Origin of the sequence: Cyanobium sp. T1G-Tous (assembly GCF_024345455.1) — a bacterium.
Lineage (GTDB): Bacteria > Cyanobacteriota > Cyanobacteriia > PCC-6307 > Cyanobiaceae > Cyanobium_A.
Map to the genome: position 1 here is coordinate 1 of NZ_JAGQBD010000019.1, position 55,160 is coordinate 55,160.

The following is a 55,160-nucleotide window of genomic DNA, read 5'->3' on the forward strand; positions in this document are numbered from 1 at the left end:
ACAACGGTGGTCCTTTCCAGCTGGTGGTCTTCCACTTCCTGATCGGCATCTACGCCTACATGGGCCGCGAGTGGGAGCTTTCCTACCGCTTGGGCATGCGCCCCTGGATCTGCGTCGCCTACAGCGCTCCTGTGGCCGCAGCATCTGCCGTGTTCCTCGTGTATCCCTTCGGTCAAGGCTCCTTCTCGGACGCCATGCCCCTGGGCATCTCCGGCACCTTCAACTACATGTTGGTGTTCCAGGCTGAGCACAACATCTTGATGCACCCCTTCCACATGCTTGGAGTGGCTGGTGTCTTCGGTGGCAGCCTGTTCTCCGCCATGCACGGTTCACTCGTTACCTCCTCACTGGTTCGTGAAACCACCGAGAGCGAGAGCCAGAACTACGGCTACAAGTTTGGCCAAGAAGAAGAGACCTACAACATCGTGGCTGCTCACGGCTACTTCGGTCGCCTGATCTTCCAATACGCCTCCTTCAACAACAGCCGCAGCCTCCACTTCTTCCTGGCTGCCTGGCCTGTGGTTGGCATCTGGTTCACTGCCCTTGGCGTGAGCACGATGGCCTTCAACCTGAACGGTTTCAACTTCAACCAGTCGATCCTCGACGGCCAAGGCCGTGTGGTGAACACCTGGGCAGACGTTCTCAACCGCGCTGGTCTGGGTATGGAAGTGATGCACGAGCGCAATGCTCACAACTTCCCGCTTGACCTGGCTGCTGCTACTGCCACCCCCGTGGCACTGACCGCACCTGCAATCGGTTGATAGTCAACAGCCCAGCTACGGCTGGGAAATCACGGAATCCCAAAAGCTCCCTCTCACCAGGGGGCTTTTTTATTGGCTGGGTTGTTGGGCTTCGTCAGTTCTGGCTAGATGGCTGTGGCCCTGCCAGGGCGTCAAGCAGCTTGGCGGTGTTGCCGCTCAGCAGCCGATCGCCGCTGCGCACCCCTTGCAGGATCTCTGCCCGGTTGGCTGACTTTTGGCCCACCACCACCGGCACGGCCTGCACTGCGCCCCGTTGATACCGGAAAACCACCGCTGAGCCATTGACCAGCGCAATGGCATCTGCCGGCAGGGAGTAACGCTGCTCCGAGGACGGCACCTGGATGAAGGCCGTCACCGCTGTGCCCGTGGGTGGCAGCGGCTCATCCACCGTCTGGGCGCGCACCAAGGTGACTCGATTTGCGGAGCCACTGTCGGGAGCCACTGCTAAAACTCGGGCGCGCAGATGCCGGGCTCCAGCTTTCACACGCAACAGCTGACCGCTCGTCAGGTTGGCGCCCAGCACCGGGGATACCAGGAAGCGCAGTTCGCTGCCCCGCGAATCACTGATCTGCGCCACCTCTTGCCCTGGTTGGAGCACCTCTCCAGGTGATGTCTTCAAAGCAACGACCTGGCCGCTGATGGGGCTGCGGATCAGCAGGCGTCCGATCCGATCGGGGTGTCCCATCGCCGAGACCTTGGCAGTCGCGGCCCGGGCATCAGCTGCTGCCGTGACGCTGGCGATGCGCCGGCTCTCAAGCTCCTGGGCCGAGAGCGCACCTTGGCGTGCCATCGGCAGGGCTAGCCGGTATTGGTAAGCCAGCGATTGCTCCGTAGCCTGGGCCGCTTCCGCATCGGCTCGCACCACAGCAGCATCGGCGCTCTGCACTTCGGCGATCGGCTCGCCTGCCTGAACGGCGGCGCCCGGTGCCACCAACAGGCGCACAACGCGGCCCGCCACGGGCATACCCACGCTGGAGCGTGAACCAACAGCCGCTTCCACAAAGCCGGAGATCGGGCGTTCCGTGCCCGTGCTCAGCTCCGGACGAACAATGCTGAGGCCAGAACGCCAGAGTTGTTCCTCGTTGATGGCGATGGTGCCGTTTGCTTTGACCCGCTCTGATGCTGCTTCTGAGGGAGAGGGGGCCGGCCGGCCGCTGTAGCGACCCAAGCCGATCCCCAGCAGCAGCGAGGCGGCGATCGCCAGGGGCACAAGCACTTTCATGGCTGGAACGGAGCGAGAGCAGGAGTCGGAGCACTGACAGGGGGCAATAGCCAGTGGCCAAAGCGGGCATAGAGCGCCGGAATCACCAGCAGCGTCAGGGCGGTGGAGGTGATCAGGCCGCCGAGCACCACCACCGCCAGGGGCTGCAGGATTTCGTTGCCGGCCCCGAAGGCCAAAGCCAGCGGTAGGGCGCCCAGGGCGGATGAAAGCGCGGTCATCAAGATCGCGTTCAGGCGCTCGAGGCTGCCCTCGCGGATCACCTCAGTAAGGGGCTGACCTGCGCCGTGGCGGCGGTTGTAGTTGTCCACCAGCAGCAGGCCGTTGCGCACGGCGATGCCGAACAGGGTGATGAAGCCGATCAGCGAGGCGATCGAGAGCACGCCGCCGGTGAGCAACACCGCCACCACCCCGCCGATCAGGGCCAGGGGCAGGTTGAGCATGATCGCTGCGGTGGCCGGCAGCGATTTCACCGAGACCACCATCAGCACAGTTATGACCACGGCGGCCACCAGGCTGTAGAAGACAAGGCTCGCGGTGGCCCGTTCCTCCGACTCGAACTGACCGCCGTAGCGAATCGTGTACCCCTGGGGCAGACGCACGTCCCGTGAAATCGTGCGCTGGATGTCATTGACGACCGTGCCAAGAGGGCGGCCGCTGACGTTGGCGGACACCACGATCAAGCGGGATACGTCTTCCCGGTTGACGACATTGGAGCCCAGGCCTTCCTCGATCCAGGCGACGCTTCCCAGCGGCACGGTCATGCCGTTGCTGAAGGCCACCGGCACCGATCGGATCGCCTCGAGGTTCTGTCGGGCGTTCTCCTGCAGCTGCACCAGCACATCGCTGCGCACCCCGCCTTCCACCACGTGGCCAACCACCTTGCCGTTGAGAGCAACCTCCACCGCCTGGGACAGCTCCTCCACCGTCAGGCCCAGGGCTGCCGCCAGCGGACGGTCGTAGTGGATCTGCACCTGGGGGATGGGCAGCTGGGGCTCCAGCTGCAAATCCACCACTCCTGCGACCGGCTTGATCGCATTTTCCACGGCTTCGCCGATGCGGCGCAGTTCGGCCAGGTCGGTGCCGTATATCTTGATGGCGATGGCACTGCGCACCCCGGAGAGCACCTCATCCATGCGGTGCGAGATGAAGCCGCCGATGTTGGGGGCCACGCCGGGCAGCCGCAAAAAGGCCTGACGCAGTGCAGCAATGGCAGCGGGCCGATTGGCCATCGCCTGGTCGCTCAGTTCCACATCCACGTGGGCCAAGTTCACGCCAGCCCCATCGGCATCGCCGGGAGCCCGGCCCGTGCGCACCTGCACCCACTCAAAAAGGGGATTGTTCTGCAGCGAACGGGTGAGGGCCAGGCCAGCCCGGTTGGTCATCTCCAATGAGACCCCCGGATAGAGAACCATGGAATTCACCAGTGATTTCTCGCGGAATTCCGGCAGGAACACCCGCCCTAGAGCCGGGAGCACTAAGGCGCTGGCCACCACCAGGGCCAGGGCGATGGCCAGCACCCGCCGGGGTGAGTTCAACGCCTGATCGAGGATCGGGCGGTAGAGCCGCTCGGCCTGAGTGGCCAGCCAGGTGTTTTCTGCCGGCAGCTGCACGGGCGCCAGCAGGATGGCGCAGAGGGCCGGCGAGAGGGTCACCGCCACCAGCGTCGAGGCGCCGATCGACAACAAATAGGCCAACCCCATCGGCGCAAAGATGCGCCCTTCCACGCCGGTGAGCGAGAAGATCGGCGCAAACACCACCGCGATGATCACGGTGGAAAACAGCACCGGTTGGCGCACCTCCACCGAGGTGTCAAACACCACCTGCAGCGGCGCTTTGGGAGAGCCGCTGGCCTGGTTGCTGCGCAAGCCCCGGTAGCAATTCTCCATATCCACGATCGAGTCATCGACCAACGAGCCGATAGCCACCACAAGCCCGCCCAGGGTCATGGTGTTGATGCCGAGGCCTAGGGACTTCATCAGCATCAGGCCGATCAGCAGAGACAGGGGAATGGCGCTGAGGCTGATCACAGCCGCGCGCCAGTTCATCAAGAACAGCACGATCACCACCGACACGATCACCACCCCCTGCAGCAACGACTCGCTCACATTGCGAATGGCGCTGTCGATGAAGTTGCTCTGGCGGAATGTGGTCTGAATCAGCACATCCGCCGGCAGGGTGCGGTTGAGTTCGCCCAAGCGCCGATCCACCGCTCGCGTCACCGTGGGGGTGTCGACATCGGGCTGTTTAGTCACCATCAGCACCACCGCCGGCTTGCCGTTGAAGCTGGCGTCACCGCGCTTGAGCGCCGCGCCGCGCTTCACCTCGGCCAGGGTTGATAGCAGCACCGGTTGCCCCTGCTCATTGCGCACCGCGGTATCGGCCAGTTCGCTCACCTGCGTGATCTGGGCCATGGGGCGAATCAGACGCTCCTGGCCACCACCGATCAGAAAGCCACCGGGGCTGGTGGCCATGGCGGCGCCCACACCCTCCATCACCGCTTGCAGCGAGACGTTCTGCACCTGCAGCTCCTGCGGATCCAGCAGCACCTGAAACTGCTGTTCATCGCCGCCGTAGATCGTGACCTGGGCCACGCCCGGCACCGCCAGGATCGATTGGCGGTATGAGCGCAACACCAGCTGCTGCAGATCCAGCAGCGAGGTGGCTCCATCGCCTTTCAGCGTGAAAGCCACCTGCAGGATTGTGCCGAGTGGTGAGACCAGCGGTGAGAGTTCGGGAGCACCGGCATTGACCGGCAGCTGGGGGCTCACCTGCTGCACCCGCTCCGCCACCGATTGGCGGGCGCGATAGATATCGGCGCTTTGGTTAAACACCACCTGCACCATCGACAAACCCGCCTTGGAGGAAGAGCGCACGGTCTCCACCCCGGGTATACCGTTCACGGCCGATTCGATCGGCAACGTTATCCGCATCTCCACCTCCTCCGGTGAGAGACCGTCGACGCTGGTCTGCACATCCACCTGGGGCGGGGCAAACGGCGGGAAAACATCCAGCGGCATCTGACCCACGGCCAACACACCCCAGAGGCTGATGACGACCGCAGCGGCAACGAACAACCAGCGGCGGGCGATCGAAAAGCGCAGGGTGGCGTTAAGCAGCCGCTCAAACATCCGTCTTCTTGCGCCGGCTCAGCCAAATGGCGCCAGCGGCCAGCACTACAACACCACCGGCGGCAAGGATTGGCACTGGTGGGGCGGTGTTGGTTGGTGCTTTGTTGGCTGCTTGTGCGAGTGGCTTGTTGTTCGCCATTGCCGGCTCGGCCTGCTGGGTCTTCATCGACTCGGCATAGAGAGAGAGCGCCCCGGAGATCACCACGTCGTCGGTGGGATCTATTCCCTCCTTCACCACAACACGGTCTCCCTGGCTGTCGCCCGTCTCGACGATCACCGGGTCGTAGGTCTTCTCGGTCTGCACGAACAGCAACGGTTGGCCCTTCACATCCACCAGCGCTGTGCTGGGCACCGTCAGACCATCGGGGCCCGACTCCGGCTTGGCCGTGGCCACGCCCAGCAGCCCATCGCTCTCGGCGTTGCGCTTCACCTGGCGCGCATCTCCTTGCTTCTGGAACTCATCGCCGTGGCCCACATGGGCCAAGGCCCCAGGAGCTGATGTTGGGATGGCGAGCAGGGCGGCGGCGCAAATGCAGCCGTTGGCAGCTAGCTGCAGGATCCGGTTGACCAAGAGCCCAGGGGGGAAGTGAGTGGTTTGAGGGTGACGCAACCGGGATGAAAAACAGGTGAAAGCAACCGTGCTGCCTAGCATCTGCCTACAGGAGTGCACCTTCGATGCCGCTGCGGATCCTGCTGGTGGAAGACGAGGCGGATCTGGCCTCCTCCATCCAGACCGTGCTGCAGCGCCAGGGCCATGTGGTTGATCACTGCCCGGGTGGCCTGGAGGGCTGGAACCTGCTCAGCGGTGAACTGGACGACGGCGGTGGCCCCCGCTATGAGCTGGCGATCTTCGATTGGATGCTGCCGGATCTGAGCGGCCTCGAACTCTGCCGCCGTGCCAGGGCCTCAGGCCTGGGCCTGCCGTTGCTGTTGCTCACCGCCCGCAGCGACACGGCGGATCGAGTGGAGGGACTCGATGCCGGCGCAGACGATTACCTGAGCAAGCCCTTCGCGATGGAGGAGCTGCTGGCGCGGATCCGGGCGTTGCAGCGCCGCCACCCCGCTTACCGGGAGCCGCTGTTGGAGGCTGGCTGCTACTGCCTGGATTACTCCACAGGACACCTACTGGTGACCACACCAACAGGGCAGGTGAGCGTGGAGCTTTCGGCCAAGGAGCAGCAGCTGATGGGCTATTTCCTGGAACACCCCAGCCAGATCATTCCCGGTTCGCGGCTTCGAAATCAATTGTGGGACCTGCACCAGGACCCGGTGAGCAACGTGGTGGCGGCCCAGGTGAGGCTGCTGCGGCGCAAGCTGGCTAGCTATGACCTGACCTCCCCGATTGAAACGGTGCCCAGCAAGGGATATCGGTTTGATCCGCAGGCGGGACTGCAGACGTGAGTCAACTCCTCTCTCCAGTGCCGCAGTTGCTGTGGCGTGCCCGCCTACGGCTGGCCGGCCTATCCCTGTTGGTGATGGGCACCGTTCTCTACGGCGCTGGTTTTTGCATGGGCCAGCTGCTGCTGCAAACCCAAGAAGCAGCAATCAAAAGAGAGCTGGAAACCCTTGCCGGCACCCTGCACGACAGCCTCAAGCCCGCCCTGCCGCACGATGCCAGGCCCTCTGCTTCCCTTGCCGCTGTGTTGCCCGGGCTCTGCCTGGCCGGTGAGCCGTGCAGGCCCCCAGCCGATCTGATCCATCGCCACGCGATCAGTGCCACCGACTCCGATCGCTTTCAGCTGAGGGTGCTCGATCAGAACGGAACCTTGATAGCAAGGTCCCCCGGGGCTCGGCAGCAAGAGCCAAGGCCTGGGCAGCTGGGCTGGTCGCTATCAGGCGATCGCAGTACGGAGCGCTGGGGCGCGTACACCATCCACTTGCATCACGCCCATGGTCCAGGTGAGCCCAACTGGGGCTATCTGCAAATCTCCCGCAACCTGGCTGATCTTGATGCGGAGGCTGAGCGGTTGTGGTGGCTTGGGCATGCAGTTTTTCTCCTGGCGATGCTGGCGATGGCCGTCGCCAGCTGGTGGCTGGCGGGCCTGGCGATGGCGCCTCTGCTTGAGGCTTACCGCAGGCAGGAGCAGTTCAGCTCCGATGTGGCCCATGAGCTGCGTACGCCGCTGGCCAACCTGCTGGCGGTGGTGGAAGCCGAGCACGGCGCTGTGGCCCAGACCAATCAGCCGGCGAAGGCCAGCCTCAATCGGGTGCTGGCCCAGGGCCAGCGGTTGCAACGGCTAATCGCCGATCTGCTCCTGCTAGCCAGCCTGGAGCAACCCGCCTGCCTAGAGACGCAGGAGTCCTGCCGGCTCGCCGAGTGCCTGGAAGATCTGATTGAGGACTTCGGCGAAACAGCTCATGCCAGGGGGGTGACTCTGGCGCTGCAGGTCCCTGATCCTGATCGGATGGTGCGCGGACAGAAGCGAGAACTGGTTCGGCTGTTCTCCAACCTGCTCAGCAACGCCATCCAGCACAGCCCGGCCGGTGGCGTGGTGCTCGTCGAACTAGGCCAGCAGGGATCAAACCTGCGTGTCGCGGTGAGCGACCAAGGGCCAGGAATTGCTGCCTGCGAGCAGGAGCGCATCTTTGAGCGCTTCTATCGAAGTGATGCCAGTCGATCGCGCCAATCCGGCGGCACGGGGTTGGGCCTCGCCATTGCCCAGGCCATCGCCGGGCGTCATCGGGGCTGGCTCTCCGTGCAGAGCACCCCTGGCGCCGGCAGCACGTTTCTCCTTCAGATGCCTGCACTTACTTGAGCTGGCCTGCCGCCGCAGCGCTGCCAAGTGCTGAGCAGTCCGTTGAGCTCAGCATGGAGAGATTGCAAATCGACAATCCGCTGCTCGATCTCGCCGGCCTTGCCACGGATCGTGGCCTGCAGGTTGTCGCAGGTACACATCCCCGATCGGCGGGCCTCCAGTACGGCTTTGATTGTGGGCAGAGGGAGCTCAAGCCCCCGCAGGGTGCGGATCAGGGCAAGGTCGCTGTCAACCGACTTATCAAAGAGCCGGTAGTGCCCCTCACTACGGCCTGATGGCTGCAGCAGGCCCTGGTCGCAATAGAAGCGGATCGTCTTCACCGAAACGCCCAAACGCGCAGCCACCGCACCGATCTTTTGGAGCTTCTGGGCCGGCACCTCTGGTGGCTGTAGTGCGGCCACTTGACTCTCCAGCAAGAGGAGACCCCATCGTAGGAAAACAGCCAACTCCCTACCCATGCCTTCCCTTGCTGCATCGCTCTTGCTTGCCGGGATCTTGACCGCCCCAGCCCTGGCCCAAGGCGATCCCCACCAGCACCATCGAAACCAACAGCAGCACCATCAGGCCGCCCCTGCTGCAGCTCCCCAAAGCCAGGGGCATGGCAGCCACGCCAGCAATAGCCATGACGTTGGCCCAGCCGGTGCCACCTACGACCTGCGCTGGCTCGACGCGATGGTGCAGCACCACACCGGTGCGCTGCGGATGAGTGAGTTTGTGTTCAACATCGACCACCCCGGGGTGGGCGCCCTGGCCAACGGCATCTGGCGCGAGCAGGCCCGCGAGATCAGGGCCATGGGCCTGTGGCGCAAGTCCTGGTATCCAGAGGCGCCGGTGTATCCCGTGGCCCTCAGGCCGGGCGGTGATCCCAACTCCATGAGCAGCCTGGAGCGCATGGGCGCTGTCCAGATCCAGGCGATGCAGATGATGGGCTCCACCCCCACCAAAGCCAACCGGGTGGTGTGGTTTCTAGAAGGAATGATCACCCACCACGGCGGTGCCCTGCAGATGGGCCACGACGCCCTCAACAAGAGCAGCAATCCCACCGTGCGCCGGCTGGCTCGGCAGATCATCGTGGCCCAGCGCGCTGAAATCATCGAGCTGCGCCGCATGCTGCGCCTGGAGGGATTGATCAAGCCGGAGTACAGCCAATACGACGCACTCTTTCGCTTCTAACTCTTTTGATCTAACTCTTTTGAACTGACTCTTTTGAACTGATCGATTCCCCTGATGGATCTCTTCCCCATGACTAGCCGCATGGCCCTGATCGCCCTGGCCCTGGCGGCATTGCCGCTGGCCAGCCGCGCCCACCCCAAGGGCATTCATGACACCCAGCAGCAGGCCGAGCAACGGGCCAAGGAACTCGGCTGCACAGGCACTCACCTGAACAGCGGTAAGTGGATGCCCTGCAGCAATGAGGCAACCCTGCACCAGCACCTGCGTCACCACTAAGCGCTATGCCTTTTTTACCTAAAACTCGCTGGCGTCAGCTGCACCGCTGGGTAGTGCCTATCTCGGCGGCACCACTACTGCTCACCGCCGCCACCGGCTCGCTCTACAGCCTGCTGCTCGAGCAGGGAATAGACGCCTTCTGGCTGCTCAAGATTCACTCCGGTCGCTTTGGCCCGCTGAATCTGCAGCCCTATTACTCAGGGCTACTGGGGCTGTTCACGCTGGTGGTCATTGGGTCCGGCTTGGCCCTTCTGCTTTCAAGCCGCAGGGCCAAGGCCTGAGTGAGGTTCAGCTACCGGCGAGCATCACCGCCCCAATGGCACCCATCATCAAGTTCTCCGCAAAGCGGACCACTCCAAGAGGGGTATTGGAGTTACCGCCCACGGAGGCGCAGTTGAGAGCCAGGTGTGCGAGGAAGACGGCCTTGCCCACCAACACCATGCCCACGGCACCGGGCAGAACCGCCACCGCTCCCACCTGCAGCGCCGCCGCGTTGACCTAGGGATTCAGCAACACCCCAAGCCCCACGAGCACTTCGATGCCGGGGCAAGAGCGTCCCCAGGTTCGCCAGCGTTGGCTGAGCAGGTCGTACCTGCGGAAACTGGTAGCGAATGCTTCCACATCCATCAGATTGAGCATGGCCAGCAGGCATGTAACCAACCCCATGAAGCCGCTGATCCCTGCTGCAAGCACCAAGGCCATCAGGCCGGCGGTGAGGATCACGAACACCACTGATGCGTAGGAGACATCAGCAGCACCGGCCACGCTGGCCATATCGATTACCTCACCTTGAAGCCCCGGCCATGAGTACCTCAACCTCCACAGATGTGCTGGTGATCGCCGCTAGCAACGGCCATAACCTCCAGCTGGCTGAGCGCTTCGCAGCGGCCGCCCGCCAGCAGGGCCAAAGCGCTGCTGTGCTCGATCTCACCACCATCAACCTGCCGCTGTTCACCCCGCGAGCCCAACTCGCCGGCACACCCCCAGTGTTGGCGGCGTTAGAGACCCAGCTGGCTGCCGCTCAGCGCTGGGTGATCTGCTCGCCGGAATACAACGGCTCGATCCCGCCGGTGCTCACCAGCGCCATCGCCTGGCTGTCGGTGCAGGGCAGCGACTTCCGGACCCTTTTCAACGGCCGCCCCGTGGTGATCGCCACCCACTCCGGCGGCGCCGGCCATGGCGTGCTGACGGCAATGAGGCTGCAGCTGGCCCATCTCGGTGCCCATGTGGTGGGTCGCCAGCTGTCGAGCAACAGCGACAATCCCGCCAAGGACGACTCCATCGCTGATCTGATCACGCGACTGCACCAGCTCCATATTGCCCAACCATGACCTCCTCCTCCACGCCGACTACCACCGCCCCAGGCCTGGTATTTCGCCCGGCCGCCGAGCGCTTCCACAGCCAGCACGATTGGCTCGACAGCTGGCACAGCTTCTCCTTCTCCAGCCATTACGACCAGGCCTGGATGGGCTATGGCCCCCTGCGGGTGATCAACACCGACGTGATCGCCGCCGGCACTGGCTTCGGCATGCACCCCCACCGCGACATGGAGATCATCACGGTGATGGTGGAGGGCCAGCTCAACCATTGCGACTCGATGGGCCACGCCGAGGTACTGCGCGCCGGCGAGGTGCAGTGCATGAGTGCCGGCACAGGTGTGGTGCACAGCGAGATCAACCAGGAAGATAAGCAATGCCGGCTGCTGCAGATCTGGATTGAGCCCAGCAGCACTGGCATCGCCCCGGCCTACCAGCAGAAGGCGTTCGCCATCGGCCCTGGCTGGACGCCCCTGCTGGATCCCGAGCAGGCCGATGGCGCCATGGCGATCCACCGGCCGGTGCGTCTCTGGCGGGCTCAGCCCGGTGCAGGCGAGAACCTGAGCCTGGCCCTTGGCACAGGCCGCCAGGGCTGGATCCAGCTGATTGATGGGGCCGGGGAGGCCGATGGCCACGCCCTGCAGCAGGGTGATGGTCTGGGCTACGGCGCCGGCAAGCTGGATGCCTTCAGCGCAGGGTCAGCTGGAGCAGACCTGCTGCTCTTTGAATTGTGTTGAACGTCGTCATGGGGATTAATTCGGGTCGATGGGTCCTTGGCGGGGAGCCGGTCAGCCTGGCCTCCTCGAGGGATTTGGAGTGTCGAGGATGAAGAACCGATCCATGGGTGGCGTCAGGGTGTGCCGTACCAGCTGCGATACCACTGGGTCATCTGCTGGATTTCATCGCTCTGCACCCGCACCATCGCCTGCTGCAACTGACGAAGCTCCGGGTGCTGGGAATTGGTCTGGGCCATCGAGGCCATCATCACGCCCATCTGGTGGTGGGGAATCATCTGCTCGATGAAGGCACGGTCGAAGTCCGGGGCTGCGCTCAGGGCAGAGAGGTTCGTCCCCCCGCCCATGGCGCCCCCACCCATACCCCCTCTCATTCCCATCCCCATGCCCATGCCCATGCCGTTCTGCCAGCCCCAGCCTGTTCCCAGTCCCCAGTTCGATACATCCTGGCCGAACCACTTCCAATACCAGTCGCGCATCTGGGCGTTCTCGCGCGTCTGACTGGCCTTGATGCTCTTCGCTAGGGCCTTGATCTCGGGCCGCTTGGCGCGGGTAAGGGCGAGGTCGGCCATGGCGATCGCCCCGTCGTGGTGGGGGATCATCATCACGATGAAGTGCTGATCCGAATAACCCATCCCCATCTGGCCGGCCCCCCCCACGCCTCCTCCATGCCCGGGCATGCCGTCACCGCTCCAACCCTGGGATAGGCACCGGCCGCCAGCCCAAAGGGAGACCGTGAGGATGCCTCCCGTGGCCAGCAGCAGCAGGGCTGGCCGTCCGAAGCTTCTTCGGGGTGGATCGGTGTTAGCCATCGTTTCGAGACCGCTCGCATGCCATCCATCTCCAAGGTGGCCATGGGCCAGAAAGTGGTTTGACAATCCAGCCAAATGTTCACGCGACCTCCGCCCGGTCATGGCGCAGCAATCGAGCCCTGATGCTGGCGAATTACATCGATGCCTTCTGACTGCTTGAAATCCACACGGACAACTTCAAGATGATCAACCTGCAGATCTATTAGCCTGAGATTATCTTACCCGGAGATTATCGGAAATCTCACATTGATGATTACCTTCTCCGGCGTCGGCCTGCTGCTCGGCGGTAAGCGCAAGCCACTTGCTACATAACTGAGCTCAAAGGCGAAATATCAAGAGCCAGAATACGAAAAGCACTGGATATTGCTCTCCATTGAACTGGACATCACTAGCTTGAAGAGATAGCCCCGCGCCAACGCCAGGCCTCTGATGTCACGCACACAATGAGCGCCCCTTCCCCCGGCCCACCCTGCTGCTCAGCCGAGGGCCTAGCCGTTTCGGTGGACGGTATGGAGCGGGAGCTGGCCCGGGAGCGCACTTTGTTGCGCCGCAAGGTCAGCGTTGCTGCCGTCCTCACCCTCCTGGTGATGGGCTCCAGCCTGCCCCACATGCTGGAGCTTCACAGCCTTCCGTTCCTGCCGCTCTGGTTCACAAGCCCCTGGACCCAGCTGGTCCTCACCACACCAGTGTTGTTCTGGTGCGGGCGTGACTTCCTCACCGGCGCCGTCTCGGCTTTTCGGCAGCACTTCGCCGACATGAACACCCTGGTGGCGGCCGGCACCGGCATCGCTTACCTCACCTCGCTGTTCACCACCCTGTTCCCCCAGGTGCTGATCGCTGAAGGCCTGCCCGCCGACGTCTACTACGAAACCGTGGCGGTAATCCTGACCTTGGTGCTGCTGGGCCGGCTGCTGGAGGCCAGGGCCCGCGGTCAGACCTCAGAAGCAATCCGGCGGCTGCTGCAGCTGCAGCCCGCCACCGCCCGGGTGCTGCGGGATGGACAACCGGTTGAAGTTCCGGTGTCGATGCTGGTGGTCGGCGACCTGGTGCAGGTGCGTCCCGGCGAAAAGATCCCGGTGGACGGGGAGGTGTGCGAAGGCAGTTCCTGGGTGGAGGAGTCGATGCTCACCGGTGAACCCACCCCCGTGGCCAAAGCTGCCGGCGATGCCGTGATCGGCGCCTCGATGAACCGCAGCGGCAGTTTCACCTTCCGCGTCAGTCGGGTGGGGGCCAACACGGTGCTGGCCCAAATCGTGGAGCTGGTGCGCCAGGCCCAGAGCTCCCGCACCCAGGTGCAGCGCCTGGCTGATCAGGTGGTCGGCTGGTTCGTGCCTGTGGTGATCGCCCTGGCTATTGCCGCCTTCGTGGTCTGGTTCTTGATCAGCGGCAATCCCGTGCTGGCGATGCTGTTTCTAGTGAGCGTGCTGGTGATCGCCTGCCCTTGTGCCCTGGGCCTGGCCACCCCCACGTCGATCATGGTGGCCTCCGGCAAGGGGGCAGAGAACGGCCTGATCTTCCGCAGCGCCGAAGCCCTGGAAACGGCCGGGAAGCTCCGCACCATCGTGCTCGACAAGACCGGCACCCTTACCCGAGGCCAGCCGGAGGTGACCGATTTCGAGCGGCTGGCCGGTGGCGCGCTGGCGGCCGACACCCTGCTGGCGCTCACCGCAGCGCTGGAATCTCGCTCGGAGCATCCCCTGGCCGAAGCGATCACGACCTATGCCCGCAGCCAGTTGAAAGACAATGAACTGCCTGCGGTGGAGGGCTTTGAGGCGGTGGCGGGCCGGGGCGTGCAGGGATCGATAGCAGGCCAGCAGGTGCGGGTCGGTACCCCCCGCTGGTTCAAGGAGCTCGGCATCGACACCGCCGCCCTAAAGCCCTTGGTGGAGCGTCTTGAGGCCGCCGCTTGCAGCGTGGCAGCCGTGGTTGTGGACGGGCGGATCGAGGCCTGCTTCGGCGTGGCCGATCCCCTCAAAGCGAGTTCAGCGGCCGCGGTGGCCGCCCTGCAGCGTCTGGGTTTGCAGGTGGTGATGCTCAGCGGCGATGCCCGCCGCACCGCCGAAGTGGTGGCCGACCAGGTGGGGATCGAGCGGGTAATCGCCGAAGTGCGCCCCGCCGACAAGTCCTCGGTGATTCGCAAGCTGCAGGAGCAGGGTGAGGGCCCGGTGGCGATGGTGGGCGACGGCATCAACGACGCCCCAGCTCTGGCCCAGGCCGATGTGGGCATCGCCATGGGCACCGGCACCGATGTGGCGATCGCCGCCAGCGACATCACCCTGATCTCCGGCAACCTGGCCGGCGTGCCGGCAGCGATCGAGCTCAGCCGCGCCGCGATGGCCAACATCCGCCAAAACCTGTTCTTCGCCTTCGCCTACAACGTGGCCGGCATCCCGATCGCCGCCGGCCTGCTGTTTCCCCTCACCGGCTGGTTGCTGAGCCCGATGATCGCCGGCGCCGCCATGGCTTTCAGCTCCGTGTCGGTGGTGAGCAATGCCCTGAGGCTGCGGAACTTCCGCCCGGCGCGCCTTCTTCTTGCAAATAACTGATGCTGACCCTCGCTGCCGCAGCGCCCCTTTGGCGCACCATCGATCAACCCGTGGCCCTCAAAGGGCTGGTGGCCATGGTTGGCTTGCTTCTCATCGCCTGGCAGCTCTGGTGGTTCCTGGGTCGCCATGGCGGTGGCGTGGCGGCCCGCGAGAGCGAAGCAGGATTGCAGGAGATCACCATCCTTGTGGATGGCGGCTATGCACCCTCAAGAATCAAGCTGAAAGCCGGCCAGCCGATGCGGCTTGCCTTTCATCGGGTCGATCCGAGCAGCTGCTTGGCCCAGGTGATCTTCCCCGATTTCCACAAAAGCCTCGATCTGCCCCTTGAGGCAACCGCCAGCCTGGAGTTGCCCCCCACAAAAGCCGGCGTCTATTCCTTCCACTGCGGCATGAACATGGTGCGAGGAGTGCTGGAGGTGGAGTGAGGAACGAGGCTGTACCAGGTAGCTGGCTTAAAAATAAAAACCAGCCAAATTGCGCTCACAAGCTGCCTACGCTGAAGAGTTTGGGCTGGCTGCAAAGCTGTTGAGCAAGATCCATAACGGGTCAGAAGATCCTGGTTTTTCCGCCGCACCAGTCTCCCTTGATCCGGAGCACTCAGCGGAAGGAGGAGTGCTTAGTGAAAGTGAACTAGATGGCTTGGCGCGAACGGGATCCCTTGCAACGAGTCGTCCTACGAGGCAGAACGTTTGAGCAGCCTGTTTTGAGAGTGGGAAATCGAATACAAGAGCCACCGAAGGCCGCTACATTGAGGCAGAACGCATTCGACTTGATTTCCCATGCTTACCGGTCCCGAACTGCTTGCTAAAGTCAAGGAAATGGGCGATGTGTCCAAGTCAGAGCTCGTGCGTGAGTGCGGCTATGTGAGCGCTAAAAAAGATGGCAGTGAGCGCCTCAACTTCACCGCTTTCTATGAGGCCCTGCTGGGTGCTAAGGGTGTAAGCCTCGGCAGCGATACCACCGGACGGGGCAAGGGTGGGCGCAGCCTTAGCTATGTCGCAACTGTTCAGGGCAACGGCAATCTGCTGGTGGGCAAGGCCTACACCGCCGTGCTCGACCTACTACCCGGCGATGAGTTCGAAATCAAGCTGGGCCGTAAGCAGATCAAGCTGATTCCCCTGGGCAGCACAGAAGAGGAGTGAGCAGCCACTAGCCGTGCTCTCTTGCCCAGTGAAAGCAGGCACCTGTGAATTAGGTGCCTGCATGACCGCCAGCCCCCCTTTGTGGTGGTTAGATCCACACCGATTAGCGCAGCGGGGTGGTTGCTTTAAGTCCGCCCATGAAGGGCCAAAGAAAGAGCAGCCCAAAGATGCACCGGAAGCATCCGAGGTATTCCACCAGCGAAACCAAAGGGGAAGCGCTGCTCAACTTTGAAAGCAAGGCGATTCTTGTTACCAAAACCGGGGATCTCAGGGATCACTTTGTGCTGTCTGAGCGCCCGGGGGCCATAGACTCACTCTGCTGCACCTTGGCCCACATTCTCAAGGCCACCTGGGATGTGGTGGCACTGAAGTAATGCCATACCTTCTCCCGCGGCTGGCAGGGCAGAGCTGGGTGTTTGTCGACAATGGCAACCTGGTCTAGTGATCAGGATGAATCTCGTCACACCGAAGCAAGCCGTGAGCCTGAAAGAGGCCTCTCGCTTCTGGCTGCAGCTGGGACTGGTGAGCTTTGGTGGGCCGGCGGGTCAAATTGCCCTCCTGCACCGGGAGCTCGTCGATCGCCGACGCTGGCTTTCAGAGCGGCGCTTTCTGCACGCTCTCAACTACTGCATGCTGCTGCCGGGTCCGGAGGCCACCCAGCTGGCTACCTATTTGGGATGGCTGATGCACGGGGTGCCGGGCGGCTTGATCGCTGGCGGACTTTTCCTGGCCCCATCGGTGCTGCTGCTCACCACCTTGGCCACTGCCTATGCGCTCTGGGGCCAGCTGCCGCTGCTGGCGAGTGTGTTCGTCGTGCTCAAGCCAGCCGTGCTGGCAATTGTGCTGGTGGCTGCCTGGCGGCTCGGCCAGCGGGCCCTACGCACACCCCTGCTGATCGGCATTGCTACCGCGGCGTTTCTGAGCCTGGCGGTGCTGCGCCTGCCCTATCCGCTGGTGGTAGTTGGGGCAGCTCTCAGCGGCTTAGTGGCGGGCCGCTGGCGACCTGGATTGTTATTTGCCCCAACTCCCCCCAGCCCAGCCACCCTGCTGAGCGCATCGACAACGGAAACCACTGCCCTGCCGCAACAAGAGCCAGTTCATGGCGACCAAACGTCCACACCCGAGCATTGCTGCTTCTCGCGCCGCCATTTGGCGCTCATTTTGCTGGTCTGGGGGCTGGCCATATTGATTCCCTTGGCATTGCTTGCTGCCGTTGGCGGCTGGAGCGGCACCCTGGCAGTGATGGCTCGCTTCTTCACGCGCGTCGCCCTGCTCAGCTTTGGTGGGGCCTACGCCGTTCTGCCCTACGTAGCCCAAGGTGCCGTGGAGCAGTTCGGCTGGCTGAACGCCAGCCAGATGCTTGATGGTCTGGCCCTAGGGGAAACCACGCCTGGACCCTTGATCATGGTGGTGGCCTTCGTGGGCTTCATGGGCGGCTGGAACCGTGGCCTCGGTAACGGGCTCGCTGATGGCATTGGCGATGCGGGTGGCAGTTTGTCGCTGGCCATATCCGCCACCCTGGTCACCGTGTGGTTCACGTTTTTGCCGTCCTTCGGGTTCATACTCACTGGCGCACCTCTAGTAGAGGCCAGCCGCGGTGACCTGCGTTTTGGCGCGCCGCTCACGGCGATCACCGCAGCCGTTGTCGGGGTAATAGGAAGTTTGGCGGCGTTCTTCTCGGGTCCGGTTCTCTGGCCACTGGGAGCATTCAGTCCGACAGCAGCGCTGGTGGTGGCACTGGGGCTGCTGGCCCAACTCAAGTGGCGCTGGAGCGTTTTGCAGGTCATCGGTGCCGCAGCTGCCTCCGGAGCTTGCTGGGCTGGGCTGGCGCAGCTCGTGAGCTGAAGGCTGTTCTCATTGCTCGCGTTCACAGCTGTAGTGCTCAGCATTTCCGCGCAATTGAGCGAATTGCGGGTGATCTGGATCAAGTGCCTGCCACCACCAGCGCCCATCGGAGTAACTGGGAATCCCAGCGTTGTTGGTGCGTGGTAATTGCAGACTAAGTTCGCGCCAGCGCAGCACCATGAAGGCTCCGGGCACTGTATCGGCGTTGCTATTGGGGATCCCTACAGCATCCACAGCCCCGTTGAAGGCGATTGCTTCCAGCGAGTCGCCCTCACAGAGGAAATGTTGCGCGGTGGTGGTACTGGCGTGAGCGCTTGGTGCCGTAAGCAGCATCAACAGGCTCAAGGCGATGGCAACCAGCTCTCTGAGCAATTTCCTTTCTGTTGTGACAGGCAGGCACGATTCACTTTGGCAGTTAATGGGCGCATTGTCATCAGAAGCAGGCCTGGAGCGCCTGACATTGGTCTGCCTCTCTCGACGAAGGACTGCGGTCATTAGTGCCAAGCCCCTTTATGCCTGAAGTATCACATCATATTGTTTTCAATAGGGTTCTGAATCGATGCTTAGCGAAAATCAAGCCAGTGACCAGCACTAACGTAATCGGACCGATAGTGATGAATCAGTTTTGAGCTAATTGGGCAGCTTCAGGATCAATCCGCTAAAACTCAGACGCAAACCTTAGGACCTATGAAAGCTGGCCCTTGATGAGTAGAAATTGGATCCCCATGTGGAGATCCCTTCGCAACTTAATCCGTAAGGAAACTAAATTGAAGCCCTTGACAAGAATATCAAGGGAGCACAGAAACCCTAACTGGGATAGGTGAACAGTGCAGTCCTTACCAAGCGCATGGTCGTTGCTGGGCACCGCAGGGATTGTCGCTGTTGCCTAACTCTGCGGGTGTTTGAGGACGATCTCCACCTGAGTTAGGCCCTCCACGCTGCTCTGCCATGGCTGGCATGCCAGTTGCAGCCAGCATGAGCAGGCCCAGCATCGGGAACAGTAGGTTTTTCATGGCTATCTTGACAAAGGAGCTAGGGAGCACAAAACCTTGCCTCCCCTTTTAATCTGGCCACTAGCAATGGTCAGGATTCGAGTGCTGCACTTTTGAGTTAAATAAGCCGCTGCTTGTCAGCACAGCCAGCCTCAACAACCGTTGTATTTCAGTCAAGGAGGTATCCAGACGGGGCTCCCGATGCCACCCGCTCCAGGACACAGGTGAGTATTGGCAGGCAGGAGAACTCTCTTCAACTATCCCTTGGGATGCTGGCTCACGACAGCGGGCAGGGGGTCACGTCTCCAGCAGCGCGACTAGACCAGAAGACCGCACCATTAGCTACTACTCTCGACCATTAGGAGCCAGAATCCACCTTATGGAGCTCCATGCAGACCTCAGTCAGCGGGCGATGCTGGACACCAATGCTCTCGATTGGAACCACTCCCCAATGGCTGGGGTGGAGCGGCGCCTGCTTGATCGCAATGGCGGCGAGGTAGCCCGGGCAACCTCGATAGTGCGCTATGCCCCAGGCAGCCATTTCGAGCGCCATCTTCATGGCGGCGGCGAGGAGATCCTGGTGCTGGAGGGCACCTTCTCAGATGAGCAAGGCGACTACCCAGCTGGCACCTACCTGCGCAACCCCGCTGGCTCCAGCCATGCTCCATTCAGCGTGGCGGGCTGCACCATCTTGGTGAAACTGCACCAGATGCACCCGGCAGATCAGCTTCAGCTGGTGATAGACACCAACAAAAAAGCCTGGCTTCCAGGTCTAGTCAAGGGATTAGAAGTGCTGCCGCTACACGCCTTTGGTTCTGAACATCTAGCCCTAGTGCGATGGGCACCGGGCACGGTGTTCCAACCCCATAGCCATCCAGGTGGGGAGGAGATTCTGGTGCTCGCTGGCGTATTCCAAGACGAACACGGCACCTATCAAGCTGGTAGCTGGCTGCGCAATCCGCCCGGAAGCGTGCACAGGCCGTGGAGCGAAGCTGGTTGCACGATCTGGGTTAAGACCGGCCATCTGCCGGAGACGATGGCTCCGCAGAGCTAGGCGGCAATCGTCGCTCCACCTGTAAAAAAACAAACCAAGCGACCCCAGCAGTGATACCACCGGTCCAATCATTACGAAGCAGCTCGATAATCGACACCGTGCTTGCGCCGATACGTAGGCCCCGCAGCAGAAAACGGCCTAGCTGCTCTAGACGGGAGGAAGTACTTAACATCATGATCTCACTATTTTATTACACGGAATCAAAATGAATGAACAGAAGATGAAGTGGAGGGTCGACTTAGATTCGGGCCAAATCCATAATGCCATAGCTTTTGCCCATCCAGACTGGAAGAAGCTACCTATGTACGCCATGACAATAAAATTAGCTCATGCAATTTAGGCAACCAGCGTTAAATCCTAAAAAACAAAGCTCACTAGTCGAACACGATGGGCGCATCTAGATCATTGCAGAAGTCGAACAAAGTTGGACTCGTAACGCTTCCATCGGCGAAAGTAGCACGGATAAATTGCTTACAATCGTCGTAATTTGTAGAAGCAGCCCAATCGATCCGAACTTTCTTACCTGCTCTAATTCCGCCATTTAAATCAAACTTGAGCCAGCTACCACCTTTTTCCTTAGCCTCTAAACGGGTAATAGCTGAGTTGCTATCATTTTTAACATAGAAATACCATTCAGCGGCCTGAACAGAGCTAGCAAAGCTCGGCGCCAGGACCGATACCAAAGCAGCACATCCGAGTAAATATCTGCGAAAGGATGGAAGCATGGATTTTTTGCGCCCCATTTGCGGGCAGCAGCAACCAGTCACAATATCATCAGACAGAGGAACCAGAGTTTTATAAACAAAATCCAACAACAAACAAATTACAAGAAAAGCGAATAGCAGGAACAGCCGGTCACCTATGATCAAAAACTAATCAGAAACCAACAATTCAGCAAAAGTGACTACTTGTTCATAGCAAGATGGACAGACCGCAGAGAAATACGCTGAACCAATCGGAAACCACACATGCAAAAGCTTCGGACCCACTATGTGGCGGCCAAAGATGGCTTAATGAGAAGAGATACAGGCTATCTCCAGTTCGGTAGTGACCCAGCTTGTCATTGAATCCCAAAAACACTTCATCCGGAGTCACGGGTGCCTGGTAACGATTCTGTTACATCCCGCTGCAGCGCTGATCCAAGCGTGGCCTGGGGGAGCAGCAATAAATGTGCAAATACTGCTGCAGCACATAGCCTGGACCTGACTCGCCTTTCGAATTCGCTTGAAAAAGATCACCGGACCACTGCGCAGGGCAATGATATATGGCGCAGTCAGCTACGGAGGACTAGTTCTAATCAACAACTCAGAGCTGAACCTACCAAACATGTGGATAGCATATCTACCAATGTTTATCGGAGTCTATGTGTTGACCCAATGGCTAGATCGAAAAATTAGTGGCTGAGGCATGCGATTAATAATCCCAAGCATTGCTATACGAACGTTGAAGAACTCCAATTTCTGCAACTGCTCCATATGGATCGATCGCTTGGACCTTCGCTGAAGGGGCTTATCCCTGGAAGGAGTTTTATTGACGATCTATACAAAGTTAATAGATCGAAAGGAGCCGCATAAAAACAAGAGCCAAAGGAGGCCTAGCTGTAACGACGCGTCGATCGGTTCCATCAAGCCCCCCAGTGAATGAAGTGGTCTGGCTGGAGAAGCGTCATCTTTCCGGGCAGAGGGGGCACCTTGCGAGACCAGCAAGATCTGAATGCTCACAATTCAGTGGAGGTGCTCGGCTAGAATAAAAAAAAGGCTGCACCATAATTCTTTTTGGCCATTCATGTGAAATTTAGACTTAACCCAGCACTTACGGATACCAGATTTAAATGAGCCCAATTCCGGTATTACCACTTTGGTTCACATGGGCCTTAATGTCAGCAATTTTCGCCAGCGCCTCTGCCGTACTTGGAAAGATTGGACTTGAGAATGTAGAAGCAGACTTAGCCACCCTTATTCGCACAGTTGTCGTATCGATATTCCTGCCGTTACTCATAATTGCTTCTGGCAAATGGAGTAATCCATTTGAACTATCTCAACAAACATGGACATTCATAACCCTTTCTGGCATAGCTAGCGGCTTATCATCATTCTGCTTTTTTAGGGCCTTGAAACAAGGTGATGCGTCATTGGTGGTGCCTGTTGATCGTCTAAGCCTGTTACTGGTAGCCCTCATAGGCTTTGCTTTTCTTGGCGAACGCCCCTCAGCAACTGGCTGGGCAGGACTATTACTCGTCGCCGGTGGAGGCTTGCTTCTATCATTTTCCGAATAAATTGGCCAGGCTATTAAATAAAGTTAATCGGACAAGTTAATTTACTAAGCCAAGGATAAACCTAGCTTTATGAACACCTGTCGAGCGAAGTCTTCAGCAGCTCAAAATCTCTAGAAAGTCAACCCAAAGGAGTAAAGGCGCAAAGCTTTATAATTAACGGAATTCAAATAAGTTTCTAGAAACAATAAACTACAAGAATTTTGTCAGAACTACTCCTCAGCATTCCCCTCAACTTTTCCAAAAACGTTACCCCATACATCGCCCTTAACATCCCCCCAAACGCTTCCCTCTACATTGCCATTTACATTACCTAGGACATGGCGCCCAACATTTGCGCCGACATCGCGGCCAACATATCCTTCTACGCTTCCCTCAACGTCTCCATAAATATCTCCGCGGACACTGCCCTGAATATTCCCAGTAACATCACCCCACACATGTGCATTAACCTGAAGAATCCGCAGCTTGCCGTCAACCAGTCCAAACGTGACAAGCTTATTAATTTCCTCGATCTCAGACATTCTCTTACGTATTAAGTGAATAATTGATCATAGCCCATGCCCAGCATTCCCAAATCATTATTCACCGTAACTAAGACCCCGCCGGATGGCCAATAAGTTCAGATGAAGCGCTTGCGGATATCAAGCTGCGCAGCAGGGGGTAGCGCTCCACCATCGCGGCGTATTCAGGTGAATTGCGATAGGAATGCTCCAAGAGCCGGTAGTCCTGGTCTTGCTGCATAGCGCCAGCTGTTTGGCCATACAGAACCGAAAGGGGCTCTGCCTCGTTAAGAACCTCGAGCTCGATGGGCCTGAGACCAATTTTTTCGGTTGTCATGGAAGTGCTGGGTGCAGCGCTCGGGGTTGCTGCAGAACGCTGCGTTACAAAGCTGGCGCAGCTGCAAAGCAATGGAGCCAGCTGTCAGCGGAATCAAACATAAGCAGCTGCTTCCATGATTGCGCTGGAGGTGGCTTCGAACTGCAAGCAGGCTTCCTGGATGGAGTTCGCAGGCAAGGTTTCAGGCTGAGCCGTTGCTGGCCCAGGTCAGAGTCGAAGATCCATTACCTACTCAAAAAGGCCAAGCACTTGCTTCGCACTAACTGAGTCGAGCCGGTGGAGCAAGCAAGAAATTCTCACCCCTCCGTAACCCCCTCAATCCGGTCTTCGATCTCCTGATAGATTTCCTGCAACTGGGCGATGTTTTCATCGCTGGTTTCCCAGTAGCCGCGGCCATTTACTTCGAGCAGGGTGCCCACGATGCGGCGGAAGCTGTGGGGATTGAGCTCCATCAGACGCTTGCGCATCTCCGGATCATTGATGAAGGTGTCGTTTGCCTCCTCGTACACGAAGTTGTCTACCGAGCCGCTGGTGGCGCTCCAGCCCAGGGTGAAGTTGAGCCGTTTGGCCACTTCGCGTACGCCCTCGTAGCCGCTATTCAGCATGCCCTCATACCACTTGGGATTGAGCAGCTTGGTGCGCGAATCGAGGCGAATGGTTTCGCTCAAGGATCGCACCTGGGCGTTAGCCGTGGTGGTATCAGCGATATAACTTGCCGGTGCCTTGCCATCGTCGCGCAGGCCAGCGATCAGCTTGGTGGGGTCGGAATCGAAGTAGTGGCTCACATCGGTGAGGGAGATCTCAGCCGAATCCAGATTCTGGAAGGTTACATCAGCGGTTTTCATAGCTGATTCGAATACTTCGCGGTTCTGGTTCATCTCACCTGGATTATCGGCGTTGAAAGCAAATGTCTTGCGGGACAGATACATCTCCTGCAGTTCGTTCTCCTCCTCCCAGGTGCTGTTCTCCACCGCCAGGTTTACGTTTGAGCTGTAGCTGCCGCTGGCATTGGAAAACACACGTGTCGCCGCATCCCGCAGGGACACGCCCTGGGCCGCCGCCTGCTCCTGGGCGTGGCGGCGCACGAAGTTCATATCCAGGGGCTCATCGGCCTCAGCTGCCATCTTGACGCCTTGATCAATCAAACCCATCTGGTTGATAAATAGGTCGCGAAATACGCCGCTGCAATTCACCACGACGTCGATGCGGGGCCGGCCGAGCTCCTCAAGGGAAATCAGCTCCAGCTTGTTGACCCGGCCCAGGGAATCAGCCACCGGCCGCACGCCGATAAACCAGAGGATTTGAGCCAGCGATTCGCCGTAGGTCTTGATGTTGTCAGTGCCCCAGAGCACGCAGGCGATCGTTTCGGGCCAGGCGCCCTGCTCGGCCTTCTGGCGCTCGATTAGCCGATCTACCACCACCTTGGCTGCAGCAATTGCGGCGCGGGTAGGGATCGACTGAGGGTCAAGAGCGTGGATGTTCTTGCCGCTGGGCAGCACGCCCGGGTTGCGGATCGGGTCGCCGCCGGGGCCGGGCAGCACGTATTCGCCATCGAGGGCCTTGAGCAGGCTCTGCATTTCCATATCCGCGCAGATCTGCTCAAGGCAGAAGCGCAGGTAGCCAAACAACTTGTCGAGCTCGGCTTGATCCACCCCTGGGAAGCCAGCCGCGCGGCAGGCACTCAGCCAGGGGCTGGGCAGTTGGAAGCCGAATTTCTCCAGCAGGGCAAACAACCAAGCGAAGTTCTGGCGCAGGGTTACCCGGCCATCGGCTCCGGTTACGGCCTTGACCATGGCGCCCACCGCCGCGCGACACACTTCAGTGATCGTGCGGTTGAGCTCCACATCGACGAGCACACCGTCGTCGTTGCCTTTGTAGATGTCGGCAATCGTGCGGCCCCGGCTCTCGGCCAGCAGGGCCGGCAGGGAGCGCAGGCCATCTTCCTCGCGCTCGAGCGCGGCAATATTCACCAGGGTGGCGATTGCCTCCTCGGCAGTAGGTGGCTTGCCGATCGTGTGCAGGCCGCAGGGCAGCAGCCGGCTTTCGATCTCCATCAGCTGGCGGTACACCGCCCCCACCACGCCATCGCGGCCGTAGAGGCCGATCTCCGAGGCATCGGCATCAGGCAACACCACATCTTTGTCGAGGTTGCACTGGCGCGCCGTTTCCACGATCGCGTTGACGATCTGCACGCCCCGGCTGCCCTCTCTCAGTTGCTGGTAGCTGCCCACCAGCTCGCCCAGCTCCTTGAGGCCCCGATACAGGCCGGCATTTTCAGCCGGTGGGGTGAGGTAGCTGATCGTGGAGGCATAGCCTCGCCGCTTGGCGATGGTGGCTTCTGAAGGGTTGTTGGCGGCGTAGTAATAAAGATTTGGTAGGGCGCCGATCAGGGAATCGGGGTAGCAGGTTTCGCTCATGCCCATCTGCTTGCCGGGCATGAACTCCAGCGAACCGTGGGTGCCGAAGTGCAGTACCGCATCGGCCTGCCACACCTTCTCTAAATAGGTGTAATAGGCGGCAAAGCCGTGGTGGGGGCTGGCGCTGCGTGAATAGAGCAGCCGCATCGGGTCACCCTCGTAGCCAAAGGTGGGCTGGACACCCACGAACACATTGCCGAAGTGGCGGCCGTAAATCAGCAGGTTGGTGCCGTCGCTGTTCAGGTTGCCGGGGGGCTTGCCCCAGTTTTCTTCAAGCCGCTCGGAATAGGGGGTGAGGCGCTCGTATTCCTCCACGCTCATGCGGTGGGCGATCGAGAGCTCCGGTGCACCCTGGAGGGCTTCTGGATCATTGATCACGGCTTCCATCAGCGCCTTGGAATCCCGCGGCATGTTCTGCACGTCGTAGCCCTTGGCTTTCATCTCCTCCAGCACCCGGAAGATCGAACCAAATACATCTAGATACGCCGCCGTGCCGACGTTGCCCTTATCAGGGGGGAAGCTGAACACGGTGATCGCCAGCTTCTTTTCAGCCCGGGGCTTGATCCGCAAGGAGGCCCAGCGGATTGCGCGCTCGGCGATCGCCTCAACCCGGTCTTGCAGGGTGTGAGCTTTACCGGTGGCGTCGTCGCGGCCGCTGAGCACTATTGGCTCAATGGCGCCATCGAGTTCAGGGATGGCGATCTGCAGTGCTACCTGGACAGGGTGCAGACCTAGATCGCTCTCCTCCCACTCCTGGGTGGTTTGAAACACCAATGGCAACGCCACCATGTAGGGGCGATTCAGCTTTTTAAGCACCTCAATCGCCTTGGGGTGGTCCTGCCGGGCTGGACCACCCACTAGGGCAAAACCCGTCAGTGATACCACCCCATCCACCAACGGCATGTCGGGGTTGAGCGGGTCGTAGAAGAAAGCATTCACCGGCTTGGTGAAGTCGAGCCCGCCGCAGAAGACCGGAATTACGGTGGCGCCGCGATATTCCAGCTCCTGAATGATCGCCACGTAGTGAGCTTCATCGCCGGTAACTATGTGGCTGCGCTGCAGCACTAGACCGATCACCGGACCATTACGGGCCTGCTCGCTGAGATCGCCGCGGCTTGAATTCCAATTCAAATATTCCTTGAGATCTTCAAACATCCCCGGAGCTAGTGGGTGCCAAATGCCCAGGTCGAGGAATACCTCGGGCTCGGCCACAACCACCTCGGGACGGTCGGCGCGGTCTCCCGAGCCGCCCCGGGGGAAGACGTACTTGTCGGCCAGCATCAACAGAAAATTCCTGAGATTGTCTGGAGTGCCGCCCAGCCAATACTGGAAGCTCAGCATGAAAGAACGCGCATCTTGCGCCTTCTCCACCGGCAGGTATTTAAGAACTGTAGGCAAGGTATTGAGCAGCTTCAACATCGCGTCTTGGAAGCCTGCGCCGCCCGCCTCCTTGCGCTTTTTCATGAAGCTGGCAATGGCGCTCTTGCTCTGGCCCAGCTGGGCCATCGAGAAGGTGCCGAGCTTATTTAGCCGCATCACCTCCGGCATGGAGGGAAACACCACTGCTGCCTTGAGCCGGTCGCGGTGAGGCGCCACAGCTTCCACCACCTTCTGTGCCAGATCTTCAATGAAGATCAGCGAAGCGATAAACACATCCGCCGCGGCCACATCGGCCTGGAAATCGGCGTAGTTCTGGGGATCGCGCAATTCCTCGATCAGGTAGCCGCTCAGTTCGATCGCCAGGGGGCCGTTCTGGGCATTGAGCGAGTTGGCGGCCTGGGTTAGGGCGTTTTGGTACTGGGGTTCGAGCACCACATAAACGGCCTTCATCACGGCACGGCCGTTCACGTCGCCGGGCGTAACGCGGCGGTTGGTGGAGCGAACCTGCGTGAACATCAGCGCGAATAAGGGGTTGTTGGGGAATCTACGGATGTATCCGCCTTGATGCGAGGTCCTGGTGACCTGCTACGAACGGTCCATGCCAAAGCTCCTACCTCGGCTGAGCCTCACCACCACGCTGGTGGCCCTTTTTCTGCCCTTGGTTTGCGCTACAGGCTTGCTAGTGAGTGCCCTGGGGGTGCGCCGCACGGAGGAGGTGCTCTCCAGCGCCAGCGAACAGACGCTCCAGGCAATGGTGGGGGAGCTTCGAGCCGAGATCAGACGGGCTATCGACCCGTCTAAGGCCGTGCTCGAACTAGAGCGAATCGAAGATCTAGCCGACGACCTCAACTTCGAGCAACGGCTGGACCTGCTGCCCAGCTTTGCCGAGGCCCTAGCCAATACCCCCGCCTATGCCGCCTACATGGTGGCTGACAGGGGTGGGCGTCTAATTCTGGTGGCTCGCGCTAAGGAGCCCAAAGGGGGGCTGGTGGTGCAGGGCATCGATCCGGGCCAGCGAATGGGGCGCCGGATCGTGTTTGACGCAACTCTGCGGCAGCTGAGCTCCGAGCCCTTCTCCCCGCCACCGGGCTTCGACCTCAAGGAACGCCCCTGGGTGCGTCTTGCCCTGGCCGACAAGGGACCCGTACTGGCCCCGCTGCACCGCTTTGTCTTCGGGGGGCAGGTCGGTGTCACCTTGTCCCTGGCAACGGCTGACGGTGGCGCCGTAGGGACTGCCTTACCGCTTAGCAACCTGGGCGAGTTGTTGAGCACATACCGCATCACTCCTGGCACCCAGCTGGCGATCGTTACCCCTCAGGGCTTGGTGGTGGCCACCCCAGCCATGGAGGGCATGGGCAATTTCCACCAAGAAGCCGCGGGGGGGACTGCGGATATACCAACCCTGGCCCAGCTGGGCATGCCGGCCCTGGCTGCCCTAGCTCCCCAGCTGCAGCAGGAGCTGCTCAAACCAACGCCCATGGACCGTCCCCCCGGATTCAGCCACTTCGATGCCGCTGGACAGGGCTGGCGTGGTGCGGTGGTTGCCCTGCCCTCGCCACTCAAGGGCGGCAACACATTTTTATTGATGGCTATGCCCGAAAGGGAGCTGCTTGCCGATGCGCGGCGCTTGGCTAAGGAGGGAGGGGTGGCGACCCTGCTGGTGCTGCTGCTCAGCGTGCCGGTGGTGGTGCTGCTGGCGCGCCGCCTATCGACCAGCCTGCGGCGCCTGGCTCGCCAGGCCCAGGCGATCCGAGCCTTCCAGCTCGAAGGCGAGCCGGCTGGCAGCTCCCGCATCGTCGAGGTGGATGAGCTGGCCCTCACCTTCGATGCCATGCGTGGCACGATCCGGCGCTTCCTTGATATTTCCGCCCTGTTGGCGGCAGAAGATGACGTAGATCGGCTGCTGGAAAGGCTTCTAGAGGAATCGCTGCAGGCCAGCGATGCCCGCGGCGCCAGCTTGGTGATGCCTCCTGATCGGCGCCTTGAGCGCGGCGAGCTGGTTGGCGCCACGGCGGCGGGAGCTGGGGAGCGGTTGTGCCTGCCCCTGCTCAGCAGGCGCGGCGAGCCCTTGGGCGAGCTGGTGCTGCACTTTGAGACCCCCCAGAACCAGCCCGGGTGGCCTTCTGCCAGGCCCTCTCTGGCAATGCAGCGGTTGCCCTGGAGACCCGCGGCCTGATCGCCGCCCAGAAGGCCCTGTTTGAGGCTTTTATTCAGCTGCTCGCTGATGCGATTGACGCCAAAAGCCCTTACACCGGCGGCCACTGCGCCCGGGTGCCTGAGCTGGCCCAGCTGCTGGCCGCCGCTGCTTGTGAAGCCCGCAGCGGCCCCTACGCCAGCTTTCAGCTCTCGGAGGCCGACTGGGAGGCCCTGCACCTGGCCTCCTGGCTGCACGACTGCGGCAAGGTAACCACTCCCGAATACGTGGTCGATAAGGCCACCAAGCTGGAAACCATCTACGACCGCATCCACGAGGTGCGGATGCGCTTTGAGCTGCTTAAAAGCGCCGCTGAAACCGACGCCTGGCGAGCCATCGCTGCTGGTGGTGATCGGCAGGCCCTTCAGGCCGAGCTGGAGCGCATCTGGGCCGAGCTCGATGCCGAATTTGCCTTTGTGGCTGAGTGCAACCTGGGCGGCGAATTCATGGCTCAAGAGCGGATCGACCGTCTCCAAGCCATCGCCCGCCGCCAGTGGCGCCGCACCCTCGACGACCGCGCTGGCGTTAGCGCGGAGGAGTTGCGCCGCCGCCAGCGGGAGTCCCAGCAGCCCCTGCCGGTGGGCGAGCCCCTGCTGGCTGACCGGCTCCACCACCGCATCGAGCGCCTGCCCCAGCAGCAGCTGCCGGCGGATAACCCCTGGGGCATCACCATGGCCGAGCCCGAGTTGCTCTAGAACCGCGGCGAGCTGCACAACCTGGAGATCAGTCGCGGCACCCTCAGTGGCGAGGAGCGCTACAAGATCAACGAGCACATCATCCAGACGATTCGGATGCTGGCCTCCCTGCCCTTTCCCGCCCACCTGGCGGCGGTGCCAGAGATCGCTGGCGGCCACCACGAAACCACCGACGGCCGGGGCTACCCCCGCGGACTCACCTCTGATCAGATGAGTCCCCTGGCCCGGATGATGGCGATCGCCGATGTGTTTGAAGCCCTCACCGCAGCCGACCGGCCCTACAAGAGCGGCAAACCCTTGTCTGTGGCCCTGGAGATCCTGGTTACCATGGCCGGCGAGCGCGACCTCGATAGGTAGCTGCTGGAGCTGTTTCTTGAAGCTGGCGTTTGGCGCAGCTATGCAGAGCGCTTCCTGGCAGCCGAGCAGTGTGATGCGGTGGATCTCGAAGCCCTGCTCGCTCGGCTGCGCGCCCCTGCGCGCGCCGCATAGGCTCGCTGCCAGCGCTTTAAGAACACCATGGCTCCTGCACCCGATCCGGCCTCTGGGGCACCCATCCCCGTGGTGGTGGCCGGTGCCCTGGGCCGCATGGGCGCCGAGGTGGTGCGGGCCGTGCTTGCGGCCCCCGATTGCACCCTGGTGGCCGCCATCGACACCACCCCTGATAAAGAGGGGGCTGATCTGGGCTTGGAGCTCGGCCTAGGCGAATTGGAGCTGGCGATCACCAGCGACTTCGAAGGGGCCCTATGCCAAGCCAGCCAGGCGGCACGGCAGGGTGGGGCTGCGGTGCTGGTGGATTTCACCCACCCCTCGGTTGTCTACGAGCACACCCGCGCCGCGATCGCCTACGGCGTGCACCCAGTGATCGGTACCACGGGCCTCTCACCCAGGCAGCTGGCTGATCTGGCCGCCTTTGCCGAGAAGGCGGGTGTGGGCGGTGCCGTGATCCCCAATTTTTCAGTTGGCATGGTGCTGCTGCAGCAGGCCGCCGCCGCCGCCGCCCGCTTCTACGACTTCGCTGAGCTCACCGAATTGCACCACAACCGCAAGGCCGATGCCCCCAGCGGCACCTGCATCAAAACCGCCGAGCTGATCGAGGAGCTCGGTAAATCCTTCAACCCCCAGCAGGTGGAGGAGCACGAAACCCTGGCGGGCTGCCGCGGCGGCCAGCGCGACAGCGGCCTGCGCCTGCACTCGATTCGCTTGCCAGGGCTGGTGGCCCACCAAGAGGTGATGTTTGGTGCTCCCGGCGAGACCTACACCCTGCGCCACGACACGATCGAGCGCTCCGCCTACATGCCCGGCGTGCTGCTCACCGTGCGCAAGGTGCGCCAGCTGGCTGGCCTTGTGTATGGCCTGGAGCGGCTGATCTGATGCTGCTTCCCCTGCGTCCCGGCGAGCTGCTGCGCCTGATCCCAGCGGTGGCCACCGGCCCCCAGTTCAACGCCTGCACCGGCAATCCCCGCAAGGTGCTGCAACGGGTGCTGATCTCGGTGATCGGCGCAGTGATTGCTCTATTAATCAGCCAAACCCTGCTGTTCTCCAGCCAGTTCGGCCCGGTTTTCCTGGTGGTGGGCTTTGTGTTTGCCCTTTACCTGCTCTGGGGACCGATCCTCGAGGCGGGCCAGAAAAATTCCACCCTGCGCCGCTATCCGGCTGCAGCCCTGTTTGAAGGCCAGATCGCCGATCTCTACACCCGCGAAATCGTGGAGGAGCGCCGCGAACAGGCCAACAACGACGGCCGCCTGGAGCTGGTGGAAAACCGCCGCACCTGGCTCACCCTCGAGCTCGAAGACGAAGAGGGCTACCTCGGCAAGGTGCGCTTCCCCTTTGAAAAAAAGCACCAGCAGATTCGTGCCGGCATGGTTGTGCGGGTTTTGGTGCTGAGCGAGCGCAAGGACTTTTCTCAGATTGGAGCGATCAGCGACGCCTGGCTGCCCCAGCTCAAGCTTTGGGTAGGTGAATACCCCTTCTTGCTGCGACCGGCCTTTGAGGAGCTCTGCCTGAAGCGGTTCCGCTGATCCAGGCGCAGCATTTCCCCGGGGCCGCAGTTACAAGCTGCAATATTGCGTTACACTTCTTGCAAGCACACGTCAGGCATCCATGACTCAGACCACCCCTTCGATCGAAGCCGCCACCATCCGCGGCGCCACCGTTACCACTGAAGACGGCGGCCGCCTCAATGCATTCGCCACCGAGCCCCGGATGGAAGTTGTGTCAACCGAAAGCGGCTGGGGCTTCCACGAGCGCGCCGAGAAGCTTAATGGCCGTATGGCCATGCTCGGCTTCATCGCCCTGCTTGCCACTGAATTCGCCCTGGGTGGTGAGTCCTTCACCCGCGGCCTGCTCGGCATCGGCTGATCTGCCTGCTCTCGCCCAGGCCTGAGCTTTGCTACACCAATTGCCGCAGCTTTACAGCTGCGGCTTTTTTGTGCCCGATCCCCGGGCTGATCCGCCATCGCCATGGTCGAGTCCAAACCGGTTCTGAGGGCCCTGGTGAATGGGGCGGGCCCCACCGGTGCCCTAACGGCCCTTGCCCTGGCGGACGCTGGCTGGCAGGTGCAGATCAGCGATCCCCTGCCCGCAGCCGTGCTGCTCGAGCGCAGCCGCGCCTACGCCTTCACCCATTCCAGCCAGCGCCTGCTGGAGCAGCTGGGGCTGTGGCCAGCTGTGCGGGCGGTGTTGGTGCCCTTCCGCTCCCTGCAGCTACTTGATCTGGCCACCCAGCGCCAGGTGCCTTTCTGCTTGGCGGACCTGGGCTCGCAGCGGGCGGCGGCCCCGGCGGCGGCCGTGGGCTGGGTGGGACAGCACCGGCCGCTGATGACCCTGCTGCTGGAGCGCCTAAGCGCCCATCCCGCCATCACTTTGGAGTTGGGCACGCCGCCGCCGCTAACTGCAGGTGATCGGCCGCCGCACGACCTGATCGTGGCGGCCGACGGGCCCCACTCCCCCAGCCGCGAGGCCCTCGGCATGGGCGTTTTCCAGTTTGCGTACCGACAAAACTGCCTCACCGCCCTGGTGCGACTCCGCGGCAGTGCCGACGACCAGGCCTGGGAGCTGCTGCGGCCCGAGGGGCCCTTTGCGGTGTTGCCCCTGGGTGATGGCGTCTTCCAGCTGGTTTGGAGTGCCCCAGCCCAGCGCTGCCGCCAGCTTGAAAGCCTCGGCGATTCAGCCTTCCTTGATGCCCTGGCCGGTGCCCTGCCAGATCAGCTGCAGCCTGATGCCCTGCTCGACGATCCGCGCGCCTTCCCGGTGGCCCTGCTGCTGGCCCGGCGCCTGCACCGCGGCCAAACGGTGCTGGTGGGGGAGAGCGGTCACCGCTGCCATCCAGTGGGCGGCCAGGGGCTAAACCTCTGCTGGCGCGATGTGGCCACCCTGCATCGCCTGGCCCGGCGGGCGGCGACCGGGCGGCTGGCCGTGCACCGCTTACCGGCGGCCTATGCAAGGCGACGTTGGCCGGATTTGCTGCTCACCCTGCTGGCCACCGATCTGCTGGTGCGGTTTTTCTCGAATCGCTCGCCCCTGCTGCTGCCCCTGCGCCACCTGACCCTGCTGCTACTGATGAAGCTTGCTCCCCTGCGCAAACTCAGCCTGTCGGCCATGACCGATGGCCCTTGCCAGCTGCTTAGGCGCTGATCAGCATGGGCTATCCGGGACCGCCACCATGGTGATCAGCACAAGTTCCCAGCCGCCACCTTCAGCGGCGCTGCTGCGTCTGCTGCGCCATCAATTTGGCCTAAGTGAGAGCGCCCTAGCCCTGGGATTGCGCCAGGCGCAGCAGGAGCAGGCCCCCCTGCCGGTGGTGCTGTGGCGCTTCGGGCTGATCAGCCTGGAGCAGTTCGATGCCCTGCTCAGCTGGCAGGCTCAGGAATAGATGATTAGCGACTCCACGGGCTGATCATCGGGCAGCTTGCGGCGCCCTTCAAGAGCCGCCAGTTCGGCCACGAAGCCGAAGCCGCACAGTTCACCACCAGCTGCAGCAACCAGCTCGGCGCAGGCCGCGGCGGTGCCGCCGGTGGCCAGCAGATCATCAATGATCAGCACTTTTGAACCATCGGCCAGGGCATCGCTATGGATTTCCAGCCGGTCGCTGCCGTATTCGAGGGCGTAGTCCACGCCCGTAACTTCCCCAGGCAGCTTGCCGGGCTTGCGCACTGGCACAAAACCCAATCGCACGGCGGTGGCAAGGGCGGTGCCCACGATGAAGCCCCGCGACTCAATGCCCACGATCAGGTCGGGCTGCAGCCGCTCGCAAACTGCGCTCAGCTGACGGATCACTTCCTGCCAGCCATCCGGGTCACGCATCAGCGGCGTGAGGTCGCGAAACAGGATGCCGGGCTTGGGAAAATCAGGCACATCGCGCACGAATTCCCGCAGGTCTGGGGCCATGAACGTGACGGTTGGGTGCACTTGCTGGCATCATCGCAGCCATGCCCCTTGATTCATTCGCTCCTGAATCGGCCGCCCGGCTTCCCCGCCGCGGCCTTGAACGCCTCGACCTGCTGTTGCTCAGCGCCGAGGCCCTCGACCTCAACGGCGGTGAGGCAATGGTGTGGATGAGCGAGCAGATGGGCTTCACCACTCTCTTCCCCAACCGGGTGGAACTGTGGAAACGCCGCTGCACCAACCCCCTGCGCCGCACCACTCGCCGCGAGGGTCTGGAGCCAGCTGAAACCGACGCCCTAATCCGCATACTTTGCGCCTTGGCAGATCGCCTCTATCCCCTGGTGCGCGGCCTCCTCTCCAGCGCCGAGCCGCCGGAAGTGCTCAGCGAGCGTTGGAACCTATTCCGCAGCCGCCTGGCCGATCTAGTGCGCCAGCGCATGAACCTCCGCCGTGGTGGCGTGCAACTTTTGCTCGATCCCGAGTCAGGTGCCCGCCAGTCGCGGCTGCTGATCCAGGCCCTGGCCCTGGGTGCCGGGGTGGGCGGTTTTGAGCGGCTGCGCGCCAGCCTGCTGGATGCCCAGCCATGATCCAGCTCCTGAGCCTGCAATGAAGCAAGTACTTCAGTTCGACCAACTCAGCTGCCGCCTCAAGGTGGAGGGTCTGCCGGATGTGTCGGTCGGCCAGAGCGGCCAGAACCTCGGCATCATCACGGGCTGGAGTTTGGCCTGGGCCGGTCGCCCCGAGCTTGAGGGCCGCAAGGAGCACCTGCTAGCCCTGATGCAGGTGGTCCTGCCCTACGCCCGCTACCTGATCAGTGGTGTGCCGCGTCGCTTTGGCGCCGAGCCCGAGCCAGTGGAGATAGGTCCGGGGCCCGAGGGCGGCCATGGCCTGCTGCTGCGCAGTAGCCAGCCGGATACGCCCCCATTACAGCTCAATCTCGACGATGCCGAGCTGGCCGATCTAGTGCGGGTGCTGGATCAATTGCGCCTCGATTCGCGCCTGCAGTTGCCATTGGAGCTGCCTGAGCCCATGCCCCTAAAGGCACGCGAGCTGCTGGAGCGCCGCCCCCTTACCCAGCGCCTTGCGGGGCCGCTGGCAGGGCTGCTAGCTGTGGCCGTGGCCTCTGGGCTAGGGCTGCTGCTTCCAGAACCCAAGCCCGGGCCCGAGCCAGTCCAGCGTCCAGCTGCCGCCCAGCCTAAATAGCCGCTATTGACGTATCCGGCTAGCTGGTCACACTTGGGTATCGCTGATCGAGTTTGAATTGGGTCCATGGCGGCGCTGACCTGGTCGGAACTGAGGATTCGGGTGGCTCGGCTTGGGGCCTCCCTTGATGTGGTTGTACGCAGTGATCCGGAGGTTTGCGGGCTCAGCGGCGACGACTTCCGCCTCTCCCTCCATCACGGCGGCCAGGGGGATTGCACCGTGGCAGATCTCTCCTTGATCGACTGCCCCAACGAGTTGGTGCTGATGGAATTCGAGCGCTGGATGCGCGGTGCTGGTTACGTCCTCGAGGTATGACCTCCCCCCGTCGCCGCGCCCTGCAATTGCCCGCCACAGGCGCGTCGACACGACGAGTATTTCGCCGCCGCCGCCGCCCGGCCCGCTGGCGTCAGGCCGGTATCGCCCTGCTGCTCGGCGCTGCTGGCGCCGGGCTAATGCTGGCCTTGCTGCAGTTGCCGGAACGCTTCGACACCTTCTTGGTGCTGAGCACAGCTCTAGCCAACCTGATCGGCGGGGTGCAGCAGGCGCTTTGGGGACTGGTGCAACTGCTGGCGGTGGTGCTGCTGGTGCTGGCGGCCATTGCGGCCCTGGGATTGGTGGTTGCGGGGATCATCCGCCTAGTGCGAGCTCTATGGCCCCAACCCAGCCGCCGCAACTAGTTCTGGAGACCCTCAGCGATGGGAAAACACAAGAAAACGGATAAAACCAGCAACTCGAGCCAGCCCCAGCAACCCCACTTTGGGCCCCTGAGCGATCGCTACTACCCATCGCCGTTAATGGAAGATCTGGCCAGCAACGGGGGCCGGCTAGATCGCAAGGTGTACGAGAAAGAGCTCACCCGGCTGCAGGTGGAGCTGGTAAAAATGCAGTACTGGCTGAAGGCCTCTGGCTTTCGGCTGATCGTGCTGTTCGAGGGCAGGGATGCGGCCGGTAAGGGCGGCACGATTAAACGAATCACCGAACCGCTCAACCCCCGCGGCTGCAGGGTGGTGGCCTTAGGCACCCCCTCTGATCAACAGAAAACCCAGTGGTATTTCCAGCGCTACGTCGAACACTTCCCTTCAGCTGGGGAGATCGTCGTATTTGATCGCAGCTGGTACAACCGGGCTGGGGTGGAATCGGTAATGGGCTTCTGCACTCCAGCCCAAACGGAGGAGTTTCTGCAGAGCTGCCCGGAATTTGAACGGATGGTGGTGCGCTCTGGAATCGTGCTACTCAAGTACTGGTTTTCAGTGAGCGATGCGGAGCAGGAAAGCCGTTTCCAGGCCCGTATCGACGATCCCACCCGCCGCTGGAAGCTCAGTCCGATGGATCTGGAGGCCCGCAACAAGTGGGAAAGCTTTTCAGCCGCTAAAGATCTGATGTTTGCCCACACCAACATCCCCGAAGCGCCCTGGTTCACCGTGGAGGCAGACGACAAACGCCGCGCCCGCCTCAATTGCATCCACCACCTGCTCAGCAAGATCCCCTACGAAGACATGACACCGCCAGCGATAAAGCTGCCGCCCCGCAAGCCACCCAAGGGCACGGCTCGTCCGCCCCGCAATGAGCAGTTCTTCGTGCCCAACCAATACCCCTAGCCGTGTAGGCGCGCAAACCAGAGGCCAGCCAGCTGGTAGGAGCTCCACAGGAACGCCAATAGAAACAACCAATTCAGCCAGGGGGGACGTTGGGGACTCTCTGGGGCCATTAACAGCCGGGCTGGGTTGGAAGCACCCAGATTCGCACCACAGGTATTTGTAAGCCATAAAAAAGCAGGGATTGCTCCCTGCCTGATCACCACTCCCTTCGTGGCGCTCAGGACCAGCCTAGAAAAGATGGGAGCAAGGGGGCCAAACCCATATCTTTTGAACCGCATCACGCAACGTGACGGTCTTTGCCGGCGAATTGGCCTGGGGCGGCAGCCTCCGTAATATGCCGCATCTTCACTGATCCCACCTGGCCTGGAGATGGGCAACCCAATCAGTCGTGAACTGTTTTTGGCAAGGGCCCGATCCCGTTTTGGCGATCAATACGACTACGCAGCCATCCTCTACAAGAGCTACAAGACCCCCATCAAGATTCGCTGCAATAGCCATCCAGTCAAAGAGATTTCCATCACCCCCGAGAAGCACCTCCAAACCACCGGCGGCTGCAAATACTGCCTAAGGGAGAAGCGCATAATCAATCTCGAAAGGGAGCTCAACCGCGCCTGCGCAGAGCCCGCCGCAGCAATGCGCCCCTTCAGCCACCTTCAGGACTGAAACCAGACCAGCCCGGCAAGCACTTGCGGGGCTGGGTTCTGCTGATGTCATTGGAACGGAGAGGGCGGGATTCGAACCCGCGGAAGCTTTCACTTCGCTGGTTTTCAAGACCAGAGCCATCAACCACTCGACCACCTCTCCAGAGGGTTGGTGCGGCAATGCCGCCACCTCTTCCATAATCCCACGAGGGGGGCCGTCTGAGAATTTTCTGAGAGGGCGCAGTTTTCCGGGCCATCCCTGACTAAGATAAAACTTAAAATGGGTGCTAAAAGGCTGGATGACGGTAGAGGCAGCTAAGCGGAAAAAGCGTGTCCTGTCGATTCAGCAGATATTTTTGCTCCTCGCCATTCTCAATGGCATTGTGCTGACCTATTTGATCTATTCAGCTTCGACACTGCTGAACGATCCCAGCTCCAGCCAGATGCAGTCACAAACCACCATCTTTCTGGCAATCTTATTGGCAATAGGGGTCACAATTTCCTATCGCATATTGTCGCTGCGCGTAGTTGAACCCCTGCGCCGCTTGGTTCGTCAAGCCTATTCCATATCATCCGAGGATTCCAACGAACTGCTGACCGTAAGGGGTAGTGACGAGATCGGTCGCCTCACGGAAGCCTTTAACTCCGTCTTAGTTCGCCAGCGCCATGCCTATGACATGGTCGATTCAGCCCATCAGCGCCTTAAGGATGTAACAAAACAGGTGGATGATTCGATTCAATATGCAGCACTGCTGCAGAAGTCGATTCTGCCAAATCGTCAGCTAAAAGAACGCTTCGGCAAGGATCACTTCATCCTGTGGCAGCCCCGCGACACCGTCGGCGGCGATTACTACGTGTTCCACGAGGAAGGTGGGCGTTGCTTGGCGGGCGTAGCCGACTGCGCAGGCCACGGAGTATCCGGAGCCATGATGACCATGCTCGCTCGAGCCGGCATCGATCGGTCGATACAGATGCATGGCATTGCCTCTCCAGCCGAGGTGCTGCAAGCCACCAATGAAGGCATGCACAGCATTCTCAGCGAAGCCCAAGTCTCTCGTGCCATTGCCACCACAATGGATGTAGGCCTAGTCATGATTGATGCACACGCCCAACTGCTGCGCTTTGCAGGAGCCAAGATCTGGCTTTACTGGAGCGATGGCAACACAGTTGAATACGTCAAAGGGGACAATCGCAGTCTCTGGGACCGCCGCACCGGCGCATATCACGATCACGACGTTCCGCTTCTTCCTGGCTTCACCTATTACCTCACAACAGATGGATATTTAGATCAGGCTGGAGGGGAGTATGGATTTGGACTGGGCAGCGATCGATTTTCCCAGTGGCTGCTAGAGCATGCAACCAAGTCCCTTGACGACCAACACCAGGCTCTTACTAGGGCATTGCAGGAATTCCAAGGGGATCACCCCCAACGCGATGACATCACCATGCTGTCCTTCCGATTTAACTAACGTGACCCTGCTCCAGCCCGATCAGGCTCTGGTGTTAACATTGCAATAAGCATTAAGCCCATGGACAGCGCCCTTACAACCAGCCGGAGCCTTTCCTCTCTTAGGGATTTCTTCACGCATGAGCGTATTTTGATCTGCTTTAACGGCCCCACTTCAAGAAGTTTGATTGGCGAAATTGGTGTGGCGCTGAAGGAGCACATCGAGACAACAAGAGATTGCATGTCTTCAGCAATGGATGTTTTTAGCGTTTATATCGAGATGAGCCAGAATATTCGTCACTATACATCCAATCGCTCCTACAGTGACCTAGAGGCCACTGCTACGGTTGTAATTGCAGAGACTGGAGTTGATAAATATGTAGTTTCGGCAGGAAATATGGTTGATACTGCTGATGGCCAGCATCTATTGGATCGGGTCGAGGCCTTGGGGAGGCTTGATAAGGTAGAGCTCAAGTCGCTCTACAAAGAGCAACTGCGCAAGCCCCGTGAAGAAGGTGTGGCAACTGGTGCGGGCCTCGGCCTGATTGATATTGCACGCAAGTCATCTGAGCCATTGCAGGCCAGCTTGGATGAGCTCGGTGGTGGCAAAGCCTTCTTCACGCTACGCGCAACAATCTGAACGGCCATGACAAACACTGAATTCCAGAAAAACCTGAGCCTGGCCCCAACCCAGTCCACGCCTGCAGTCACGGCTGAATGGGACACCGGAGTGCTGGTGATGACTGGCGAGTCCTATCCGGAAAACACCTATGAAATTTTCGACAATATTATTGGCTGGGTTGAAGATTTTTTGCATTCTGGGTCCCAACCACTAAAAATCGAGCTAAGACTGAATTACTTAAATACAAGTAGCATTAGGGCGATGATAGACATATTCGATCGGCTACAAAATGCCGCCGATCAAGGCAAGCAAATTGCAGTATGCTGGTTTTACGATAGTCGCAATCCCCGTTCCGCAGAGCTGGGCGAGGAATTCAAAGAAGACTATACTTTCGATTTTTCAATTGAGGCCGTTGTGGTCTAAGGACCCTCTAGCATGACTCCTTATTCTGGCGACTCCAAACCCTCTGATGAGCTCGACGATCGAGTAGCAGAATTATTGGCAAACGAGGCTTACCTGGGCCATCCCTTGCGGGAAGCTTTAGCCGAAATGATGGAGAGGATGGGGCAGCAAGTTTCCAGGTTAGAGCGTATTACCCAGATTTCGGATCGCTATCAAAGCGGTGTCCAAGAACGGGTGCGCAACCTCTCACGCCGCTACGACCGTCAGATCCGCACACTTGAGCGTGCAATCAGCATTTCAGATCGCTACCAGTCGATGCTGAACGACCTCAATAAGGCCCTAAGGGAAGCTTCCACCCATGATTTACTTACCTCTATCCCAAATCGCCGCCTGATGTCAGAGCGATGCCGAATTGAGGATGAGCGACTAGCCAGGGAAGAAGGCACCTACTCCCTGCTCACCATGGACGTGGATCGCTTTAAGCTTTTCAATGATGTTTACGGCCATGATGTAGGCGATCAGGTGCTAATCGAGCTTGCCAATTCCTTTACCCATAGCCTTAGGGAATACGACTCTTGTGGCCGCTGGGGCGGCGAAGAATTTCTCGCCCTGCTCGTTAATGCTGATCTAGCGACAGCATCCGATATTGCTGATCGCATGCTGGCCAATACACGCGCCCTGCGTATCCGGGTGGGCGAAGATATGCTGCAAGCTACGATAAGCATCGGAGTAGCAGAGCGTGCCCCTGGCGAGGTCTACACAGACACCTATAAAAGGGCAGATGCCGCTTTGCTTATCTCTAAACAAACAGGTAGGGACCGGTATATCATTGCCGATCCCCCCTCCTCTTAGCATTCGCGCCTGCGAAGGCCTTAGTTGTTGCCCGGTTTAGCTAAAGGCAGTAGGCACTTATCTGAATCGCAGCCAGCTGGACCTGCCTCCACCAGCTCACCACGGTCGTAGCGCTGTAGTGCTTCGAAGAAGCAAGTGGTGCTGCGACGGGATGCCACCTCAGCGTTTAGACGCAGGTAGGTGGCGTGGTCGATTGGTTCAAACGGCAGCCTCGGGAAGGTGGCATTGGCATCAAAACGGGCCAATAGGGCAGCAGAGATGTAGCCCTCACCTTGATCGATTGCCTGATAAATTGCATCTGCTAGTGGTTCAATTTCGTTTTCGCGGAACTCGACCGTGGCTGAGGTGTTGTGGGCTGTGTAGTGCTTCTGCACCTGCATGTAGAAGTCAAATTGAGCCAAAGCTGAGAAGTTGTTGATCTCCACTGCATCGGCACCTGGGATATTGGCCCAGCTCACTTCGGTGGGAATTTCCACCAGCCACTCGGTGCAGCGGGGATCAAACGCATCATCCAGCAGGCGGCCCTGTTCGTCCTTATCGCTTTGCGAAGGCACGATTGTGTAGCCGTAATCCATGCAGGCAAGGGCCACCGGATCGTTCTTGCGGAAGGTGATACGGCGGATGAAGCGCTGGGCTTTGGGGGGGTGCCAGCCAGGGGATGCTCCGGTGAGCAGGCTCTTGGTGCCGGCGGGCTGCACGGTGGTGCAGCGGTTGGGGCGGCGCAGGCCGTGGCAATCGCAGTAGTCCCAAACCGCCGTATTGACGATCTGCTTCCAGCGGCCCAGGAATTCGGCCTCCTTTGCCTTGAAGGCCAGGCCTTCGGCCGTGTTGGGCCGTCCCGCTTCCCACCAGGTGAGCCAGGGCGTGGCAAAGGCGTGCACAAAAAAGTCAAATAGGCCGGTGAAACTCACGCCCACGATCGGATCCCAGGCGCGGCTCTGGCGGTAGCGCTCCACCTCGAAGCGATGGTTGAGCAGGCAGGCCACGGCCAGGCCGGCAGCACGGAAGGCCTCCTCCTGGGACACCAGATCGGCGGGGTCTATCTGGTTGAGGTGGATTTCAGCCAGGTTGCAGTGGAAGTCGGCGCCGAGGATCTCGCCACAGGGGTTGAGGCCGTAGCGGCCCAAGCGGTGCTCCAGTTCGGCGGCGCTGATCTCGGGGTGGTGGGTGGTGAGCCAGCGGCCAGCTTGCTCGCGGCCTTGGTCGCAATAGATGCCGATGAACTCTGTGCGCAGCTCTGGGGTGGTCAGCAGGTCGGCGTTGGAGCGGGCGATGGCTTCAGGAGCGAACTGGATCGCGCCCTCACCGCTCTGGAACTGCTTAACAACCGCCTCCAGCACCGTGGCCCGGTCGGGCCGGTTGTGGAAGACCCGGGTGTGGTTGGCCATGCGCAGCGAATCCCTTTCCGGATCGATGCTCCAGTTGCCCTCGCTGTCCTGCTGCCAGAGGTTCTCCTTAGCTCCGGCGGCGGAGTTGTCGTCGGCGCAGAACTGGCGCATGCCGGCGCTGCGGCGGATGTTGCCGGCCACGATTGTGACGGCAGCCTCATCGATCAGCAGGCAGCACTCCACCGAGGTGAGCTGGCGGCCTTGGGCCTTATTGAGGATCTGGGCCACGCGGCCGTAGAGGTCCTTGAGTTTCACCGGGTTGGCCATGCCACCGAAGCCCTTGAGGGTTTCGCCCACGGGCCGCACGTCGGAGAGATCGACGCTTATCTCGATCGGGCTGGCGGGGTCAAAGCGCTCGTCGCTGCAGAGATTGAGCAACAGCTGGTAGCTGTCCACCCAGCCGCGGCGGGTGTCACCCACCTTGATGGCAACCCGGTTGGCCTCGATGCTGTGGCTGGTGTGCTCTTGGCGTTGGCCAACCGGGGTGGCACCGATATCGGTCACAGCGGCGATGCTGAGCCGGTTGCGCACCGCCGGCAAGCGCCCAATCAGATGGGGCTCGATGATGGCGCCGGTGCCGCAGCCCATCATCGCCAGGTCCATCATCAGACCGAAGGCTTCCCAGTCCACCAGGTTGGTGGAGGTGCAGTTGTAGGCGCCAGAGAAGTTTTGCTGTTGCTCGATCCATTCGGTGCCGCCGATCCACAGCCAGCGCCCTGAAGGCAGGGCTTTCTGCTGCTGCTGCATGCGGCGCATCAACTCCACCTCCGCATCGCTGAGGTTGCCCAGCTTGCTCAGACCGCCGAGGTTGCGCTCAGCCACCTGGTGCCAGCTTTCCCTGCCGGTCTCGGTCTTGCGGCTGTAGGTCCGGTAGAAGACCGGGTTGGCAGCAGGGGCGGTGGCCGGGAAATCGAGGGCCTCGCCCGCCGGACTGCCGCTGGCGGCCGCAAAAGCCTTTTCAGCCGCCGCAGCTTCGGCGTTCTGACTGGCGGCTGTAGGGGGCGTGGCTGAGAGCGTCACAGGCAGTACGGCCCGAAGGTGAGCCGAACCATAACGCCACCGGTGGGGTGTGCAACATCTGGTAGACACCAGCGACAGTGCGCTGCCCAGCAAGGCTGCGCCACAGTGGATCAGGAAATCTTGAATTTCGATGCAGCGCATTCCGGAGCCGGAGCTGATGGACAAGGCAGGCCAGGTGCTGGCCTATGCCCAGGCCGATTTCGCCACCTCCGATGCGGCGATGGTGGAGCGGCTGGCCCAGCTCTGCGGTGATGACCCCGGCACGGCCTTGGTGGATCTGGGCTGCGGCCCGGGCAACATCAGCTTGCTTCTGGCCGCTCACTGGCCCGCTGCAAGGGTTTTAGGGATCGACGGGGCGCCGCGGATGCTGGCGGTGGCGCGCGAGCGCCTGGCCGGAGCGTCGCCGGATCTGGCGGCTCGGCTGCGCTTTAAGCAGGCGCTGCTGCCCCTTGCTATCGCAGGCGAACTCGAAGCCCACTTCTCTGCGGTGGTGTGCAACAGCCTGTTGCACCACCTGCATGATCCGGCGGTGCTCTGGCAGACGGTGACCCAGCTCGGCTCCCCAGGCGCGTTTGTTTATGTCCAAGACCTGCGGCGCCCCGATAACGCCGAGGCGGTGGAGGCGCTGGTGGTTTCCGAGATGGAAGGAGCGCCCGAGGTGCTGCGGCGCGACTACCGCGCTTCCCTGCATGCGGCCTTCACCCCAGAGGAGGTGCAGCAGCAGCTGGAGCAGGCCGGGCTGGCCGCCCAGCTCCAGGTGGCGTCGGGGCAGGAGCGCTACTTGGAGGTATGGGGCCGGCTCAACTAAGCGGCCTGGCAGGCTGAGCTGATGATCAGCAGCACAAGCAGCACTCCCGAACTGCAGGCCCTGGCCGAGGCCGTGGCCCGGCGGCGCAACTTCGCGATCATTTCCCACCCAGACGCGGGCAAAACGACCCTCACCGAGAAACTGCTGCTCTACGGGGGCGCGATCCAGCAGGCCGGCGCCGTGAAGGCCAAGGGGGAGCAGCGCAAGGTGACCTCTGACTGGATGGAGCTCGAGAAGCAGCGCGGTATCTCGATCACTTCAACGGTGCTGCAGTTCGACTACAGCGGCAGCACGATCAACCTGCTGGATACCCCTGGCCACCAGGACTTCTCAGAAGACACCTATCGCACCCTGGCAGCCGCCGATAACGCGGTGATGCTGGAAGACGCGGCCAAGGGCCTGGAGCCCCAGACGCGCAAATTGTTTGAGGTGTGCCGCATGCGGCGCATCCCGATTTTCACCTTCATCAACAAGATGGACCGGCCTGGGCGCGAGCCCCTGGAGCTGCTCGATGAGATCGAGCAGGAGCTGGGCCTGGCCTGCTGGCCGGTGAACTGGCCGATCGGCAGCGGCGACCGCTTTCGCGGCGTGATCGATCGCCGCAGCCACGACGTGATCCTGTTTCAGCGCGCCGAGCGCGGCCGCCAGAGCGAGGAAAAGCTGCTCACGGTGCAGGAGGCCCGCGATACGGGGGCCGTGGAGCCGGAGCTCCTGGCTCAGGCCCTTGAGGAACTGGAGTTGCTGGAGGGGGCTGGCGCCGACCTCGACCTAGAGCTGGTGCACGCCGGTGAGCTCTCGCCCGTTTTCTTTGGTTCGGCGATGACCAACTTCGGCGTGCGGCCGTTTCTTGATGCTTTTTTGGAGCTCGCCCAGAAGCCGGTGGGCCGCGCCAGCAATGCCGGTGAGATCGACCCGATCGGCCCCGGTTTCAGCGGCTTTGTGTTCAAGCTGCAGGCCAACATGGATCCGCGCCACCGCGACCGGGTGGCCTTTGTGCGGGTGTGCAGCGGCAAGTTTGAAAAGGACATGACGGTGCAGCACGCCCGCACCGGCAAGGCCATTCGCCTATCGCGCCCCCAGAAGCTGTTCGGTCAGGACCGGGAAGTGGTGGAGGACGCCTACCCCGGCGATGTGATCGGCCTCAACAACCCCGGCATGTTCGCCATTGGCGACACCCTTTATCTCGGCCAGAAGGTGGAATACGAGGGGATTCCTTGCTTCTCGCCGGAGATCTTTGCCTGGTTGCGCAACCCGAACCCATCGGCGTTCAAGAGTTTCCGCAAGGGCGTCAATGAGCTGCGCGAGGAGGGGGCGGTACAAATCCTCTACGACACAGATGAAAGCAAGCGCGATCCGATTCTGGCGGCGGTTGGCCAGCTGCAACTGGAGGTGGTGCAATACCGGCTTGAGCACGAATACGGCGTGCAGACGCGGCTTGAACCGCTCGGTTTTGCGGTAGCTCGCTGGGTGGCGGGCGGCTGGCCAGCCCTGGAGCAGGTGGGGCGGATCTTTAATTGCAAGACGGTGCGAGATGCCTGGAATCGGCCGGTGCTGCTGTTCAAGAACAGCTGGAACCTGGGTCAGCTGGCGGAGGAGCACCCGGAACTGGAGCTGAGCGCCGTGGCGCCGGTGGTGAGCGGAGTGGAGCCGATCAATCTTTAAGCCGATCAACTTTTAAGCCGTGCAGGCGCCCGACCCGGGCCCCATGTCAAGCAGGGGCGATACCGGCGGTGGCCCCAAGCGCTCCATATCCTCGCCCCAGTTGGCAAGAGCCATGGCTTCCTTCCTGTCCCTGTGGAAGGCCTGCGGACCCGTAGCTGTGCCCCTGCTTGTTTTATCGGTGGCGGTATTCACCGTGGGATTTGATCGGGGTGCATTTTGGTGGCGCTGGTTTGCCCGTGGTCGCCGTTCCTGGCGGCAGCGCCATCAGTTGCTTGACGACTGCGACCACCAGATGGCTTGGGGTGAGCCCTTGCTGCAGGCAGCAGTGGTGCTGGCTCCGCTGCTGGGCCTGATCGGCACGACGGCTGGCCTAATGGCGGTGCTGAAGCAACTAGGCAGCCAGCTGCTGCTGCCGCCCGGCGCTCCCTTAGCGGGCTACGGCGACGTGCTGCTTCCCACGCTGCTTGGTCTGCAGATCACTTTTGTGGCGATGGCGTTGCTGTTGCTCAACCAGGGGCTGCGCCGCTGGCAGCTGCGTCATTGCGCCAACCCCTGATGCAGCAGCCAAGCGCCGCACATCCAGGGCCCTTAACCGCCTTGGTGCCCCTGGTGGCAACCACCATCACCGTGTTGCTGGCGGTTGCTGCCCTGCCCAGCCTGGTGCAGCAAGCCAAGCTGCGACTGCACCCCGAACCCGCCGTTGGCGGCGGCGATGTGTTGGTTGTGGCCCGCGCCGCATCCGGCCGCTGGATTCTCAACGGTGCCCCCCAAGCCGATGAGAGCCTGCTTCGCCAACTGCAGGCCCGCCCGTCCGCGGTGGTGGCTGTGCGTTTCCAGCCCTCTGCTGGCTTGGCCAGCGCTGAGGTTGCCGCCTCTCTCGATTGGTTGCAGCACCACTCCCGCTTGCCGGTGCTGGTGGAGTGGCCGGGAGGAAAGCGGTGAAGCGAGCCTGGCTGCTGCAACCCTTCTCCCATGCGCTGCTGGCAACAGCACTATGCGCCTTTTCCCTAGGCCTGCTGCTGCTGCCCCAGGTGAGGCTGCAGCGCCCGTTGGCCCAGGGGGTAATCAGCTTGCACCTCGCTGCCGATGGTGGCCTGAGGCTCTGGAACCAGCCCATTGCCGCCGCCGAGCTGCGGCGCTTGCTTGCCGCTCCGGCCCTGCGCAGCAGGGCGAATCGCCTGCGGATCGTGCCCGATCCCGACACCCCCTGGGGCGACGTGCGCCGCCTGCTCAGCCAGCTCGATTCCTTGCCGCTGCACCTTGAAATCCAACTTCCTGCACCTACACCCAAAGCTGGCTGAGCCGATGGTGCGGCGCTGGGCACCTGCCCTGCTGGCCGCCCTTATTTGCCAGTTGCTGCTGCTGATGGCCCTGCCCCAGCCTGGCAGCGATGGCCGCCGCGCTCGCCGGGCCGTACTGGCAGAGGACACGGCCACCCTGCTGCGGTGGAGCCGCACGGCGCCAGGCTTGGCCGCGGCTAGCTCCCTGGCCACCATTCCGCTGCAAGGTCTGGCAGGCCTGCCGCCGCCGCCACCCTCCAGCCTGCCCGCGGGTGCTTTCGCCGGCGACTCCCAAAGCGAGCAGAGCCGCCGCCAGCCCGTTGCCACAGCTAGCGGGCCGCCTGTTACTAGCAACTCCGCAGGCCTGCCGCGCCAGCCCAGGGAGGCATTTCGCCTGGCGAGGCAAGTGGCCATGGGTGGGCGGCCCAGGGAGGCTGGCGCCGCCTTGGTGGCCCTGCAGCGGCGCCAGTGGTGGCTGCTTCCCGGCCAGGAGCGTGCCCTTCTAGCCCTTTGGGATCGAGGCAAGGAGCAGGAGTTGCCAGCGAGCCTGGGCACCTTGCCCGAAGACATCAGCCTCCGCCTCAGCAGCTCTAGCGCTGCCGCGCCCCTGGCCCTCGCTGAGCTGCATGGCCGCTCCTTAATAGATGGGGATCAGCTTTGGCTCTTCTGGCAGCAGGGCGAGAGCCTCTGGCTGTTGCGGGGCTCGCTTCTGGGGGCGCCACCACCACTCCCAGCCCTAACCGGGTCTTAAACCCGGGACTACCGAGCCTTTGCTTGGCGGCGCAGCTGGCTCCATAGCGTTGTGCCAGCTAACTGGCTTGCTCCTCGATGGTGTTCACGCCCTCTCTTCAGCCGGGTCGCAGCGATAGCTTCCGCGATCTGCTTGAGACCAGCTACGAGAAGCGCAGCCTGGTGCACCTTGCGGCGGGCAGCCAGGTGCCCCTGCTCAAGCGCAGCGTTTGGCTGGTGGTGCGGGGCATGGTGAAACTCACCGCGATTTCGATCCATGGTGATGAGTTGCTGCTCGGGTTAGCCGGCCCTAACGAGCCCTTCGGCGATCCCCTCACCAATGTTGAGGCCTATGCGGCCAACACGTTGGTAGATAGTGACCTGCTCTGCGTCAGCTGCGAAGAAATTCAGCGCTCGCCCAATCTGGCTATGGGCCTGCTGCAGGGCATGGCCTCTCGCTACCGCCAAAGTGAAGCCCTGCTGGCCCTGCTCGGCCTGCGCCGCATCGAAGATCGGGTGCGCGGATTCCTTGAGTTGCTCGCCAACGACTACGGCCAGCCCTGTGAACAGGGCCTGCGGCTTCAGGTGAAGCTCACCCACCAGGAGCTGGCCAGCACCCTCAGCACCACCCGGGTCACCGTGACCCGGATTCTCGGGGCCCTGCGCGATGAGGGCTGGCTCCACATCGACAGCCAGCGCCGGCTGGTGGTGAGCCATCTCCCCCAGCAGCGCAACCAGCATCGATGAAGCAGCCGTCCATACGGCTGTTGCTGGTTTACTCCGACTGCACCGCAGCCGCCTGCCTGCGTCAAAAGCTTTGCGATGAAGGCTACGAAGTAACCGTTTGCCCTGATGCTGAGCAGGCGAGCGCCAAGCTGGGGCCAAGCTTCAACTGGGATCTGCTTGTGCTAGATGGCAGCCTGGGCGAAGCTGCCCGGCAGCTGTGCCGCCAGGTGCGCTCGGCCCGCAAGCCGATTCCGGTGCTGCTGCTCTGCCCTGGAATCTCCGAGACCGACCGGGTAAGGGGCCTGGAGGACGGCGCCGATGACGTGCTGCCAAGTCCCTTTGGACTGGCGGAATGCCTGGCCCGCTGCCGGGCCCTGGTGCGCCGCCATCAACTTGGCTCAGAAAGCTCGCTTGCCCTCCGCTGCGGCCCGGTTTCGATGCTTGTGGAGGAACACCGGGTGTGCCGCGATGGTGCCGAAGTGAGCCTGTCGCCACGGGAATTTCGACTACTTCACTTCTTTTTGAAGCATCCACGCCGGATCTGGAGTCGCGATGAGCTGCTGGCTCAGGTGTGGGGAGAAAGCGAGGCCGTGGAGCTAGATCCCAAGACCGTGGATGTGCATATCCGCTGGCTGCGCCTCAAGTTGGAAGAGAATCCCGCCCAACCCAGCTTGATCACCACGGTTCGCGGCCATGGTTACCGCTGTGGTTGAAGCAACGTTCTGGGGGGTGGAGCTGGCCGGCGAGAATGGCGACATGCAGCCTTCCTTGCTCGTAGTCGAAGACGACGAAACGATTCGCGAAACCATTCGCGAAGCCCTGGAGCTGGAGGGATTCAGCGTCCAGGCCTGTGGCAATGGCCGCGACGCCCTGCAAATGCTGCAGCGGGCGCCCGATGGCCAACCATTTTCCCTGGTGGTGCTGGATTTGATGCTGCCGGGGCTGGGCGGGCTGGATGTCTGCCGGCAGCTGCGTCAACACAGCAACCAAACGCCCATCCTGGTGGTGAGTGCCCGCGACACCGAAACGGACCGGGTGCTGGGGCTGGAGGTGGGTGCCGACGACTACCTGGTGAAACCCTTTGGCATGCGTGAGCTGGTGGCTAGGTGCCGGGCCCTGCTACGGCGCTCGTCTAGCCAGAGCAGCCGGGCCAAGGTGCTGGAGCACGCCAACCTCTGCATCTACCAGGACGAATGCCGGGTAACGCGGGACGGGGTGGAGGTAAACCTATCGCCGAAGGAATATCGATTGCTGGAGTTGTTTATGCAAAATCCGCGGCGGGTCTGGAGCCGCGATCAGCTGCTGGAGCAACTTTGGGGTATCGACTACATCGGCGACAGCAAAACCGTTGATGTGCACATCCGCTGGTTGCGGGAGAAGTTGGAGGAGAGTCCATCAGCCCCGGTGCATCTGATCACGGTGCGCGGCTTTGGTTATCGCTTTGGCTAATGCCCTTGAGCTGCTGCTTGCTTTGAGCCTGGGGTTAGGGCTAGGCCTGCTTGCCAGCCCACTTATCAGCCTTGGAGTGACCTCCTGGCGGCGCCGGGCTGGCCTGAACCGCCCCCTGCCCCCAGCCCGGCAGCTGCTGAGCTGGATGGATTCCGCAGCCATCGGCTGGATCCTGCTGGATCGCCAGGGCCTGATCGGCCATATCAACCCACGGGCGGAGCGGATCTTGCAGCTTGATGCCGGTCGCCTGTTGCTCAGCCAGCCCTTCGGTGATGTCTGCCCAGATCCAGACCTAGCCAGCAGCATCCGTATCGCCCGCCGCCAGGATCGCCCCCAGCGACTGGAATTGCACTCTGGCGGCCATGACCTAGACGCCATGGTGGTGCCGGGACGAGATGGCTGGTTGGTGGTGCAACTGCAGAGCCGCCGCTCCCTTGATGCCCAGCTGGAGCAGCAGGAGCGCTGGGTTAGTGATGTGGCCCATGAATTGAAAACCCCTCTCACTGCCCTGCTGCTGGTGGGTGACAGCCTCGCTGCTCAGGTGAATAGCCAGAATGCGCGGCTGGTGGAGCGGTTGCAGCGGGAATTGCTGCGGCTGCAGGAGTTGGTGGGCGACCTACTGGAGCTCTCCCGCCTGGAAAACACCCTGCCCGGTACGGGCTCACGGGCCATGGTGGTGGATCTGCCCCAGCTGGTGGAGCAGGTATGGGCCAGCGTGCGGCCGCTGGCAGATCAACGCCAGATAGCTCTTGAGCTAGTTGCACCAAGACAGTTGCAGTTGAGCGGCGACAATTCCCGCCTGCACCGGGCCCTGCTAAACCTTTTTGATAACGCCCTGCGCTACAGCCCCGATGGTGGAGTGGTGCGGGTCAGCCTTGATCGCCGCGGTGAGTGGTGCCAGCTGAGCGTGGCTGATCAGGGCCCCGGGCTTAGCGAAGAAGACCTAGCCCATCTGTTTGAGCGCTTTTACCGAGGTGATCCATCTCGGGCCCGGAGTAGACGAATCGGCAGTGGCCTGGGCTTATCGATCGTGCAGCAGATCGCCGTTACCCACGGCGGCCGGATCCAGGCCAGCAACCAGGCTGAAGGAGGCGCCGTGCTTGAGATGATCCTGCCGGGCGTAGTCGACACCGCCAGCCCTGGCTAGCTTGATCAGGTATTAGGCCAAGGGCATTAGGCCATGCATTTTTGGGCTCCCGAGATTGATCCATCCCATCCGATGGACTGCACCCAGGCTGAGCGATATGCCCTGAAGCGGCTTAGCGATGGCACATTTCTGGCAATTGCCGGCGAGGATCAGCGCCTGGTGGACGTGGTCCACACCTCAGAAGCTTTCCTTTTTCACACCCACGATGCTGCCCTGCGAGCCGCCACTGAGCTGAATCGCGGCGGCCGCGGGCCGTTGGATGTGGTGAAGATCGAGTGGGAGCCTGCCTGAGCGGCTTTGAGATTAGGCAACTTGGATCGGGGTGCCCCCTCGCCCGCCCGCCTCAGGGGCGATACCAATGCGAGCAAACAGGTTGGTGCTCTCAGGATTGAGATCAAGCACCTCCACTGAGCTGCCCTTTAGCTTCATTTTGCGGATCACCTGATCAAGGGCTGTTACACCGCTCTGGTCCCAGATGTGGGCTTCTGCCATATCGATGCTGATGCGGGCTGGATGGTCGTGAAGATCGAAGCCTTGACGGAAATAGATCGTGCTCACGAAGAACAACTGACCGCGCACCCTGTAAAGCCGATGATCTGGGGCCAAAAGCTCGCTGCTTACCTCAATCACCTTGGCCACCTTGCGGCTAAATAAGATGCCGGCCAGGGCGACGCCCGCCAGCAGACCAACCGCCAGGTTGTGGGTGAGCACGGTGACAGCGACCGTGAGCAGCATCACGGCGGAATCGCTTTTGGGGATGCGGCGAATGGCGCGGATCGAGTCCCAATTGGCGGTATTGATGGCGATCATCACCATCACCCCCACCAGGGTGGCCATCGGGATCTGATTCACCCAATTGCTGGCCAGCAAAATCATCGCTAGCAGGCTCACGCCTGAGGTCAAGGTCGATAGGCGGCTGCGGCCGCCATAGCCCACGTTCATCACCGACTGGCCCACAAGGGCGCAACCGGCCATGCCCCCAAAAAGGGAGCTAACAATGTTGCCGATGCCCTGACCGCGGGCTTCAACGTTTTTAGAGCTAGTGCTATCGGTGAGGTCATCCAGGATGTCCTGGGTGAGGAAGGTTTCCATCAGGCCCACCAAGGAGATCGCCAGGGCGGTGGGCAGGATCAGCCCCAGGGTGCTGAGGTTAAAGGGCACCTGGGGCAGGCCAAACTGAGGCAACCCGCTGGGCAGGATGCCGAGGGTTGCCACCGTGGGCACATCCAGCCCAAGGCGAATCGAAAGGCCTGTGCTGATAAGGATTGCCACCAGCGCTGAGGGCACAACGGTGCTGAGCCGGGGCAACAAGTAGATGATCACCAAGGTGAGGGCGAGCAGGCCGTACACCGCCGGCAGCTGGGCGGCGCTGATCACTTGCTTGTCTGGGTGGAAAAAATCCAACCCCAGCTGGGGCAACTGGGCCAGGAAGATCAGGATTGCCAGGGCGTTAACAAAGCCGGCCATCACGGGCTGGGGCACGAAGCGCATCTGGTGGGCCAGGTGCAGGTAGCCCCAGGCGATCTGCAGGATGCCGGTGAGGATCCCGGCGGCGAGCAGATATTGCAGGCCCAGGCCGGTGCCTAGCCCGTCACCCTGCTGCACCAGGCCCGTCATCAACAGGGCGGTGGAGCCGGTGGCGGAGGTGATCATGGCGGTACGACCACCCACCACTGCCAGGGTGACAGCCAGGATGAAGGCTCCAAAAAGACCAACGCGTGGATCGACACCGGCGATGCCGGAGAAGGCAATGGCTTCTGGAATCATGGCGAAGGCCACCACCAGACCAGCCAAGACATCGCGGTGGGGCCTGAACATGGGGAGGGATCTCAAGGGTTGGTCAAATGACTCAATAAATCGGCGCTGGCAGGGCCAACGGGGTGGGATTGGGAGCGGCTACTTCAACATGAAGCCCACACCACGCACAGTCTGGATCAAAGGATCAAGATCAGGCCGTTCTAGCTTCTTACGCAGGTAGCGGATGTAGACATCGAGCAGGTTGTCGTCGCCAACCCAGGAGTCGCCCCAGACGGCCAAAAGGATGTCCTTACGGGAGAGCACCTGCTCGCGGTGCTGGAGCAGATGGAGCAGCAGGTCGTATTCCTTAACGGTGAGCTTGATCGGGGTGCCGGCGCGCGATACCTGGCGGCTGTCGGTATTGACCGTGAGGTCGCGGTAGTGCAACTCGGTGCCATCTACATGGTTGAGCCCCATACGGCTGCGGCGTATTAGGGCACGCAGCCGAGCTATCAGCTCCTCGATTGCAAAGGGCCGAGATAACACATCATCAGCTCCGGCTTCAAGGGCCGCTACGCGGGAGCTGTAGTGATCAAGAGATAGGAGCAACAGCAGGGGAATGGCATTAGCTGCGGCGCGCAGTTGGCGGGTAAAGACGAGCGCAGCGCTATCAGGCAGGGCATCGCTGATCAAAAGCATCTGCGGCACGGCGACCTCGAGCTGCTGCTGGGCAGCGTCGGTGCTGGCTACGGCGCTGATTGCAAAGCCATGGACCTGAAGGTGCTTGGTGAGCAGATCAGAGGAGCGGGTATCCGGATCAACCAGCAGCAGACGGGCAGTGGGGGGCACAGACAACCGTTGGGAGATCAGCCTAAGGCGGCCGACCCATCGTCACTAAAGGACTCCGAGCTGAACAGGGCCTCGAAATGATGGTCCATGGCTGCCATCACTTCAGCGGGATCGGCATTGCCAGCAGCATCAAAACTGACGTCGAAATCGGCAAGGTCTTCGTGCTGTTGGGCAAGGTCGTGGGCAATGTTGTTGAGCACATCCTGCTGAATGAGCTGGTAGGCATCAGAGGAGAGCTGTTGCTCTTCGAGGTAGGAACTAACCACCTGATCGAGCTCATAAACAAGCTCAGCAGGGCGAGCCTCTTGAGCCGCAAGATCTGGAGAGGATCGCACGGCATCGAAGAAGGTTTCGATTAAGCCGGCGATAACATCACCGGGTACAAATGAGGCATCTGTATCAGCCATGGTTCAAACGGTGTAGGAGAAGTCGTCAACCAGATCAGCGGCGTGACCGAGGCCACCATCAGCTGGATCGGGGGTGGTGAAATCGGCGGCATCAAGAGCCACGATCGCGTCAGCGGTGGGTTCGATGAAGCCTGCATCGATGTTCGCATCGAACGCGGAATCATCCGGAGTCAACGGCAGCTCCTGCTGGTATTCCACGAGGGTTTCCTCAGAGACGACGTTTTCAGCAACGAACTGATTGACCAAATCAGCAACCGCTACCAGATCGGCCTCCAACGCCTCGGTTTCGGGAATGACAACATCCTCGCTGGTGGTTTCCGCCGAGAACTCGGGGGATTCCAAAACTGACAGTGGCTCTGTTGCTTGGGGATCCACGGCCGAAGTGTCAGGAGGGGCGTCCGCAAAGGCCACGTCATCCGCCAGCATGATGCTCCCATCGGCGAGGGTGACGGCCATATGGCCGTAGACGAACACATCACCATCGGCCGCTGCATAGCTGGTGCTATCGGAGTTATAGGCGAGGGCGATGCCGGTAATTCCCCAATCCGCCAAGTAAACGAATTCAGCATCATCCTGGACGCCATCGACGTTCAGATCCTGCCAGACGCCTAAGTAGCTCCAAGCAGTGTCATTGGCATCAAGGACTCCGTCTTTGACACCATTGACATCGACATCGAAGTAGGCGGCAAGGGCCTGCATATCGGTGGCGACAGCAGGGTTCTCCCCCCACATGGTGAAGATGAACTCACGGCCCTCAGAAATTAACCCGTCGGAGTTGTAATCATAGACGAGGATTCCATCACCAGAGGAGATCCAGCCGAATTGACTTAGAGCACCATTGCCATCAGGATCCAGAAGAACTCCTGAGGGGACAGAAAGATAGTCAATAGAGCCGCTACCATCAAGGTCCAATGCGACAGGGGTAACGGGATTGGCAATGTTAGGATCAAAGGTAATCTTAAAAGCATCGGTAAGCTTATCGCCGTCAGCGTCAAAGACATCAACGGTATAAAAGTCGTTAATCGGGAGCTCTCTTGACCCACCAGAGAATGAGATGCCGCCCACGCGCCACTCGTCCGAACCAGTCCCAGTGTTGGGAATCAGCTCAACCTTGGTGACTTGATAAACCACGATGTCTGCTCCAATGGCTGCATCCAGATCCGCCTTAGTGATTTGAAGCAGCGAGTCACCTGATGCCTGATCAACAATAGTATCAACGTTCTGCGTACGCGTTGTACCATCAGAAAGAGTGACA

At 61.3% G+C, this 55,160-nt stretch carries 62 protein-coding genes and 1 tRNA gene (1 of these 63 running past the window's edge); 44 read left to right on the forward strand and 19 right to left on the reverse strand.

The features are described 5' to 3' along the window. The coding region (locus tag KBY75_RS11000; protein ID WP_255023933.1) for a photosystem II q(b) protein at positions 1-761 on the forward strand (761 nt) is incomplete at its 5' end. Between the two features lie 94 nt (positions 762-855). Here KBY75_RS11000 and KBY75_RS11005 read toward each other — a convergent pair. The 3 genes from KBY75_RS11005 to KBY75_RS11015 are packed head-to-tail and all read right to left on the reverse strand — an operon-like array spanning position 856 to position 5,682. Continuing rightward, the gene (locus KBY75_RS11005) at positions 856-1,983 is read right to left on the reverse strand and encodes an efflux RND transporter periplasmic adaptor subunit (protein ID WP_255023934.1); all 1,128 of its coding nucleotides are present in this window, start codon (positions 1,981-1,983) and stop codon (positions 856-858) included. Next, positions 1,980-5,111, reverse strand: a complete 3,132-nt coding sequence (locus KBY75_RS11010; RefSeq protein ID WP_255023935.1) for an efflux RND transporter permease subunit — start codon at positions 5,109-5,111, stop codon at positions 1,980-1,982. Before KBY75_RS11010 ends, KBY75_RS11005 begins: the two co-directional genes overlap by 4 nt. Then, on the reverse strand, positions 5,104-5,682 hold the full coding sequence (locus KBY75_RS11015; protein WP_254936186.1) for a hypothetical protein: 579 nt from the start codon (positions 5,680-5,682) through the stop codon (positions 5,104-5,106). The genes KBY75_RS11010 and KBY75_RS11015 overlap by 8 nt, the downstream gene beginning before the upstream one ends. Before the next feature lie 110 nt (positions 5,683-5,792). On the opposite strand from KBY75_RS11015, the gene rppA reads away from it, so the two are divergent. Together rppA and rppB are read left to right on the forward strand one after the other, a co-directional pair. Next, positions 5,793-6,512, forward strand: a complete 720-nt coding sequence (rppA, locus tag KBY75_RS11020) for a two-component system response regulator RppA (RefSeq protein ID WP_255023968.1) — start codon at positions 5,793-5,795, stop codon at positions 6,510-6,512. Beyond that, the gene (rppB, locus tag KBY75_RS15385; RefSeq protein ID WP_255023936.1) at positions 6,509-7,867 is read left to right on the forward strand and encodes a two-component system sensor histidine kinase RppB; all 1,359 of its coding nucleotides are present in this window, start codon (positions 6,509-6,511) and stop codon (positions 7,865-7,867) included. The genes rppA and rppB overlap by 4 nt, the downstream gene beginning before the upstream one ends. Here rppB and KBY75_RS11030 read toward each other — a convergent pair. After that, positions 7,846-8,268, reverse strand: a complete 423-nt coding sequence (locus tag KBY75_RS11030; protein ID WP_255023937.1) for a MerR family DNA-binding transcriptional regulator — start codon at positions 8,266-8,268, stop codon at positions 7,846-7,848. The two genes, rppB and KBY75_RS11030, sit on opposite strands and share 22 nt — an antisense overlap. A gap of 55 nt (positions 8,269-8,323) precedes the next feature. Between KBY75_RS11030 and KBY75_RS11035 the strand changes: the two genes are divergently transcribed. The 3 genes from KBY75_RS11035 to KBY75_RS11045 are packed head-to-tail and all read left to right on the forward strand — an operon-like array spanning position 8,324 to position 9,597. Beyond that, on the forward strand, positions 8,324-9,040 hold the full coding sequence (locus KBY75_RS11035; protein ID WP_255023938.1) for a DUF305 domain-containing protein: 717 nt from the start codon (positions 8,324-8,326) through the stop codon (positions 9,038-9,040). 54 nt (positions 9,041-9,094) lie between these two features. Then, positions 9,095-9,316 carry a DUF3721 domain-containing protein gene (locus tag KBY75_RS11040; protein WP_254936182.1) on the forward strand — a complete coding sequence of 74 codons (222 nt, stop codon included), beginning with the start codon at positions 9,095-9,097 and terminating at the stop codon, positions 9,314-9,316. 5 nt (positions 9,317-9,321) lie between these two features. After that, a complete protein-coding gene (locus KBY75_RS11045; protein WP_255023939.1) occupies positions 9,322-9,597 on the forward strand; it encodes a hypothetical protein in 276 nt (91 codons plus the stop codon). 7 nt (positions 9,598-9,604) lie between these two features. Here the strand turns inward: KBY75_RS11045 and KBY75_RS11050 are convergent, their stop codons facing one another. Both KBY75_RS11050 and KBY75_RS11055 read right to left on the reverse strand, forming a co-directional pair. Beyond that, positions 9,605-9,784 (reverse strand): hypothetical protein, encoded by a 180-nt coding sequence (locus KBY75_RS11050; protein WP_255023940.1) that lies wholly within the window; start codon positions 9,782-9,784, stop codon positions 9,605-9,607. 30 nt (positions 9,785-9,814) lie between these two features. Beyond that, complete coding sequence (locus tag KBY75_RS11055; RefSeq protein ID WP_255023941.1) at positions 9,815-10,090, reverse strand: hypothetical protein; 276 nt, start codon at positions 10,088-10,090, stop codon at positions 9,815-9,817. Between the two features lie 29 nt (positions 10,091-10,119). Between KBY75_RS11055 and KBY75_RS11060 the strand changes: the two genes are divergently transcribed. Beyond that, entirely contained in the window at positions 10,120-10,647 is a 528-nt protein-coding gene (locus KBY75_RS11060) for an NADPH-dependent FMN reductase (RefSeq protein ID WP_254936178.1), read from the forward strand. After that, positions 10,644-11,369 (forward strand): pirin-like bicupin family protein, encoded by a 726-nt coding sequence (locus KBY75_RS11065; RefSeq protein ID WP_255023942.1) that lies wholly within the window; start codon positions 10,644-10,646, stop codon positions 11,367-11,369. The genes KBY75_RS11060 and KBY75_RS11065 overlap by 4 nt, the downstream gene beginning before the upstream one ends. A gap of 113 nt (positions 11,370-11,482) precedes the next feature. On the opposite strand, the gene KBY75_RS11070 is transcribed toward KBY75_RS11065, so the two are convergent. Then, complete coding sequence (locus KBY75_RS11070) at positions 11,483-12,178, reverse strand: DUF305 domain-containing protein (protein ID WP_255023943.1); 696 nt, start codon at positions 12,176-12,178, stop codon at positions 11,483-11,485. 443 nt (positions 12,179-12,621) lie between these two features. Here KBY75_RS11070 and KBY75_RS11075 point away from each other — a divergent pair, with 443 nt between their 5' ends. The 5 genes from KBY75_RS11075 to chrA all read left to right on the forward strand — a co-directional run bounded on the left by KBY75_RS11075 (position 12,622) and on the right by chrA (position 17,711). Then, entirely contained in the window at positions 12,622-14,724 is a 2,103-nt protein-coding gene (locus tag KBY75_RS11075) for a copper-translocating P-type ATPase (protein WP_396098243.1), read from the forward strand. Continuing rightward, complete coding sequence (locus KBY75_RS11080) at positions 14,724-15,149, forward strand: cupredoxin domain-containing protein (protein ID WP_254936175.1); 426 nt, start codon at positions 14,724-14,726, stop codon at positions 15,147-15,149. The genes KBY75_RS11075 and KBY75_RS11080 overlap by 1 nt, the downstream gene beginning before the upstream one ends. 354 nt (positions 15,150-15,503) lie before the next feature. Next, positions 15,504-15,866, forward strand: a complete 363-nt coding sequence (locus tag KBY75_RS11085; protein ID WP_254936174.1) for an AbrB family transcriptional regulator — start codon at positions 15,504-15,506, stop codon at positions 15,864-15,866. 167 nt (positions 15,867-16,033) lie between these two features. Next, entirely contained in the window at positions 16,034-16,240 is a 207-nt protein-coding gene (locus KBY75_RS11090; RefSeq protein ID WP_255023944.1) for a hypothetical protein, read from the forward strand. A gap of 76 nt (positions 16,241-16,316) precedes the next feature. Continuing rightward, a complete protein-coding gene (gene chrA / locus KBY75_RS11095; protein ID WP_261347647.1) occupies positions 16,317-17,711 on the forward strand; it encodes a chromate efflux transporter in 1,395 nt (464 codons plus the stop codon). A gap of 9 nt (positions 17,712-17,720) precedes the next feature. Here the strand turns inward: chrA and KBY75_RS11100 are convergent, their stop codons facing one another. Further along, the gene (locus KBY75_RS11100) at positions 17,721-18,206 is read right to left on the reverse strand and encodes a hypothetical protein (protein WP_255023946.1); all 486 of its coding nucleotides are present in this window, start codon (positions 18,204-18,206) and stop codon (positions 17,721-17,723) included. 876 nt (positions 18,207-19,082) lie between these two features. Between KBY75_RS11100 and KBY75_RS11105 the strand changes: the two genes are divergently transcribed. Further along, a complete protein-coding gene (locus KBY75_RS11105) occupies positions 19,083-19,757 on the forward strand; it encodes a cupin domain-containing protein (protein WP_255023947.1) in 675 nt (224 codons plus the stop codon). A 374-nt stretch (positions 19,758-20,131) separates the two neighbouring features. Here KBY75_RS11105 and KBY75_RS11115 read toward each other — a convergent pair whose 3' ends face one another. Next, entirely contained in the window at positions 20,132-20,626 is a 495-nt protein-coding gene (locus KBY75_RS11115) for a hypothetical protein (protein WP_255023949.1), read from the reverse strand. A gap of 962 nt (positions 20,627-21,588) precedes the next feature. Between KBY75_RS11115 and KBY75_RS11120 the strand changes: the two genes are divergently transcribed. After that, positions 21,589-22,032, forward strand: a complete 444-nt coding sequence (locus KBY75_RS11120) for an EamA family transporter (protein ID WP_254936169.1) — start codon at positions 21,589-21,591, stop codon at positions 22,030-22,032. Positions 22,033-22,241: 209 nt separating this feature from the next. Here KBY75_RS11120 and KBY75_RS11125 read toward each other — a convergent pair whose 3' ends face one another. The 3 genes from KBY75_RS11125 to KBY75_RS11135 form a co-directional block, all read right to left on the reverse strand. Further along, positions 22,242-22,553, reverse strand: a complete 312-nt coding sequence (locus KBY75_RS11125) for a hypothetical protein (RefSeq protein ID WP_254936168.1) — start codon at positions 22,551-22,553, stop codon at positions 22,242-22,244. A 70-nt stretch (positions 22,554-22,623) separates the two neighbouring features. Further along, a complete protein-coding gene (locus tag KBY75_RS11130; protein ID WP_254936167.1) occupies positions 22,624-22,869 on the reverse strand; it encodes a hypothetical protein in 246 nt (81 codons plus the stop codon). Positions 22,870-23,165: 296 nt separating this feature from the next. Further along, a complete protein-coding gene (locus tag KBY75_RS11135; protein WP_255023950.1) occupies positions 23,166-27,182 on the reverse strand; it encodes a magnesium chelatase subunit H in 4,017 nt (1,338 codons plus the stop codon). A gap of 82 nt (positions 27,183-27,264) precedes the next feature. On the opposite strand from KBY75_RS11135, the gene KBY75_RS11140 reads away from it, so the two are divergent. From KBY75_RS11140 to KBY75_RS11175, 8 genes are all read left to right on the forward strand, one after another. Continuing rightward, positions 27,265-28,842, forward strand: a complete 1,578-nt coding sequence (locus KBY75_RS11140) for a cache and HAMP domain-containing protein (protein ID WP_255023951.1) — start codon at positions 27,265-27,267, stop codon at positions 28,840-28,842. After that, the gene (locus tag KBY75_RS11145) at positions 28,782-29,555 is read left to right on the forward strand and encodes a hypothetical protein (protein WP_255023952.1); all 774 of its coding nucleotides are present in this window, start codon (positions 28,782-28,784) and stop codon (positions 29,553-29,555) included. The genes KBY75_RS11140 and KBY75_RS11145 overlap by 61 nt, the downstream gene beginning before the upstream one ends. Before the next feature lie 21 nt (positions 29,556-29,576). Further along, the gene (locus tag KBY75_RS11150) at positions 29,577-29,912 is read left to right on the forward strand and encodes an HD-GYP domain-containing protein (protein WP_396098252.1); all 336 of its coding nucleotides are present in this window, start codon (positions 29,577-29,579) and stop codon (positions 29,910-29,912) included. A gap of 159 nt (positions 29,913-30,071) precedes the next feature. Continuing rightward, complete coding sequence (gene dapB, locus KBY75_RS11155) at positions 30,072-30,926, forward strand: 4-hydroxy-tetrahydrodipicolinate reductase (RefSeq protein WP_255023953.1); 855 nt, start codon at positions 30,072-30,074, stop codon at positions 30,924-30,926. Continuing rightward, complete coding sequence (locus tag KBY75_RS11160; protein WP_254932310.1) at positions 30,926-31,573, forward strand: hypothetical protein; 648 nt, start codon at positions 30,926-30,928, stop codon at positions 31,571-31,573. The genes dapB and KBY75_RS11160 overlap by 1 nt, the downstream gene beginning before the upstream one ends. An 82-nt stretch (positions 31,574-31,655) precedes the next feature. Further along, complete coding sequence (locus tag KBY75_RS11165; protein WP_094559328.1) at positions 31,656-31,913, forward strand: high light inducible protein; 258 nt, start codon at positions 31,656-31,658, stop codon at positions 31,911-31,913. 102 nt (positions 31,914-32,015) lie between these two features. After that, positions 32,016-33,188 carry an FAD-dependent monooxygenase gene (locus KBY75_RS11170; RefSeq protein WP_255023954.1) on the forward strand — a complete coding sequence of 391 codons (1,173 nt, stop codon included), beginning with the start codon at positions 32,016-32,018 and terminating at the stop codon, positions 33,186-33,188. Between the two features lie 28 nt (positions 33,189-33,216). Further along, positions 33,217-33,426 (forward strand): DUF2949 domain-containing protein, encoded by a 210-nt coding sequence (locus KBY75_RS11175; protein WP_254936162.1) that lies wholly within the window; start codon positions 33,217-33,219, stop codon positions 33,424-33,426. Here KBY75_RS11175 and KBY75_RS11180 read toward each other — a convergent pair. Continuing rightward, positions 33,417-33,941: an adenine phosphoribosyltransferase gene (locus tag KBY75_RS11180; protein WP_254936161.1), complete on the reverse strand. Its 525-nt coding sequence runs from the start codon at positions 33,939-33,941 to the stop codon at positions 33,417-33,419. The two genes, KBY75_RS11175 and KBY75_RS11180, sit on opposite strands and share 10 nt — an antisense overlap. A gap of 41 nt (positions 33,942-33,982) precedes the next feature. On the opposite strand from KBY75_RS11180, the gene KBY75_RS11185 reads away from it, so the two are divergent. The 6 genes from KBY75_RS11185 (at position 33,983) to KBY75_RS11210 (ending at position 37,402) form a co-directional block, all read left to right on the forward strand. Continuing rightward, positions 33,983-34,525, forward strand: a complete 543-nt coding sequence (locus KBY75_RS11185) for a DUF3038 domain-containing protein (RefSeq protein WP_254936160.1) — start codon at positions 33,983-33,985, stop codon at positions 34,523-34,525. A gap of 19 nt (positions 34,526-34,544) precedes the next feature. After that, complete coding sequence (locus KBY75_RS11190) at positions 34,545-35,141, forward strand: DUF4335 domain-containing protein (protein WP_255023955.1); 597 nt, start codon at positions 34,545-34,547, stop codon at positions 35,139-35,141. A 66-nt stretch (positions 35,142-35,207) separates the two neighbouring features. Further along, on the forward strand, positions 35,208-35,456 hold the full coding sequence (locus tag KBY75_RS11195) for a hypothetical protein (RefSeq protein ID WP_254936158.1): 249 nt from the start codon (positions 35,208-35,210) through the stop codon (positions 35,454-35,456). Continuing rightward, positions 35,453-35,818, forward strand: a complete 366-nt coding sequence (locus KBY75_RS11200; RefSeq protein WP_254936157.1) for a hypothetical protein — start codon at positions 35,453-35,455, stop codon at positions 35,816-35,818. The genes KBY75_RS11195 and KBY75_RS11200 overlap by 4 nt, the downstream gene beginning before the upstream one ends. A 117-nt stretch (positions 35,819-35,935) precedes the next feature. Next, positions 35,936-36,739, forward strand: a complete 804-nt coding sequence (gene ppk2, locus KBY75_RS11205) for a polyphosphate kinase 2 (RefSeq protein ID WP_396096703.1) — start codon at positions 35,936-35,938, stop codon at positions 36,737-36,739. Between the two features lie 369 nt (positions 36,740-37,108). Then, positions 37,109-37,402, forward strand: coding sequence for a hypothetical protein (locus tag KBY75_RS11210; RefSeq protein WP_254936155.1), 294 nt, complete (start codon positions 37,109-37,111; stop codon positions 37,400-37,402). Between the two features lie 56 nt (positions 37,403-37,458). Here KBY75_RS11210 and KBY75_RS11215 read toward each other — a convergent pair. Further along, positions 37,459-37,543: transfer RNA gene (locus KBY75_RS11215), tRNA-Ser, on the reverse strand. 136 nt (positions 37,544-37,679) lie between these two features. Here KBY75_RS11215 and KBY75_RS11220 point away from each other — a divergent pair. Genes KBY75_RS11220 through siaD form a run of 4 tightly spaced genes read left to right on the forward strand, consistent with a single transcriptional unit; the run spans position 37,680 to position 40,703 of the window. Then, positions 37,680-38,849 (forward strand): SpoIIE family protein phosphatase, encoded by a 1,170-nt coding sequence (locus KBY75_RS11220; protein WP_255023956.1) that lies wholly within the window; start codon positions 37,680-37,682, stop codon positions 38,847-38,849. 60 nt (positions 38,850-38,909) lie between these two features. After that, positions 38,910-39,467, forward strand: a complete 558-nt coding sequence (gene siaB, locus KBY75_RS11225; RefSeq protein WP_255023957.1) for a biofilm regulation protein kinase SiaB — start codon at positions 38,910-38,912, stop codon at positions 39,465-39,467. Positions 39,468-39,473: 6 nt separating this feature from the next. Continuing rightward, the gene (gene siaC, locus KBY75_RS11230) at positions 39,474-39,872 is read left to right on the forward strand and encodes a biofilm regulation phosphoprotein SiaC (RefSeq protein WP_254936152.1); all 399 of its coding nucleotides are present in this window, start codon (positions 39,474-39,476) and stop codon (positions 39,870-39,872) included. 12 nt (positions 39,873-39,884) lie between these two features. Next, on the forward strand, positions 39,885-40,703 hold the full coding sequence (siaD, locus tag KBY75_RS11235; protein ID WP_254936151.1) for a biofilm regulation diguanylate cyclase SiaD: 819 nt from the start codon (positions 39,885-39,887) through the stop codon (positions 40,701-40,703). 20 nt (positions 40,704-40,723) lie between these two features. On the opposite strand, the gene nrdJ is transcribed toward siaD, so the two are convergent. Next, positions 40,724-43,117 carry a ribonucleoside-triphosphate reductase, adenosylcobalamin-dependent gene (gene nrdJ, locus KBY75_RS11240; protein WP_396098254.1) on the reverse strand — a complete coding sequence of 798 codons (2,394 nt, stop codon included), beginning with the start codon at positions 43,115-43,117 and terminating at the stop codon, positions 40,724-40,726. Positions 43,118-43,241: 124 nt separating this feature from the next. On the opposite strand from nrdJ, the gene KBY75_RS11245 reads away from it, so the two are divergent. The 11 genes from KBY75_RS11245 to KBY75_RS11295 all read left to right on the forward strand — a co-directional run bounded on the left by KBY75_RS11245 (position 43,242) and on the right by KBY75_RS11295 (position 51,203). After that, positions 43,242-43,919 carry a class I SAM-dependent methyltransferase gene (locus KBY75_RS11245; RefSeq protein ID WP_255023959.1) on the forward strand — a complete coding sequence of 226 codons (678 nt, stop codon included), beginning with the start codon at positions 43,242-43,244 and terminating at the stop codon, positions 43,917-43,919. 21 nt (positions 43,920-43,940) lie between these two features. Continuing rightward, positions 43,941-45,581, forward strand: a complete 1,641-nt coding sequence (locus KBY75_RS11250; protein ID WP_255023960.1) for a peptide chain release factor 3 — start codon at positions 43,941-43,943, stop codon at positions 45,579-45,581. A 112-nt stretch (positions 45,582-45,693) separates the two neighbouring features. After that, positions 45,694-46,137: a MotA/TolQ/ExbB proton channel family protein gene (locus KBY75_RS11255; protein WP_254936147.1), complete on the forward strand. Its 444-nt coding sequence runs from the start codon at positions 45,694-45,696 to the stop codon at positions 46,135-46,137. Between the two features lie 53 nt (positions 46,138-46,190). Beyond that, positions 46,191-46,523: a hypothetical protein gene (locus KBY75_RS11260; protein WP_254936146.1), complete on the forward strand. Its 333-nt coding sequence runs from the start codon at positions 46,191-46,193 to the stop codon at positions 46,521-46,523. Beyond that, positions 46,520-46,882, forward strand: a complete 363-nt coding sequence (locus KBY75_RS11265; RefSeq protein WP_254936145.1) for a biopolymer transporter ExbD — start codon at positions 46,520-46,522, stop codon at positions 46,880-46,882. Before KBY75_RS11260 ends, KBY75_RS11265 begins: the two co-directional genes overlap by 4 nt. After that, entirely contained in the window at positions 46,842-47,612 is a 771-nt protein-coding gene (locus KBY75_RS11270; RefSeq protein WP_255023961.1) for a hypothetical protein, read from the forward strand. The genes KBY75_RS11265 and KBY75_RS11270 overlap by 41 nt, the downstream gene beginning before the upstream one ends. Before the next feature lie 77 nt (positions 47,613-47,689). Continuing rightward, complete coding sequence (locus tag KBY75_RS11275) at positions 47,690-48,337, forward strand: Crp/Fnr family transcriptional regulator (RefSeq protein ID WP_106633013.1); 648 nt, start codon at positions 47,690-47,692, stop codon at positions 48,335-48,337. Further along, the gene (locus KBY75_RS11280) at positions 48,334-49,029 is read left to right on the forward strand and encodes a winged helix-turn-helix domain-containing protein (RefSeq protein WP_255023962.1); all 696 of its coding nucleotides are present in this window, start codon (positions 48,334-48,336) and stop codon (positions 49,027-49,029) included. Before KBY75_RS11275 ends, KBY75_RS11280 begins: the two co-directional genes overlap by 4 nt. Before the next feature lie 43 nt (positions 49,030-49,072). Then, complete coding sequence (locus KBY75_RS11285) at positions 49,073-49,765, forward strand: response regulator transcription factor (protein WP_255023970.1); 693 nt, start codon at positions 49,073-49,075, stop codon at positions 49,763-49,765. Continuing rightward, the gene (locus KBY75_RS11290; protein WP_255023963.1) at positions 49,746-50,912 is read left to right on the forward strand and encodes a cell wall metabolism sensor histidine kinase WalK; all 1,167 of its coding nucleotides are present in this window, start codon (positions 49,746-49,748) and stop codon (positions 50,910-50,912) included. The genes KBY75_RS11285 and KBY75_RS11290 overlap by 20 nt, the downstream gene beginning before the upstream one ends. A 72-nt stretch (positions 50,913-50,984) precedes the next feature. Then, complete coding sequence (locus KBY75_RS11295; RefSeq protein WP_255023964.1) at positions 50,985-51,203, forward strand: hypothetical protein; 219 nt, start codon at positions 50,985-50,987, stop codon at positions 51,201-51,203. 12 nt (positions 51,204-51,215) lie between these two features. Here KBY75_RS11295 and KBY75_RS11300 read toward each other — a convergent pair whose 3' ends face one another. From KBY75_RS11300 to KBY75_RS11315, 4 genes are all read right to left on the reverse strand, one after another. Further along, complete coding sequence (locus tag KBY75_RS11300; RefSeq protein WP_255023965.1) at positions 51,216-52,730, reverse strand: SulP family inorganic anion transporter; 1,515 nt, start codon at positions 52,728-52,730, stop codon at positions 51,216-51,218. Positions 52,731-52,808: 78 nt separating this feature from the next. Next, positions 52,809-53,498 (reverse strand): response regulator transcription factor, encoded by a 690-nt coding sequence (locus tag KBY75_RS11305; RefSeq protein WP_255023971.1) that lies wholly within the window; start codon positions 53,496-53,498, stop codon positions 52,809-52,811. Between the two features lie 17 nt (positions 53,499-53,515). Then, entirely contained in the window at positions 53,516-53,905 is a 390-nt protein-coding gene (locus KBY75_RS11310; protein WP_255023966.1) for a hypothetical protein, read from the reverse strand. 3 nt (positions 53,906-53,908) lie between these two features. Continuing rightward, positions 53,909-55,160 carry part of the coding region annotated (locus tag KBY75_RS11315) for a hypothetical protein (RefSeq protein WP_255023967.1) on the reverse strand (this coding region is incomplete at its 5' end). 919 nt of the annotated region lie beyond the right edge of the window, so 1,252 of the 2,171 annotated nt are shown.

Coding starts and splice junctions, on each gene's coding strand:
- KBY75_RS11005 (WP_255023934.1), bottom strand. CDS start 1,983: ATGAAAGTGCTTGTGCCCCTGGCGATCGCCGCCTCGCTGCTGCTGGGG.
- KBY75_RS11010 (WP_255023935.1), bottom strand. CDS start 5,111: ATGTTTGAGCGGCTGCTTAACGCCACCCTGCGCTTTTCGATCGCCCGC.
- KBY75_RS11035 (WP_255023938.1), top strand. CDS start 8,324: ATGCCTTCCCTTGCTGCATCGCTCTTGCTTGCCGGGATCTTGACCGCC.
- KBY75_RS11040 (WP_254936182.1), top strand. CDS start 9,095: ATGGATCTCTTCCCCATGACTAGCCGCATGGCCCTGATCGCCCTGGCC.
- KBY75_RS11045 (WP_255023939.1), top strand. CDS start 9,322: ATGCCTTTTTTACCTAAAACTCGCTGGCGTCAGCTGCACCGCTGGGTA.
- KBY75_RS11055 (WP_255023941.1), bottom strand. CDS start 10,090: ATGGCCAGCGTGGCCGGTGCTGCTGATGTCTCCTACGCATCAGTGGTG.
- KBY75_RS11060 (WP_254936178.1), top strand. CDS start 10,120: ATGAGTACCTCAACCTCCACAGATGTGCTGGTGATCGCCGCTAGCAAC.
- KBY75_RS11065 (WP_255023942.1), top strand. CDS start 10,644: ATGACCTCCTCCTCCACGCCGACTACCACCGCCCCAGGCCTGGTATTT.
- KBY75_RS11070 (WP_255023943.1), bottom strand. CDS start 12,178: ATGGCTAACACCGATCCACCCCGAAGAAGCTTCGGACGGCCAGCCCTG.
- KBY75_RS11075 (WP_396098243.1), top strand. CDS start 12,622: ATGAGCGCCCCTTCCCCCGGCCCACCCTGCTGCTCAGCCGAGGGCCTA.
- KBY75_RS11080 (WP_254936175.1), top strand. CDS start 14,724: ATGCTGACCCTCGCTGCCGCAGCGCCCCTTTGGCGCACCATCGATCAA.
- KBY75_RS11085 (WP_254936174.1), top strand. CDS start 15,504: ATGCTTACCGGTCCCGAACTGCTTGCTAAAGTCAAGGAAATGGGCGAT.
- KBY75_RS11090 (WP_255023944.1), top strand. CDS start 16,034: ATGCACCGGAAGCATCCGAGGTATTCCACCAGCGAAACCAAAGGGGAA.
- chrA (WP_261347647.1), top strand. CDS start 16,317: ATGAATCTCGTCACACCGAAGCAAGCCGTGAGCCTGAAAGAGGCCTCT.
- KBY75_RS11100 (WP_255023946.1), bottom strand. CDS start 18,206: ATGACCGCAGTCCTTCGTCGAGAGAGGCAGACCAATGTCAGGCGCTCC.
- KBY75_RS11105 (WP_255023947.1), top strand. CDS start 19,083: ATGGAGCTCCATGCAGACCTCAGTCAGCGGGCGATGCTGGACACCAAT.
- KBY75_RS11120 (WP_254936169.1), top strand. CDS start 21,589: ATGAGCCCAATTCCGGTATTACCACTTTGGTTCACATGGGCCTTAATG.
- KBY75_RS11125 (WP_254936168.1), bottom strand. CDS start 22,553: ATGTCTGAGATCGAGGAAATTAATAAGCTTGTCACGTTTGGACTGGTT.
- KBY75_RS11130 (WP_254936167.1), bottom strand. CDS start 22,869: ATGACAACCGAAAAAATTGGTCTCAGGCCCATCGAGCTCGAGGTTCTT.
- KBY75_RS11135 (WP_255023950.1), bottom strand. CDS start 27,182: ATGTTCACGCAGGTTCGCTCCACCAACCGCCGCGTTACGCCCGGCGAC.
- KBY75_RS11140 (WP_255023951.1), top strand. CDS start 27,265: ATGCCAAAGCTCCTACCTCGGCTGAGCCTCACCACCACGCTGGTGGCC.
- dapB (WP_255023953.1), top strand. CDS start 30,072: ATGGCTCCTGCACCCGATCCGGCCTCTGGGGCACCCATCCCCGTGGTG.
- KBY75_RS11160 (WP_254932310.1), top strand. CDS start 30,926: ATGCTGCTTCCCCTGCGTCCCGGCGAGCTGCTGCGCCTGATCCCAGCG.
- KBY75_RS11165 (WP_094559328.1), top strand. CDS start 31,656: ATGACTCAGACCACCCCTTCGATCGAAGCCGCCACCATCCGCGGCGCC.
- KBY75_RS11170 (WP_255023954.1), top strand. CDS start 32,016: ATGGTCGAGTCCAAACCGGTTCTGAGGGCCCTGGTGAATGGGGCGGGC.
- KBY75_RS11175 (WP_254936162.1), top strand. CDS start 33,217: ATGGTGATCAGCACAAGTTCCCAGCCGCCACCTTCAGCGGCGCTGCTG.
- KBY75_RS11180 (WP_254936161.1), bottom strand. CDS start 33,941: ATGGCCCCAGACCTGCGGGAATTCGTGCGCGATGTGCCTGATTTTCCC.
- KBY75_RS11185 (WP_254936160.1), top strand. CDS start 33,983: ATGCCCCTTGATTCATTCGCTCCTGAATCGGCCGCCCGGCTTCCCCGC.
- KBY75_RS11190 (WP_255023955.1), top strand. CDS start 34,545: ATGAAGCAAGTACTTCAGTTCGACCAACTCAGCTGCCGCCTCAAGGTG.
- KBY75_RS11195 (WP_254936158.1), top strand. CDS start 35,208: ATGGCGGCGCTGACCTGGTCGGAACTGAGGATTCGGGTGGCTCGGCTT.
- KBY75_RS11200 (WP_254936157.1), top strand. CDS start 35,453: ATGACCTCCCCCCGTCGCCGCGCCCTGCAATTGCCCGCCACAGGCGCG.
- ppk2 (WP_396096703.1), top strand. CDS start 35,936: ATGGAAGATCTGGCCAGCAACGGGGGCCGGCTAGATCGCAAGGTGTAC.
- KBY75_RS11210 (WP_254936155.1), top strand. CDS start 37,109: ATGGGCAACCCAATCAGTCGTGAACTGTTTTTGGCAAGGGCCCGATCC.
- KBY75_RS11220 (WP_255023956.1), top strand. CDS start 37,680: ATGACGGTAGAGGCAGCTAAGCGGAAAAAGCGTGTCCTGTCGATTCAG.
- siaB (WP_255023957.1), top strand. CDS start 38,910: ATGGACAGCGCCCTTACAACCAGCCGGAGCCTTTCCTCTCTTAGGGAT.
- siaC (WP_254936152.1), top strand. CDS start 39,474: ATGACAAACACTGAATTCCAGAAAAACCTGAGCCTGGCCCCAACCCAG.
- siaD (WP_254936151.1), top strand. CDS start 39,885: ATGACTCCTTATTCTGGCGACTCCAAACCCTCTGATGAGCTCGACGAT.
- KBY75_RS11245 (WP_255023959.1), top strand. CDS start 43,242: ATGCAGCGCATTCCGGAGCCGGAGCTGATGGACAAGGCAGGCCAGGTG.
- KBY75_RS11250 (WP_255023960.1), top strand. CDS start 43,941: ATGATCAGCAGCACAAGCAGCACTCCCGAACTGCAGGCCCTGGCCGAG.
- KBY75_RS11255 (WP_254936147.1), top strand. CDS start 45,694: ATGGCTTCCTTCCTGTCCCTGTGGAAGGCCTGCGGACCCGTAGCTGTG.
- KBY75_RS11275 (WP_106633013.1), top strand. CDS start 47,690: ATGGTGTTCACGCCCTCTCTTCAGCCGGGTCGCAGCGATAGCTTCCGC.
- KBY75_RS11280 (WP_255023962.1), top strand. CDS start 48,334: ATGAAGCAGCCGTCCATACGGCTGTTGCTGGTTTACTCCGACTGCACC.
- KBY75_RS11285 (WP_255023970.1), top strand. CDS start 49,073: ATGCAGCCTTCCTTGCTCGTAGTCGAAGACGACGAAACGATTCGCGAA.
- KBY75_RS11295 (WP_255023964.1), top strand. CDS start 50,985: ATGGACTGCACCCAGGCTGAGCGATATGCCCTGAAGCGGCTTAGCGAT.
- KBY75_RS11300 (WP_255023965.1), bottom strand. CDS start 52,730: ATGTTCAGGCCCCACCGCGATGTCTTGGCTGGTCTGGTGGTGGCCTTC.
- KBY75_RS11310 (WP_255023966.1), bottom strand. CDS start 53,905: ATGGCTGATACAGATGCCTCATTTGTACCCGGTGATGTTATCGCCGGC.